The sequence below is a fragment of the Rhizobium sp. BK289 genome, assembly GCF_014193575.1.
GTDB lineage: Bacteria > Pseudomonadota > Alphaproteobacteria > Rhizobiales > Rhizobiaceae > Rhizobium > Rhizobium tropici_C.
This window is the reverse complement of record NZ_JACHZO010000001.1, coordinates 1-56,784: the sequence shown is the minus strand read 5'-3', so window position 1 is coordinate 56,784 and position 56,784 is coordinate 1. Positions and strand designations below refer to the sequence as shown.

The following is a 56,784-nucleotide window of genomic DNA, read 5'->3' as shown; positions in this document are numbered from 1 at the left end:
TGTTGATCCTGACCGTCGTCTCCATGCTCTATCTTCTGGTGGCGCTCGGTCTCGGTCTTGCCATATCCTCCGTCACGAAGAACCAGTTCATCGCCAGCCAGGTGACCGTTCTCGCCACCTTCCTGCCGGCAATGATGCTCTCGGGCTTCATGTTCGATCCGCGAAGCATGCCTTGGGCCGTGCAGATCATCACCTATATCTTCCCGGGCCGCTACTTCGTCACCCTGCTGCAGACCTTGTTTCTGGCCGGCAATATCTGGAGCGTCATCCTGCCCAATGCCGCCGTGCTGGCCGGCATGGCCACGGCGCTCCTGGCGCTTGCCGTGCGCATGACCCGCAAAAGGATCGGCTAGCCATGTTCATTGCATCGCTTCTGCGCATCGCTACCCTGATCCGCAAGGAACTCCTCGTCATCCTGAAGGACCCGAGAAGCCGGGCAAGCATCATCGTCCCGCCCATCCTCCAATGTCTGATCTTCGGCTATGCCGCCACCTACGACCTCAACACGGTTCCCTATGCGCTCGTCGACCAGGACAGGACGACGGCATCGAGAAATCTCATCGCAAAGATCGAGGGATCCGGCATCTTCGAAAGGGTGGCGACGTTGGCGCAGGCGGGCCAGGCCGTCAGGCTGCTCGATGCCAAGCAGGCCGTGCTGATCATCGTTGTCGAGCGTGATTTCGAGAGGCAATTGGAAGGCGGCGCCCCCGGCGCGGTACAGGTCATCGCCGACGGCCGGAATTCCAATACGAGCGGCATTGCGCAGGGCTATGCCAACACGATCGTCGGCGACTTCACCTCCGATTGGCTTGCACAGAAGGGCGGTTCCGGCAAAGCCGTTCAGGTAACGACGCGCGCCTGGTACAATCCGCAGCTGGAAACGCGCTGGAGCATGGTCCCATCGCTCATCGGCACGATCACCATGCTGATGACGATGATGCTGACCGCCATGTCCGTCGCGCGCGAGCGCGAGGAAGGAACCTTCGACCAGTTGCTCGTGGCGCCCTTCACGCCGACCGAGATCATGATCGGCAAGGCCGTCCCCTCGATGATCGTCGGCATCACCCAGGCATCGACGATCCTGCTGGTGGCCTTGTTCTGGTTCCGCATCCCGTTTGCCGGCTCATTCCTGACGCTTTACCTTGGGCTCAGCCTCTTCCTCGCGGCGGCCATCGGCTTCGGACTGTTTCTGTCCTCGGTTGCCGGCAATATGCAGCAGGCAATGATCCTCGGCTTCGTCTTCCTGATGCCTTTCATGCTGCTGTCCGGCCTGATGTCGCCGACCGACAACATGCCGAAGGTTCTGCAATATGCGACGATGATCAATCCGCTGAAATATGCGATCAGCATCACGCGCGGCGTCTATCTAGAAGGTGCCGGGCTCGACGCGCTTTTTCCCGACATGCTGGCGCTGGTCGTGATCGCCGCGGTGACCATGCCGATTGCCGCCTGGATGTTTCGTCACCGGTTGAACTAGCGCAACTCCAGGAAGGCACACCGTGTGGTGCGTCGACCTCGGCGTGGACGATATCCGCCGTTATTCGACCCGCAACCCCGCCTTCTTCAGGAGTGGCGTGACCCGGTCGCAGAAGAAGGGCAGCTCATAGGTGTAGTTGACGAAGGACATGGCAATCCCGGAATAGCCCCGTTCGGCAATGGCTATCATGTCTTCGACAATTCTTTCCGGCGTACCGACCAGCGGATAGCCACCCGCGCCGCCTGCAAACCGCTTGCGATAGCGATCGTAGGCTTGCGTGTCATGCGACTGCGAGAATTCCTTCTTGCCGGCCATATGGGCGTCGACCGCCTCATGGTCGGCAAGCGTCACGGCATAGCGTTCGTAATAGTCCTCTGCCTCCTGCTGGCTTTCGCGGCAGACGACATGGCAGACGGTATAGGCGCCGATATCGCGGCCGAGCTTCTCGGCCCGCCCCTTGATATCCTCGACATGCTTGCCGGCTTCGGAAAGCTCGGTGAAGGTGGTGAAGAGGTAATCGCACTTCTTCGCCGCGAAATCCCGACCAGGCGCGCCGAAAGCCGCGTTCATGGTGACCGGCCGCGGCGATTGCAGGCTGGTCGGTCGGCTCACCACATCCTTCAGTCTGTAATAGGTGCCATCGTAGTCGAACGGTGCATCCGACGTATAGGCCCGTTCCATGATATCAAGCCATTCATCCGCCTGGTCATACCCTTTCTCGACCAGCGGCACCCCGAACATGCCGAACTCCTTCGGGTTCCAGCCGCAAACGATATTCAGGCCCGCGCGGCCGCCGCTGATATGATCGACGGTCGCGAGCGCCTTCGCCGCATAGAGCGGATGCACGAGTGGCACGTGAACGGTCATAAAAAGGCCGATCCGTTCCGTGACGGAGGCAAGGCCCGCCGCCCAGGTAAAGGTTTCGAAGGACCATTCGCGTACTCGATTCTTGCCGCCGAAGCCCTTCCAGCGCGCGATCGGAAGGAAGAAATCCAGCCCGCCACGATCAGCGATCTGTGCGGCGTTCAGATTGTCCTCCCAGCGAGCCTGCCAGCGCTCCGGCACGTCGGTAATGGCAAGCCCCCCGTCCGCATTGGCGGAAAAGACGCCGAGTTTCAATTTGCTGGGACCTTTCAGCGGATGCGGCTTGATCATGCTGTTCCTCCTTCTGCGGGCGGAACGCATTGCCTCCATCTGTTCCAACCGTCGTTGCCGGACGGAGAGATGAGCCTTGTTCCCCTTGGGCCAGCACTGTCGATCCATCGGTCGGAAAAAACAAGTTTAAACCTAAACTATTTTTACGCGCGGATTGAAACGGCTCGATGCGAGCGAGAGATCAATGCTTCCGCTTAAACGAGGTCAACCCGCCATATACTGGATGTTGCAGCGGCCATGGACCGAGGATTTCTGGACATGCGCCCGGACACCGAAAACCCTTTCGATCAATTCCTGCGTCAGCACCTGTTCCGGCGGGCCGGCGGCGACAACCTCGCCATTTTGGAGCACGGCCAGGCTGTCGCAGAACATGGCCGCGAGATTGAGATCGTGCAGCGCGACGATCGAGGTGACGTCGAGCTTGGAGATAAGGCCGAGAATATCGAGCTGATGCTGGATATCGAGATGGTTCGTCGGTTCATCGAGCAGCAGTTCGCTCGGCGTCTGGGCGAGCGCTCTCGCGATATGGACGCGCTGCCGCTCGCCGCCGGAGAGTGTCTGCCACAGCTGACCGGCGCGGCCCTGCATGCCGACGCGCGCAAGCGCATCCACAACCGCCGCATCGTCATGTGCGCTCCAGGACGAGAGAGGCCCGCGATGCGGCGTGCGGCCGAGACGCACGACGTCCATAACCGTCACCTGGGTATCGGTCGTCGCCTGCTGTTCGACGAGCGCGATGCGGCGGGCGATATCGCCGCGTGAAATCGAGGCGATATCGCTGCCGCCGAGCCGGATGACGCCGCTCTTGACCTTCCTCAAGCGGCAGATCAGCCGCAGCAGGCTGGACTTGCCCGAGCCGTTCGGGCCCAGAAGGCCGAGGACCCTGCCCTTTTCCACCGCCAGACTGACGCCGTTGACGATCAACGTATTGCCGGCGGCAAAAGTGACTGTGTCGACCGCGATGCTCATGCCGTCCTCCGGGCGCGATAGAGAATGATGGCGAAGGCGGGCGCCCCGAACAGGGCGGTGACCACGCCGATCGGCAGGATCTGCTGGGGAATGATGATCCTCGAGACGATATCGGCACCGACCATGAAGATGGCGCCGGCAAGTGCTGCTGCCGGCAGCAGCCGATCATGGCTTGGCCCCACCATGAAGCGGGCGGCATGCGGGATGACGAGGCCGACGAAACCGATGGAGCCGACGATGCTGACGACGGCTGCCGTCATGAAGGCAGTCACGCCGAGCAGCACGATCTGCGCGCGCCGCACCGCAATCCCCAGCGAAGCGGCCGCATCCGTGCCGAAGATGAACGCGTCGAGCACGCGGACATGCGCCATGCAGATGGCAAAACCGAGAATGGCGACCGGTCCGGAAAGATAGACATCCGGCCAGCGCACGCCGCTCAGCGAACCGAGCAGCCAGAACATGACGCCCCTCGCCTGCTCGGCATTGGCCGACGTGGTGACGATATAGGAGGTCAGCGCGTTGAAAAGCTGCGAACCGGCGACGCCGCACAGGATAATGCGCTCGCTCGTGCCGCCAACACCCGTAGCAAGCAGGCCGACGAACAGGAAAGCGACGATCGCACCCAGAAAGGCGCCGCCGGAAAGGCCGAGAATGCCATAGCCGAGCCCGAGGATCATGATGCAGACCGCCCCGGTCGAGGCGCCCGCTGAAATGCCGAGCACATAAGGTTCGGCAAGCGGATTGCGCAACAGGGCCTGCAGGATCACGCCGCTCAATGCCAGCGAGGCGCCGGCGCTGGCGGCGACGAGCGCCCGGCTCAGGCGATAATCCCAGACGATGCCCTGATGGATCCGGCTGAGCTCGAAACCTGTTCCGAACAGCCGGTTCGATACGGCCTTTGCAGTGGTCGACAGCGGGATGGAAATCTCGCCGATCGACACCGCAAGGCTGATCATGAAGGCCAGAAGTATGAAGGCAGCCAGGGCAAGCACCAGCAGCGTCCACCATGGCCGTCGTTCCGCGGTAAGACGCATCGTCACCGCGCCAGACCGAAGGATCTAATGCCTTTGGCCAGGATTTCGATGCCGTCGATGGTCCGGATCGTCGGGTTCATCGACTGAGCATCCATCAGAACGAAATGCTTGTTCCTGACAGCGTCGAGCTGGCTGGTGACCGGATCCTTCTCGAGGAATTCGAGCTTGACCTTCGGGTCGTCAGCCGCATAGCGGCGGCGGTCCATGGTAGCGATGACGATCACGGCCGGATTGGCCTGCGCGATGGTCTCCCATCCGACCAGCGGCCATTCTTCCTCGGTCGTGACGACATTCCTGGCACCGATCGTCTTCAGGATATAGGCCGGAGCGCTGTTCTTGCCCGCGATAAAGGCATCGCCGCCAACCTCCTTGCTGGAGAACCAGAACACGATCGGAAGGTCCTTGGACTTTGCGGCTGAAATCGAGGCGACCGCATCCGCTTCGCGCTTCTTCAGGTCGGCGATCAGGGCATCGCCGCGATCCTCGACATCGAAAATCTCAGCAAGTTCACCGATCTCCTGGTAGATCAGGTCCATCGTGAACAGTTCCTTGCGCACGCCATCGCCGCCATCGGCATTGACCTTGGCGACGCAATCGGTCGGCGCGATATAGGTGTTGATGCCGAGCTCGGAAAACTGCTCGCGCTTGCCGACGGAGCCCTGCGGGCCGACATGCCATTCGAATTCGGCTGCCACCAGATCCGGCTCCTTGCCGACAACGGATTCGAAACTCGGATCATTGTCGGCAAGCCGCGGAATCCTGGCGTTGGCTTCGGCGTATTGCGGCAGGACGGGTCCGACCCAGACCGCCGTTCCGGCGATCTTGTCGGCAAGGCCGAGCGAGAAGAGAATCTCGGTCATGCCCTGCCCGATCGAAACGATCTTGGCCGGAGCCTTCTGGAAGGTGACCTTCTGGCCGCAATTGCTGATGGTGAGAGGATATTGGGTCGCGGCCAAACCAGAAGCAGCAAAACCAGTCAGGCCGAATGCAAAAGTAATCGTCGTCAAAAAATGGCGCATGAGAGATCTCGATAGGAAGGAAACTGGACGGCGTCAGCGCGATCGCGCTCAAGAAGAGCGCCGACGGCTGCGGGGATCCCAATCAAGACCGATGGATGTCTGAAAGTGTCGAAGGCTCAGGTCAATCATTTTCTCTGTCCCTTCCGGGCATCCCCGCCCGGCTGATTGGATCGCGATCGACGGCAGGTCTCCTGGCTTGCGGATATCTGACGATCATCTACCTTCCCGCAAGCATGCTTGCAGTGGCATGGCTCAAGGCCCTGGAAGGAAACCAGCGGGCTGGTCGCTCCCGGATGATCGGCAATCCGCTTACAGTTGCGGGGGCAGCCACGGCCTAGGTCCCTCTTGGGTCGCCCTCACCGTGTTCCCTATTAATCCCCGCGGAGTCTTCCTTGGGGAACCGTCGCGTCCAGTTATGCCGGATGGCACCTTCCCGTCAAGGACGCTTAGATGCGATAAAGCGAGCGCGCAGCTGTCAGATCCGACATCCGTGCGGCAGGATTAGGCGGCGTCAGCCAATTCCACGCGATTTCGCCCGCCCGCCTTGGCGCGATAGAGCGCCTTGTCGGCAGCCTCGAGCACATGCTTGAAGTCGGCGGTCGGTTCGTGGGAGCAGGCAATGCCGATGCTGACCGTGACGCGGATGCTCTCCTGCTCGAACATCAGGATTGTCGCTTCGATATCCTTGCGGATTTTCTCCGCGATAGCGGTAGCGGCCCTGATATCGGTGTTCGGAAGCAGAACGACGATTTCCTCTCCGCCATAGCGGGCGGCAATGTCGGTCCTTCGGACGGTCTGCCGGATCACGTCCGCGACCCGCGCCAGAACCGTGTCGCCGAAGGAATGGCCCCAGCTATCGTTGATCTTCTTGAAGTAATCGATATCAAGCATGATGATCGAAAACGGGATGCGCCTGATGCCGGCTTCCTTGCTGCAGCGGTCCCCTTCCCGCTGCAGGACACGGCGATTGGGAAGTCTCGTCAGCGGATCGAGGCTTGCTTCGCTCTCAAGCGCGCGTTGGATGCCGATGCGATATTGCTCCCGCCCCAGCAGATCCGAGAGGAGAAAGACACCGATTATATTGACGATCGTGACCGGAAGCGTTGCCGAGAGCAGAAGTTCGCGCGCGACCGGCCACGGCAGAAAGACGAGAACCACGAGCGACGTACAGGTCGCCAGGCCGAACAATGCCGATCGCTTCCATCCCGTGCCGATCCAGTGCCGCGGCAGGAGGCTGAGCACATAGCCCGCGATCGCGACGATGAGGATCCCGGCAATGCCGCCGACCGCGCCCAAGCCGCCGATCATGAAGCGGAACAGACCCATCATCATCGCTGCAACAATGGTCCCCAACAGGCCGCCATAGACGGGCGTAAGGACGAGGAGGATGGAGCGGCCATCCTGAATGACGCCGGGCATCCATTGGATCGGATCAGCCATCGACAGGATGCCGACCACGCCGAACAGCAATCCGACCGCAACCGATTTCAAAACGCCGCGATCGATGATCCGGATAACCCAGGAATAGGCATAGACGATGATGGCCACCTGCCCCAGGACGCGTGCCAGGGACGGCAAATGGATTTCAATTCCCATAGCTATCCCCCATCCTTGCGAGGAGCCTCATCAATGGCATGCGCCGGCCATACTCGAAGTCGGCGCGCGATACCATGCGATCTCTATAAAATGGTTTACCGAACCTCTGCGACAGGACGTCGCGTGGGGCGGGACAGGGGATGGGGTCAGGATCGTAAATGATGATCATTGTCGTAACAGAACTTCGAAATTGATGCGTATCGATGCCACGGTGTCCGGCATCGCAATCCGAACAGTGGCGCATTTGCGGATTTTGGTGGATCATTTTTGAAGAACGTATGGATGACACGCGCTATCTGGCACGCAAAGTGAAGCGGTCAAGTGCGACCAGCAATTTTCCGCTTTAAGCTGCAGCCGATCGATGCAAGACCTGCACTGTAACGATGGTGAGCGCGATGCCGATCATGATCATGCCAACGGTCTTTTCGGGAAGGGCCAGGCCGGAGCGACCTGTCGCATCGGCCCATGATAGTTTGCGCGAACGCTTCGATCGCAGATCGCATATCCCCAATTCACCAGCTTTTCCGATACCTCGTCGCCGAGATTGCTGAGCCGGGTCGGTGCGCCAGAAAGGACCGCGACCTCCTTCGGTGAACATGGCAGCGCCGCTTCGGGCGCAAGTTTCGACGGGTCCGTATCGATTCCCCAATAGGCGCCGAAACGGCCGTATCCCTGTGCGGCGACCAGCGATGCCTCGTCGCTCAGCGGCGCGGCCGCCTTGAAGCGGCCGATGAGATCACGACGACGCAATGCCCTCACCTGGTTGTCGGTGACATCCAGAATCCGGCGAAGCTGGCTGACCCAATTGCGGCAAAGGCCGGAATTTCGGGCAAAGGGCGCACCGCCATCGCTGACAAAAAGAGTTGCGAAGCGCTTTACCAGCGGTTCGACCCCGTGATTGTCGTAGACGCCTCCGTCGGTGAGAATGACGGTCCTGCGAAAATCGCGGATCGCCGGGATCGGCTTGGACGGCGCCGTCGGCCAATCCTGAAAACTGCCGTCCGCGAACTTGAGCACCAGCGGTGACAGAATGGGCGGAAAGGCCGAAGAGGCGGCCACAGCCTGCGCCAACGGAAAATCCGGCCGGTCGAGCCGCCCGACGATGTAGTCGCCGGCATAGGCCTTGCCAAAGCGCCAGAGTACGCCGGTCTGCAAATTCGTCGCACAGAATATGAACTGCGGCTGGTCGGGCAGATCCTGAAGGCTGCGGCCCTGGAACAGATGCTTGTCGTAGGATTTCGCCACTTGCCGCGCGGCGGACGTTCCGGGCAGGAGCCCGATCACTGCATCCATGATGTCGATCCTTGCCCGGGCAAAAGCAAGCATCGGACTGACGAAGACATCGTTCATATTGGCAAAATCAGCCTTGACGAGATCGGGCCAAACGCTGGCGAGCCAGCCGGTGGTGATCGAACCGCCGGAAACGCTGGAGATGCGCTTTGCCCGCTGCAGAAGCCCAAGCTCTGCCAGGCGGAGGAAGGCACCGACGTGAAAGAGCATGGCCCGAAATCCGCCGCCGGACGCGGCAATGCCGATACCCGCCTCGAAACCGTTGCCGTCCCAACGGAAATCGGAGGCCGCTATGACCTCGCTTTCCGTGGATAGAGGTATCGCATCGATCTCACTCATGACCATGCCTCATTGTCGGCACCGGAAATCTCCAAGCCGGTCCTTTGCCGCCTGCGAACCCGTCGCACAGAACCGCTGATCTTCGATCATGACGAGATTGTCGCCATTGCCCGCTTCGCCGCTGGGCGACAGGTTGCGATCTCCCAAGTCGTTCGGCATGACGCGCGACCAATATCTTGACTGGCGCCATTCGCTCCTCCCCTGGCTGCCGTCTTGATCCATCGCTACCTGAAATTGGATCCACGATATTCTTTCCACAATCAAGCGCAATGGCCATTTTCAGCATTAGAGAAACTATAAAGCGTCAAGGTGGCTTGGTTGCCGGCGTGCCAGGAACCGGGGCCGCCTTCTGGAGAGCGGCGGGCTCGGGCCTATTGCTGGCCGCAGGCCCCGGCAGCGGTGATCCGGATGCCGGAGATTGCGACTGCCCCTGCCTGCCGACAGTCCCGCTATTGGCCGGCGGAACTTTCGCGGTTGCCGCGGTGTAGAACTGGTAACCGGCAAAGATGATGAGGATAGCGACCAGTGTGCCATAGACGTTACGAACCGTCTTCCGGACGCGATCATAGTCGGACACGCTGTTGCGGATCGGCGTTTCGCTGAACTCCTCGATCTCGGCCGCGCTCAGTACTTGATTCAATCGCAAGGCCCATATGGCGCGGGCACGGTCCTGGCCGGAAAAATAACCGGCATTGATGAAGGTCTGAACGCGAAAAGACAGGATCAGAAACGCCGCCGCGCCGATGGCGAACAGCCCTGCGATCCATGTATTGGGCGTCTTTGCGGCATCGGAGAGGATCTTGATCACGAAGGGCGTGGTGGCGACAGCCAGATCCTTCCACAAGGCGCCCGTCATATCCTGGGCTCGCTGGGTCGCCTTTTGCGCCTCGTCCACGACCGTCTTGCGCAAATCGGCAAGAGCCTTCAGCGTCTCCTTGCTGCCGGCCTTGACATAGGCGGCATAGGCGGCCTTCGCGGATTCAAGGCTGCCGTCTCCGAATTCCGCGAGGTTTCCCTGGCGATAGCTGCGCGCCCATTCCGCCGCCAGCAGGACGTGACGGGTCTCCGTGTCGCGCTCGCCGCCGGCAAATGCCCAAAACACACCTTCGTTGAGGCGGTCGAATATGGCGAGCAGTTCGAGAAGCGAGAGGCCGACCTTGCGGCTCGGCGGGCCGGAGAACTGATAGATCACATTCGGCGCGGCGCCATAGACCTGATCGGAAAGTGCCGCCATCAACCTGGGAGCCGCCAGTGAGCGCCAAGCCTCGAATGTCTGCGACGATTGCGCCGGATGATGCTGCAGCAGCCATGGCCGTATGTCTGCCGGCACAAGCCCCGCATTGCTGGCGTCATGGCTTATGCTTCGAGGATTGGGAAGTTCCGGCATCCGCTCGAACGGGGCGGGAGGTTGCTGCGTCCAAGGCTGGAATCTGGCGCCATAGGATGTGAATGCCTGATCCGCGGTCAGTTCGGCAACGCAGACAACCAGGCTGCTATCCAGGGCTCTTGACAGGCCTATCAGAGATTTTCCGTAGAAGAGCCGAAGAACGGCCTTCTGCGAGACCTTGTTGAGCGTAATGGCAAAAACCGTGCTCGGTGCCGGCACGTCACCGTCGTCAAGGGCGATGTCGGTGCCGTCACGCCGGATCGTGACGGATTCGAGAAAGGCTGGAATACTGGCGCGCAGGGCCAGCCATTCCGTTCTAAGAGCTGCGTCATCAAGCTTCGCTCTGACGATGATCAGTTCCGCATGTTCTTCGACTGGCTTCGTCGGCTGCGTTCGTGCGATAAGATCGAGGATCTCAGTTGGGGTCATCGGTCTCAATCGCCAGCTTGTCGTGGATGATGATCATGCCGTCTTCGGTCTTTTCGATCAGAGCGCGGAATTCGTTTGGCACGCGGATCTCGATGCCATTTTCGGTCTTGAAATAGAGTGTCTTCGGTCCCTTCACCTGATCGGGAACGAGCGCCATCGGCACTCCGGAGATCCGCTCTGTGGCGAGGCCGCGATTGAACTTGCTCAGCAGAGGGCTATCGTCCGCGAGCTTGTGCCCGATGACTGTCTCGAGAAAGGCGCGATGGTCGTCGCTGTCGATTTCGCCGCCTCCGGAGGCGGCATCGTAGGTCCGCTTGGTGAGTTCGCGCACCACTTCGCCGTCCACCAGGTCAGGATTGTCACCGATCACCTTGCGCGTGACATCGACCAATTTCTTCGTCAATTCGGCATTGCTCAATGTCTGTCGCGCACCCAGAAACGCCTCGAAATATTGTGCGACCTTCTGCTGGTTACGCCTGTCCAGCACGGTCAGCTCACCGCCCTTTTCGGACAGTTTGATAAGGGCTGCCTTTTGCAGCGCCGCCTTGTTCTGGACGAAGGTTCTCTGAAGCGCTTCGAGGCTGACCTTCTTCCGGCCGCCGCCGTCATCCTTCAGGTCGTAGGCGATGACTGTTTCGTCATCATATTTCAGAAGCGCGAACGATCGCGTTGCCTTCGCCTTCAGAGCAAACAACAGGATCGCCCCCTCGGCGGCGGTTCCGCCATGATGGGCTTGGAAATCCTCGGCCAGCTTTTCGCTTTCCTCCTGGAAAACGCTCGCATTCGAGGCGATGCGGCTGAGACGCTCACGCGTCGAAGACGCATCGGAAAAAGCATAGGGCAAGCCGCCATTCACCGACCGGATGCGATCGACGAAGAAGCTTTCGAATTCCCCGGGATCGACTTCCTCCAGCTTGATCAGACCGCTTTTGGGTCCGACAAGGTGGAAGATCATCCTTTCGATCTTGAGTTCGCTCAATTCGCTATCATCGAAAAATGCCAAGTGCCCCTCCCAAAGTGCCAGTGAACACTCAGAACAAGATAGCGTTGAAATGACACAAGGCGATATTCAAGCCTGGATGATGCCGCTGCAGCCTACAAACCGTTGTTACGCTCGCAGTGCTGCAGCCGGGCTGGAGCGCATGGCGCTGAAGGCGGGCACGATGGAGATGAGCGCCGCAACGGCTGCAAAACCGCCGACAAGCCACAGATCGTCGGGAGCAAAGCCGACCGGCAGATGGACGGCGGTCGAAGCGGCAAGTCTGGCGGAGATCACCAATGCTGCGATGTAGCCGAGCGTTATGCCAAGCAGGATACCGGCGGCAAAGAGGGCGAAGAGCTCGCCCCAGACGAGCGCGACGATCGAGCGGACAGGGGTGCCGAGCGCCCGCAAGGCGCCGATCTGCCGGCGCCGCGAACCGACATGCATGATGGTGACCATCACGATCGCGGCAATCACGATCGCCTGCGTGCCAAGCGTGATCGCCAAGAGCAGACTGCGGGCATCGCCGAGCGTTGCATAGAGCTTCGTCAGCACCTCCGCCGGGAAGACACCGAGCGTCGTTCCGGTACGGTATTCCTGCCGCAGCCGGTAGGCATCGGCAATCGTCTTCGGCTTGACGAGAACGGCCGGAACGCCGGGTGTCTGCGCGTCGAAATGTTCATCCAGCGGCGCATCGGCATCGACATGGCCATGCTCGTGTTCATGGCTTTCAGCATGCTCGCGCGGCTCCCCGCCATGCGCATCCGCTTCCTCACCATCATGATCGTGATGGTCTTCCTCGCCATGCATGCCGTGCAATTGCCAGACGGCGCGGATCGGCACGAGGATCGCGCGGTCCCAGGCCGTGCCCGTCGGCGCCATGCGGCCGGTGACTTTATAGGCAATCGCGGTATGGGTTTCGCCGCCGGTCTCGGCCGTGCCATGCATCGGCTTGATCTCGGCACCTGTGGACAAGGCGACATCGGAACCAACCACCGCCTCGCCGAGGCGCGAGAACATCGCGCCCTGTGCAAGCGATGGCGAAAGGGAGGATATAAGGCCGGTCGTCGTGCCGACGATCGGATGTCCATAGGCGGAGTCGCCGAAGCCGACGGGGGCCGCCAGTTCGACACGTGGATCACTGGCTAGGCGGGAAAGGACGGCGCCCTCCATCAGCGGCAGCGGCGCCGGCTGCAGGAAGACGGCCGAAAGTGCCAGCTGCGTCTCACTGCCGGCAGCACCGACAAGCAGATCAAATTTCTCCGCGGCGCGCGCGCTGCCGAGCCGGACGGCCCGCTCCTGCAGCGTCACCGTTACGCTCAAGGCGACCGACAAAGCAATCAGCACCACGACGGCCAACGCCCCACTCCAGAAACGCCTGAGGTCGGCAAGAATGAAAGCGATCATTGCGCGGCGACCTCCTGGCTGTCTTCCTCGATACGGCCGCTTGCCAGGTTGATGCGGCGGCCGAGACGCGCGGCAAGCGCCGCATCATGCGTTACCACGATAAGTGTCGTCCCCTCTTCGGCTGAAAGCTGCATCAGAAGCTCCGCAACCTCCTTGCCCGCCTGCCGGTCGAGGCTGGCGGTCGGCTCGTCGGCGACGACGACACCGGGGCGCGAGAGCAGCGCACGGGCAACGGCAACACGCTGCATCTCGCCGCGCGACAAGGTTTCGATCTTCTGCTGCGGGCGGGCGATGCCTGTCGCAGACAGGAGTTTCAGCGCACGCTCCCGCTCCCCAGGCGTGAGACGCCGCGCCAGCTTGACCGGAAGCACGACGTTGTCGAAGGCGGACAGGCCGGGAAACAGATGGAAGTCCTGCATGACAAGGCCGATATTGCGCGCGCGAAACGCATCGCGCCGGCCGGAGGAAAGATGGGTAATCTCGGTGCCGCTCCAGGAAATGCTGCCGCGCGTGACTTTCTCCAGACCGGTAATGGCGTTGACAAAGGTGCTTTTGCCGGAGCCGGAGGCACCGGTGATCGCGAGCCTGCCGCCTGCCGGCAGATGGAAGCGCTCAATGGCGAGTACCGGCGCAGCCAGGCCCGGAAACTGCATTTCGAGACTGGAGACATCAAGGGCAAGCATGGGATCAGATCGTCCTGAACGAGGCGTCCCGGAGACGCAATTGGCTGATGAAACCTGTTTCCGGATCCGTCCATGAGCCGAATTCCAGCACGCCGCGCGCCATGATCGGCGCATTGTACTGCACGAATGTCTGCTTGGACGAGAGATAGACCACCACGATATTGTCAGGCCAATCGGCATCGGAAGAGCAGAACGGGCAAAGCGACATCGGAATTTCGGTAAGGACGAAAAAGGCTGCCTCCGCCTTCAGGGGCGGCGCCATGAAGCCGTTGATGGCGACATCCTTGCCGCTCAGCTGCTTCACCCTGTCGGAAAATTCGAGACCGAGTGGACCGAAGCTCTTGTAAAGCTGATCAAAGCCGAGCTTTTCCGCAGCGTTCGCGCGCATGGCAACGCCCATCATCGGCAGTGTGGCGGCGGCGGCGAGCAACGCCCGGCGGTTGATGACAATGGTCTGGTTCCGAGGCATGAGAACCCTCATGAAAAATGAAGGGACAGGCGACCAGAAGCCGCCTGTCCCAGCTCACGGATATGAACAGGTTTTACATCTTTTCGGAGCCAAGAGCGAAAGCATCGACCAGCACATGGTAGACGTCGCTTTGTTCCATATAGCCATGGAAACCTTCGGCACCCGGACCAGCCGCCTGCAGCACGACGTCGTCGACGGCGTGAACGCCGCTATCTTCGTCCTTCGGGAGATTGCCCTGTACGAAGACGGCACCGGGCACGTCCTTATAGGCTTCGTTGGCAACATATTCCTTCTTCTCGTTTTGAACAGCCGGAACGAAAGGACCGTCGAGCTTCGGACGGAAGGTCTCGTAGTGGTCCGGGCCGTTGTTGGCTGCCATGAACAGGCGACGCGTAACGTCGACGCGGTCCGGATAGCCGTCGCCATCCTTATCTTCATAGTTCGGGAAGCCGGCGGCCGCATAGGTACCGACCTTCTCGCGCATTTCCGTGCCCGGCTTGTCATCGTCGACCGTACCGATGATCGAAACGCCATGGGTGTGATCGCCGGTGACGACAACAAGCGTATCCGGATTCCTGGCCTGGAATTCGCGGGCAACGGCGACGGCCTTGTCGAACTCGATCGTTTCGATCAGAGCGCGATCCCAGTCCAGCGGATGGCTCATCTTGTCGATGGAGGCACCCTCGACCATCAGGAAGAAGCCTTCCGGATTTTTGGAAAGCTTGTCGAGCGCGACCTTGGTCATGTCGACCAGGCCGGGCTGGTTCGGGAACTTGTCGACCGTGCCCTTCTTGAGGAATTCGCGGTCGAGCGTGACGTCGAGGTTACCGGTGTGGAACAGGCCGAGCAGCTTGTCCTGGTTGAAGCCGGCAGCCGTCGCCAGTTCGTTCTTGTCGGTGGCAACGGCGTAGCCGGCATCCTTGAAGAGCGCGACATAGTCCTTGTCGTCCTTGCGTTTGGAGCCCGGCACGCTTTTCGCCAGGAAATAGGCCGAGCCGCCGCCGAGCAGGACATCCGGCTTGACGTCATACATCATGCCGACGATGTCGGCCTTGTCGCCGCGCTTACGGGTATGGGAGACGAGCGCCGCCGGCGTCGCGTCTTCGACTTCGGCCGTAGTGACGATGCCGAGCGACTTCTTGCCGGTGCGGCGCAGGGCTTCACCCATGGTTTCGACCTTGGGGTCGTCCAGGCTTGCCGGCGTACGGTCGGCATAGACGCCGAGCGCGTTCACGGCCGACTTGTGGCCGGTCATATAGGCCGACATCGTATTGGCGCTGTCGGTCGCAATCGCCGAGGTCGAGGACGTGCCGATGAAAGCAACTGGCGGAACGTCATCCATGGCAAGACGGCCATTGGCCTTGCCTTCGGTCATGCCCTTGGACATGATGCGGGCACCGGTGCGATGTGCAACGGAAAGGCCGTCACCGAGCAGGAAGATGATGTTCTTGGCCTTCGGCGTGGCGGAGGTGCCGTAGACATCCCAATTGACGGACTTCTTCTCGTCGCCGGCCGATACTTCGACCTTGTACTGGCCGGTCTTTGCAAGCTTGACGCCACGCAGGATCAGGGCCGATCCGAGAACTTTGTCCTCGGCACCCTTTTCTTCCGCGACAAAATCGGCGGCCTTGCCGAAGACGGTCTCATAGCTTTCGCCGTTGACCGTCACCTTGACGTCTTCCGGCTTGACGACCTTGCTGAATTCCACCTTGAAATCGAATGGCGAGCCGGCGAGTACCGTCGCCCGGTCCAACGGATAGACCGTCGCCGCGTGAGCCGCACCGGACAATACGGTCGCGGCCATCATGGAGAGAACAAGTTTACGCATTTATACCCCCTGCGTCGTGGTTGCTTCCCTCTTCCCACTTATAAAAACCAGATGACAATCATGTAAAAAGGAGTCGACTTTCTGCAACTGGAAATTCCGAAGCGCAAATCGCTAAGGAAGGCTGATTGTATGCGCCGCATCTAAAAGACCCGCCGAATAGCCTGAATGCCAAGACTATCACCGCGAAGCGCACATGATCCACTACGGCCTTGCACGATCGGGATGCGCCGCCTGAAAGGCCGGCAAATTCGTGCACCTGGCATCGATTTCGACGATGCGCTTGAGATCGGTCAGGTCCACGCCCCAGCGGCGGGCGTTGTAGACCTGCGGCACAAGGCAGATATCCGCCATGGTCGGCGTGTCGCCAAAACTGAAGCTACCTTCAAATTTGCTCAACATCATCTCGAGCTTGCGAAGGCCACCGGCAATGAAATGCCTCATCCATTCCTCGCGGGCATCGGCTCTATCCGTGATGGCCATGACATGGGCGGCAACATGCGTGTTGCAGATCGGATGGATATCCATGGCGATCGCATAGGCAAGCGCCCGCACGTGCTGGCGGCTCGCGCTGTCAGACGGCATCAAGCCGCTCTCAGGCCGAAGTTCGGCCAGATATTCGATGATCGCAAGCGACTGCGTCAGAATTTCTCCGTCGATCGTGAGCGTCGGCACGAATCCTTGCGGATTGAGTGCCAGGTAATCGACGCTATTCTGTTCGCCTTCCAGCAGATCGATGGGCACACGCTTGTAACCGATGCCGAGCATGTTGAGCGCAATGCGAACGCGATAGCTGGCGGACGAGCGCCAGTAATCGTAAAGCACGACGTCGCTCATCACGGTTCTGCCCCCAGGTATTTTTCGACGGTCTGCTCGATCGCCCCGAAGATCGAGTGCCCGGTACGATCCTGCATCTCGATGCGAACCTGATCGCCGAACCGCAGGAACTGCGTCTTCGGCGCTCCGGTTTCGATCGTCTCGATCATGCGAAGCTCGGCAATGCAGGAGTAGCCATTGCCGCCATTCTCGATCGGCTTGCCCGGCCCGCCATCGAGTTTGTTGGACACCGTTCCCGAACCGATGATCGTGCCGGCGACAAGGCTGCGGGTCTTGGCCGCGTGAGCGATCAGCTCGCCGAAGTCGAAGGTCATGTCGATGCCGGCATTTGCCTTGCCGAAAGGCTTGCCGTTCACGGCGACCAGCAGCGGCAGATGCAGCTTGCCGCCGTCCCATGCCTCCCCAAGCTCATCCGGCGTGACGGCGACCGGCGAAAATGCCGATGCCGGTTTGGACTGGAAGAACCCGAAACCCTTTGCCAGCTCCTGCGGGATCAGGCCGCGCAGCGACACGTCGTTGACGAGCATCACCAGCCGGATGGCTTGCAGCGCCGTCTCCGGACTGGCGCCCATGCGAACGTCGTCGACGACGACGGCAACCTCGCCCTCCATATCGACGCCATAGGCTTCATCGGCCGCAAGGATCGGATCGCGCGGCGCCAGAAAGCCGTCTGAGCCGCCTTGATACATCAGCGGATCGACCCAGAAGCTTGCCGGCATTTCGGCGCCCCGCGCCTTTCGCACCAGTTCCACATGGTTGACGTAGGCCGAGCCGTCGGCCCATTGATAGGCGCGCGGCAACGGCGAGGCGGCATCATGTTCGTGAAACCGCATGGTCGGTTGCGCACCCGTCTCGATACCCTCCGCGATCAGGGCGAGCCTGGGTGCTACATGCTCCCAATCATCGAGAGCCGCCTGCAGGCTGCGGGCAATGTGACCGACTTCGGAACAACGGGTGAGATCACGCGAGACGACGACAAGTCTGCCGTCCCTGGTGGAGTCCTTCAAAGTCGCAAGCTTCATATCGTGGCTCCGATGTCAGAAAATATGCGGCCGGTCATCACTTGATGCCGGGTGTTCCGTCGAACCGGCGCTCTAGGCCATCCCAGCACTCCAGGTAATCATCCTGCAGCGTCTCGAGCTCGGCGGCGTATTTCGTCAGTTGCTGCGGGAAACGGGTTTCGAACATGAAGGCCATGGTGTGATCCAGTTTCACGGGTTTCAGCTCGGAATTCGACGCCTTTTCGAAGCCGGAGGCATCCGGCCCATGCGGCAGCATCATATTGTGCAGGCTGATACCTCCGGGCACGAAGCCCTTTTCCTTCGCATCATACTGGCCGTGGATGAGACCCATGAATTCACTCATGATATTGCGATGATACCAGGGTGGGCGGAACGTATGTTCGGCAACCAGCCAGCGCGGCGGGAAGATGACGAAATCGACGTTTGCGGTACCGGCACTTTCGGTCGGTGCGGTCAGCACCGTGAAGATCGACGGATCGGGATGATCGAACAGGATGGCGCCGACGGGGGAGAACGTCCGCAGATCGTATTTGTAGGGGATGTAGTTGCCATGCCAGGCAACCACATCGAGGGGCGAATGACCGATCTCCGTGACATAGAACTTGCCGCACCATTTGACATGCACGCGGCAAGGGGTTTCCTTGTCTTCGAAGGCGGCAGCGGGCGTCTTGAAATCTCGCGGATTGGCGAGGCAGTTGGCACCGATCGGCCCGCGCTCCGGCAGCGTGAATTTCGCGCCGTAATTCTCGCAGATATAGCCGCGCCAGACCTGTTCGTCGCCCTTGCGCGTCACCTTGAACATCATCCCGCGCGGGATGACGCATATTTCCAGGGGCTCGATATCCATGATGCCCATCTCGGTAAATACCCTGATGGCGCCGACCTGGGGAACGACCAGCAGCTCGCCATCGGCATCGAAGAAGTAATCGTCGACCATATCCTCGTTGAAGACATAGGCGTGGGCGGCCATGCCGGTCTGGGTCAGGACATCGCCACCGGTGGTGATCGTGCGGATTCCTTCGAGAAAATTCAGCCGCTCGGTCGGCGCCGGAAGCGGATCCCAGCGAAGCTGGCCAAGCGGAAGCGAATGATCATCCAGACAGGGCGCTGATTTCCAGAACGGATAGGAGGCGTTGGAAAAGCGGCGAGTGTGGCGCACGCTCGGACGGATGCGATAGAGCCACGACCGTTCGTTCGTTCCGCGCGGCGCCGTGAAGGGCGAGCCCGAAAGCTGCTCGGCATAAAGACCGTAATTGCACTTCTGCGGGCTGTTCTGTCCCTGCGGCAGAGCACCGGGAAGTGCCTCCGTTTCGAAGTCATTGCCGAAGCCCGGCATATATTGCAGCGCTTCCGCTGCCGTCGCCTGATGGTCGGAAGCCTGGGATATCGTCTGGTCCATCGCTCCACTCCTCCCGAGAGCTGAAGGCGGCCTCACGCTTTGTCGGAGGCCGCCCGAAAGAATTACTCGGCGGCCGTGCCGATGACGCCGCGTTTGATCTGATCGGCTTCGATCGACTCGAACAGCGCGCGGAAGTTGCCTTCGCCGAAACCTTCGTCACCCTTGCGCTGGATGAACTCGAAGAAGATCGGCCCGATGACGGTCTTGGAGAAGATCTGCAGCAGGATCTTCGTCACGCCGCCATTCACCACGCCTTCGCCGTCGATGAGGATACCATGTTTCTTCATGCGCTCGATCGGTTCTTCGTGACCGTTCACGCGCGCATAGGACATATCGTAATAGGTTTCCGGCGGGCCGGGCATGAAACGCAGGCCGTTGTCGGCAAGCGTGTCGGTCGCCCGATAGATATCATCCGTTCCGACCGCGATGTGCTGGATGCCCTCGCCCTTGTATTTCTTCAGGAACTCCTCGATCTGGCTGGTATCGTCCTTCGATTCATTCAGCGGAATGCGGATCTTGCCGCAGGGCGAGGTGATGGCCCGGCTCACCAGACCGGTGATGCGCCCGTCGATATCGAAGAAGTGGATCTGCTTGAAATTGAACAGATCGCGGTAGAAGTCCCACCATTTGTCCATGTTGCCGCGGAAGACGTTGTGGGTCAGATGGTCGAGGTAATAAAAGCCGACGCCTTCGGGATTCGGATCGCGCTCGCCGAGCCAATCGAATTCGGCATCGTAGGCCGATCCCTTCTTGCCGTAGGTCTCGACGAAATAGAGCAGCGAGCCGCCTATGCCGACGATTGCGGGAACATCGAGCGCCTTGTCATTCCCCTCATAGGGAACAGCACCCTTGGAGACGGCATGGTCGAAAGCGTGCCTGGCGTCGACAACGCGCCACGCCATGGACGGCGCCGCCGGGCCATGATCGGCGATGAAGCGGGCGGCGTGGCTGCCGGGCTCAGCATTCAGGATGTAGTTGATGTCACCCTGGCGCCAGACGGTGATATCCTTTGTCTTGTGCCTGGCGACCGCGACATAGCCCATGCGCGTGAAGAGCTCGCGCAGTTTCTCCGGCTCGGGGTGAGCGAATTCGACGAATTCGAAGCCGTCAGTGCCGGCCGGATTGTCGGCGCTGATTTCGGACGGCGGCGCATCATGCGGAAAAGGACCCATTTTCTCCTCCTCAGAGACAGTACTTTGACTATGCAAAGTATGGCCCAAAACGCGCGCAAAGTGCTTGCATTCTCAGTGCGGAATGAAAATATTATACACGATCCGTGAGTATTTTGAAAGCTTTGCGCAATGGATGAGCCCCTCGACAAATTGGACCTCCGCCTTCTCGACGAACTGCAGAAAGACGGTAGATTGACGAACAACGAGCTCGGCGAACGCATCGCACTTTCGCCCTCGCAGTGCTCGCGACGGCGCACGAGATTGGAGGCGGAAGGCTATATTCGCAGCTATCACGCCAACCTCGATCGCCAGAAGCTGGGCCTGGACATGCTGGTGGTGATTTCGGTGACGCTTGCCACGCATAACCGGGACAATGCCCGCCGGTTTTCGCAGCTGATCAACGGGCTGCCGGAAGTGCTGGAAGCCTACGCGCTGACAGGGGAAATGGACTATCACCTGAAGGTCGCGACCCGCGGGCTTGCCGGCCTTTCCCGGTTCGTCAACGACGTGCTCTTGCCGCACGAGTCGGTGCAGCATGTGAAGACCTCCATCGTTCTCGATACGCTCAAGACCTTTGAGGGATTTCCGGTGCCGCTCTCGCAGAACTGGCACGGCGACGGCACGCGATGACGATGAAACCTGTCGTCCTGCCCAAAACGCCAACGGCGCCGTTCGGGCGCTCGTGCATAAAGGCGTCTGTGCATAAAGCTGTGACTAGCGTGGGCTATCAAGAACTGAGGACGAGTGAAGGAATTGCTTTCAGGGTATGCTCTCTTCCAATCATACGAAAGAATACATCCTTAGCGAGGATAAGCTTGCATGGTATATGTGGACGTAAAGGCGCAACATCTCGAAGGTTTTTCCGAAACTCTGCTGAGATGCAACCATCTATATCGTCCAAGCAACGACTCCATTGCCTTGCTCAATGCTGTCAAAAGCAGGCAACAGATCGAGATATTTGACTATAGCCGCTCCGCCGATGCATTCACCCGCGCTTTCGGAATACGAAACTCTCTGAAATGCCTGCGGGCACTCGCCAATCTCGGACCGGCGATACGCGGATATGAAAGGGTATGCGATCTCGGCTGCGGCTCCGGTGCCTTCAGCCTTGCCTTTGCCTATCTCGCCGATAATCCCAACCTCGAGCTTCACGGCTTGGATGCCTCGGAAACCCAGCTTCTGCTTGGCGAGGAGCTCATGTCGGCGGCGGCGCTGCCGGGGCGCTATCGGTTCGAGCGACGAAACCTGCCGGCGCAGATCGGCTATCTTCCCGATCTGACGATCTCCTCCTATTGGTTCTGTGAGAACGAGCATGTGATCACCAATCCGGCACTATTTGACCTCATGGTGGGGCGGGAGATGCTGATCGTTGATTATGAAAAGATTATCGATCGCATTGCGAGCTCCCTTCCAAGAGGATTTCACGTGCTGGCGCGACACAGCGCCCTTGTCGAAATCCCCGCCGCGCTGACCGATTTCGTCGCGCAGGAATGGGCAAGCGTCTACAGCATTCACATCAGCCGTAACGCGGATTAGACGAGCCGGGTCTATTCCGAGCCTCGGCGCGATCGGATCGCAAGCATACCGCAATGCGCCGATACCGGCGGATTGCCTGGCTTGAGACCGACGCCGCATGCTTCCGCAATCATATTGTCAGGTCTTGCGCATTGTCAGGCCTTGCCAATCGCAATGCTCCTGCCATCTATGCCTCGGCGAAGCTGTAACGCGCGCGCTCCGATTGTTGGAATTTGTTAGTCTCATTGTTGGTTTCAAGGATTTTCCTCTCATGTCTTTCCGATCCTCGTCATTGCTTCGCATCCTTGCCTTTGGCGGCTCAGCCGCCATCGCGTTCGGCATACAGACCGCGGCGGCGCAGGAGATGTCCAGCCCGGCTCGATGGCCGGATACGCCGACCTCGCGCCTGGAAGCATTGGCAATCCTTGAGACCTTGAATGCCGATCTCCTCAGCAATGCCAGCGCTACGCTGACGCTCGATCGCTGGTGCGCCGCTCACAAGCTCGCACCGGAGGGTTCCAAGATCGTCGCTCAGCGGGTGCTCGGACAGGACAAGCCAGCCGATGCTCCCATCCGGGAACTGCTTGCCGTCGGTCCCGATGAACCCATCGCCTACCGGCGCGTGCGCCTGGCCTGCGGTGACCGCATCCTGTCCGAGGCAGACAACTGGTATGTGCCGTCGAGACTGACGGCCGAGATGAACAAGGCGCTCAACACGAGCGATATCGCCTTCGGCCGTGCCGTTCAGGCGCTCCATTTCACCCGTACGAACCTGTCCGCGAAATTGCTTTGGTCTCCGCTGCCGGAGGGATGGGAGACGGGTGCCGAGCTGCCGGCCTCCGGAACAGCGCCTCTTGTCCCGCCGCCATTCCTGCTCGAACATCACGCCGTGCTGAAGCTGCCGAACGGGACGCCGTTCAGCGCCCTTGTCGAAAGCTATACCAGCCGCGTATTCGATTTTCCGGCTCCGCATCTGCCTTCGCAATAGGCTTCCTCCGGTCCATTGCCGGAAAAGGACGCCATGCATAGCGCGCCACCGATAGCGCGGAGAGGTTGTTTCAACCGCGCGGCACAGGCAAAAAGCCAGTTTCACACAAGTCATTCTGGTTATCGTACCGGCATCAGCAACGTGCGAGGAACCAATGAGCATCTTTGGTAGCATGAAAACGTCCGTTTCAGGCATGAATGCGCAGGCGAATAAGCTTAGCACCGTGTCGGACAACATCGCGAACGTCAACACGACGGCCTACAAGTCGGCAACGGCCAGCTTTTCGTCGTTGATCCTGCCTTCGGGCGGCGGCAACTACAATTCCGGTAGCGTCGAGACGAATGTCAGCTATTCGGTTTCGCAGCAGGGCGACGCCATTTCGACCTCTTCGGGCACCGACCTGTCGATCCGGGGCGCCGGCTTCTTTGTCGTGCAGGGCGCCGATGGCTCGACGGTTCTGACGCGCGCAGGCGACTTTAAGCCGGATGCCAATGGCAATCTCGTCAATTCCGCCGGCTACACCCTGATGGGTTATTCCTACGCTTCGGGAGCCCCCGCCGTCGTCGTCAACGGTTTCGACGGTCTGGTGCCGATCAACGTCAATCAGAACGGTCTTGCGAACTCCCCCTCAACCTCGGGCAGCTTTACCGGTAACCTCAATTCGGGTGCTACGGTTGTTACGGCCAGCGCGACCGTGGCCTTGCCGAGCACCGGCTACACGGGGACTGGTGGTACCGGCAGTACGCCGCCCGTTACCACCAATACCCAGAAGAGCTCGGTCGTTGCCTATGACAAGCTCGGCAACACCGTCATGTATGATATCTATTATACCAAGACGGCGGATGCCAAGCCTGCCGATCCCACCACCACCCCGCCAACTCCGGCGACGTCAGGGACATGGGAAGTCGCCGTCTACCGCAATGCCGACGCGGCGACGGGTACCGGTTCATCCTTCCCCTACTCATCTGGCCCCGTTGCGACCAGCACGCTGACGTTCGATACAAGCGGAAATATGACATCCGGCGGCACCTTCACCATCACCGATCCAAAGACCGCCGGGTCGATCGCGATGGATCTGAGCAAGATGACCCAGAAAGCCGCGGCCTTCGCCTCCACCGGCTCGACCAACGGACAGGCGGCAGCCGCGGTCACGGGCGTCACCATCGATAAGAACGGCGTCGTCTACGCGAATTACGCAAAAGGCGATCCGAAGGCGATCTATCAGATCCCACTGGCAACCGTTGCAAGCCCCGACAAGCTGACCCTCATGAGCGGCAACGTCTATCAGGCCAATGCCGAATCCGGCGTTACCGTCACGAGCTTCGCCAACAGCAACGGCCTCGGCTACATCCAGTCGAACTCGCTGGAAGCCTCGAACGTCGACCTGGCGGGCCAGCTCACCGACATGATCCAGGCGCAAAAGAGCTATACCGCCAACTCCAAGGTCTTCCAGACGGGCTCCGACCTGCTGGATGTCCTGGTCAATCTCCAGCGCTGATCTTTTCGCTTATCCAGTTATGAGGGCCCTTCGGGGCCCTTTTGTTTTGGGTTCCACGCAGCAAGCCGACGGCTCCTTTTCGGATGCCGGCCCGAGCAGTCCTATTTCGCTCGGCGACCGATTTGCTCGAAGAAAGCGATCAGTTGCTGGGTGAGGAATTCCGGATTCTCGTCGGGCAGCCAATGGCCGGTGTCTGGCGCGACGCCGCCATGCACGTCGGTGCCGAGCTCCTTCGCCATGGAAAGTTCCGTCAAACCGTTGCTCTTGTCGCCAGCAAGCGCCAGGATCGGCATCGGCAGTTTCCGTTTCTCGAATTCGGCGAAACGGCGTTCGTCTTCGGGAAAGGCGCGGTAGAGCTCGAAGCCGGCACGGAGCCCTCCGGGAGCGGCATAGGCCTTGGCGTAAACAGCAATGTCCTCGTCGGCGACCTGCCTGTAGGCACGCTTCAGATAAAAATCCCGGATGAATGCGTATTCATGGCCGGCAACCACCATTTCTGCGATGTCGCGCTGCTGGAAGAGCCCGAAATGCCAAAGCTCCGGGTCGGGCTTGTGCTTCGCTTCATTCCAGGCGGCGGTGGCCGGAATAGGCACGTCGAGCATCGTGATGCTGGCAACCTCGTCCGGCCACTGCGCCGCGTATGCATAGGCGACCATAACGCCGATATCGCGCCCGACCAGATGGACTTTCGTTGCGCCGAGCCCGTCGATCAGAGCGCGAATATCGGCGGCCATAGTCGCCTTATCATAACCGGCGAGCGGTTTTTCGGATTCACCCGCACCACGATAGTCCACAGCGACAACGCGGTAGCCGGCCTTTGCCAGCGACGGCATGATGTTCCGCCATGTATACCAGGTCTGCGGCCAGCCATGCAGCAGTACCACGAGCGGACCATTTGCTGCGCCGCCCATGACATAGCGAAGCCGAACGCCGTTCGCATCGGCATAGTGATGCGAGAACTGCGTTTCGAAGCCCTGCGGCAAACCCACGTGCCGCGTCGTTTCGACAGAGATCGCGGGCTGCTGCTCTTGTGCGAAGGCGGGGACGAAGAGTGCCGCAAGGATAATGGCAGTAGCTGCCAAGGAGGAACGCATCGCATAAGCTCCTGTCGTTTGGCGCCGTCGGGCGCCGCGATCAATATCGTCATGCAAGCCGTCAAACGAATGTGTTGCCGCTTGGCGATCGAGACTCGCCTGAGTTAAATCCCACCGCAGATGGCTCGACGGGGGAGCCTCGCACCGCATGCCAGACCACCTGTCATTACCGCTCTCCTCCTGTCCGCAGGAGAGTTACTCGATGTTTTTATCGCCGACGAGGGCGCCACTACCCACGCTAGAAACCCGGCTCAGATCCCCCAGTTTCGACCTGCTTTAGATGGGAGATGATCGCAGCGGCCACCTTGGCAGGTGCCTCTCGGGTAGGAAAATGCCCCACTCCATTTAGGACGACACGATGGTAGCCGCCGCCGAAGTAGCGGTCCTTGCCTTCGGAGCTTTCCATCAGCACCGTTCCGTCGGCTTCACCCTGGATCATCAGCGTCGGGACGCTCAGTCTCTCCACCTCGGCGATCCGCTTGCGCAGATCGTCGTAGCGCGGATCGCGCGGTTCATCGCGCCAGCGGCTGCGGTAGCTATTCAGGGTGATGGCGAGCCAATCGGGATTGTCGAAGCTTCCTGCCGTCGCTTCGAACTCGGCCTCGTCGAACCATCCCGGCGGGCTCCAGGTCTCCCATTGAAGGCGGGCGAAGCCCTTGGGATCGCGGGCGACCGCCTCGGCGCCTCGATCGACGGCCATGAACCACTGATACCACCAGGCTCGGGATTGCCGGAAAGGCGGTATCGGAAAGGCGCCCTTGGGCGAATAGGGTAGCGACAGCGCGACGAGCGCTTGCAGGCGGTCCGGGACGAGCGCGGCCAATGCGTAGCCGATGCGGGCGCCCCAGTCGTGACCGGCTACAGCGAAGCGATCTGCCCCGAGACGGTCCATCAGATCGAGAGCGTCCTGAGCCATGGCCTCGGCGCTGCCGTCACGAATTGTCTCTGCGATGCGGAAGCAGGTCGGGCCGAAACCCCTGAGCCAGGGTGCAACAGTCCTAAATCCGGCGGCGTTCAGATGCTTCGCTACCCCCGCCCAGCTCAGTGGATCGTCGGGCCAGCCGTGCAGCAGCAAGATCACCGGCCCGCCTTGAGGCCCGCTTTCCCCGAAACCAATTTCGAGGAGATCGGTGGCCACCATACGAATGGGAGGATCTGTCGGCATCGGTCAATCCCGTGCTTGCTTCGAGATGGCGGCACGGCGCCAGATCTCGTAGCCGATGCAGAGATGCTGTGTTTGAATCTTTGGCATGCGTCAGAACTTCACCGCATGCCGAATTGTTCCCGGGCACCAGCCGAGCGTGGCGCGGCCACCGATCACATCACTCGCGCAATTGGGGTGACGTCAGGGCTGGCAGGCTACCAGGTGGTGCCCTGCTTCTGCAATTCGGCGATATCAGGAACCAAACAGGCCAAACAATGTTAAGGCGGGATACGCTCCCAAAAAGATTGGCACCGCCGACCCCGAAAACTCGCTACATCCCGGCCGTGCCCGAGATCCGAAGGAAGGCCACAATGCGCGATCACGACCATGCGGGACATGTCGGGATGAACAGGCATCCCTATGCCATGTTCGCCGTCAATATGCTTCTCAGCCTGATCGTCATGTATTTCGTCATGTTCTCGATGATCGACGGCTGGAACGATTTCCGGAACAATTTCAACATGCTCTACATGGCGCTGACAATGGTGGCTCCAATGGGCATCATCATGCTCGCGACTATGGGAAGCATGTACAAGAACAAGAGGCTGAACATCGGAATTCACGTCCTACTCGTGATCCTGTTCGTAGCCGCCTTCGCCGGCACTCGCACCCAGGCCCTTATAGGCGATCGCCAGTTCATCGCCTCCATGGTACCGCATCATTCCGGTGCGATCCTCATGTGCAGGGAGGCATCTCTCGAAGATTCGGAACTTGTCAGGCTCTGTTCCGAAATCTCGCAAGGCCAGCGCCGGGAAATCGAGCAGATGAATGCCATTGAAGCTCGCCTTGGCGATCACGAATAGCTGGCTTCACCATATGGGCCGGTCACCCCATGATGGAAACCAAGATGAGCCGGTCGCTCCAAGTTGTTGCCTTACCGGGACGCTCGCTGAGGAGCGAGGCCGGAAGATTAGCAATGCCGACAGAAGCCTCGGCTTTTAACATAGTCGCACATGCCCATCCTTCAAAGCGGTTCAGCTTCTGCACAGCACGCAAAAACAGCCCCGGTCATCTGGTCGAAGGCAATGTGGCCGGCGTGTGCCCAAGGTTTCAGGCCGCGCGAACGCGATCGCGGCCGCTGAGCTTGGCCGAATAGAGAGCCTGGTCGGCGCGACGGTACAGATCCGGCGCGCTCTCTGTTTCAAAGCAGGCAGCAATGCCGGCCGAACAGGTGTAGCCGAAATCAGGAGAGTCGATAAGCGGCCGGGAAAACCGGATCGTCGTCAACATCCGCTCTATGCACTCGATTGCATCCTGCAACTCCGTCCCCGGCATGACGAGCGCGAACTCCTCGCCTCCGACCCGCCCGAAACAATCGGTGCGTCGCACATGCTGGTGAAGCCGATGAGCAAAATCCCGCAAAACAAGATCTCCGGCGTGATGACCGAGCCTATCGTTGATCGATTTGAAATTGTCGATATCGAACAAGGCAAGGCATCCGATGCTACCATTCCGCGCACCAATCAGCATGTCGTCTATGCGCGCCATGACGAAACGGCGGTTGGCGATGCCTGTCAGCTCGTCGGTTTGTGAAGCCTTGATCGCTTGGTCGCGATCTTGGCGGACACTCCGGCTTTCGGCGCGCAATGTCGTGATGTCGCTTGCAACGCACAGCATCCAGCCATTCTTCTGCACGGTCTCGGTCATCCAAAGCCAGCGGCCGTCGGCCAAATCGGTCTCGAAAGCTCGATAGCCGATCTTGCCGCGCCGCGACTGCGTCGACCGTAGCCACCCATCGAAATCGGCCGTACGAATGACCGTGCCGCGCCCGAGTTCGAAGTTGCGCCGCATCAGATCCGGCCAAAGCGGCGCCTCACCGGGATCGATGAAATAGGCCGAGCGGAAGGCATGGTTCGCGTAGCGCAGCCGGTCCTCAGCATCATAGGCTGCGATGAGTGTCGAGCTGGTAGCACAAAGGTGCAGAAGCTGTTCGCCCATTTCGTCCATATCGAATCCCGCTGATTGCGCTCTACAATACCTATTGCGGAATTCCCTCGAGGAAAGGGGTACAGCGATATCGGTTTCGGGTGATGGCGAACTTATCCAGCCACTCCTGCGAGAGCTTGAGGTGTCGAACCGGGGTGGAGCGAACTGAGAGCCTCAGGGGCTACGGCATGCAAGCCGGTCGCCAACGATAACAGATCGGCGCGATTTTGGGATTTCTAGTTGAGATTGCAGCTGGATGGTGATCCTATGCCGCCCCGCATATCTGACTTCTTTCTCGCCTTCCTGATTCCATCACGCGAGCGGCGCATGTCTATTTCAGATACGATCTACCGTCCCTTCGAAAGGCTGATCCAGCCGCTCGACATCCCCTATCGGCCCCTGCCGTCGAAAGGGCCTATTGCCGTTCTCTGGCATTTCATCTCGATGTTCCGCGGCGTGCTGATCGCGCTCGTCCTCTGCACCATGGCGATTGAAGTCATGAGCTTGACCATCGTTTGGGGCTTGTCCGTCATTGTTGATGGCGTCACGCAGCAGGGTGCTGCCGCTTTCCTGCAGAACGACCGGATGCTGCTGACCTTCCTCGGTCTAATGCTTTTTCCTTGCATCCCGATCGGCTCTTTCCTCGTCAATACGCTGACCTCGCATACGCTTGGCATCGGCATGCCGGCCGCCATTCAATGGCAGGGCCATAGGGCGGTGGAGCGGCAGGACCTCGCCTTCTTCCACGATCTCTATGCCGGCCAGGTCGCCTCGCGCCTGCAGCAGGTAGCGTCAGCCGTGCAGCAACAGGTCATTTCGGCCTTCCAATCCATCCCGCGCTTTATCATGCAGATGGCCGGCTCCGTCATCCTTCTGGGCGCGCTCTCCTGGCAGCTCGCCCTTCCGTCCATCGTTTGGATCACGCTCAACGTGCTTCTCGCCGTCAGGCTGGCGCCCGTCTTCACCGAGCGCTCACGCCGCTCGGCCAAGCGTCGCAGCCTGATATCCGGCGCCATCACCGATCTCTATGCCAATATGCAAATGGTCAAGCAATTTGCCGCGGAAGACAGCGAGGCCGGTGCGATCAGAGGCATAATCGGCAAGGCGATCGAAGCTCAGCAGAGCGAACAACGCATCTACCGTACCGCTGAGGTCATCGTCGTCGTTCTCAACATGATGCACTGGCTGGCAATCCTGTCGATCGGCTTTACCGGGCTCGTGGATGGCTTCGTCACAATCGGCGAATTCACCGCCGCCGTTTATGTTCTCAACCGCTTCTCCGGACACACATTCACGTTCCTGCAGATGGGCCAGCAGATCTTCCAGGCGATCGGTACCATCAAGGACGCGATGCCGGTCATGACGACGCCTCCGACCATCATCGACCAGCCCGACGCGGCGGAGCTGGTGGTCGATCGGGGCGAGATCCGCTTTGAAAACGTCCGTTTCGCCTACAAGTCCGGCAAACCTGTTATCAACGATCTGTCGCTGACGGTTCGGCCGGGCGAGAAGGTCGGACTGGTCGGTCTATCGGGTGCCGGCAAGACGACGCTCGCCAACCTGCTCCTGCGCTTCTACGATATCAAGGACGGCGCGATCCGGATCGACGGGCAGGATATCCGGGCGGTGACGCAGGCAAGCCTTCGCCGCGCGATCGGAGTCATAGCCCAGGATGTCGCGCTGCTGCATCGTTCCGTCGGTGACAATATCCGCTACGGCCGGCCGGAGGCGGCGCAGGAAGAGGTCGAAAGGGTGACGAAGTTGGCGAGCGCCGATGGCTTCATCGCCGATCTTGCCGATAGCGAAGGCCGCAAGGGCTTCGATGCTTTCGTCGGCGACCGCGGCATCAAGCTATCAGGCGGTCAACGCCAGCGCGTCGCAATCGCGCGCGTCCTGTTGAAGGATGCACCGATCCTGGTGCTGGACGAAGCGACCTCGGCTCTCGATAGCGAATCCGAGGCCGCCATACAGGAAAAGCTCGCCCTGGTAATGGAGGGAAAAACCGTCATCGCCATTGCGCATCGCCTTTCGACCATCGCTAGGATGGACCGGATCGTCGTGCTCGATGGCGGGAGGATTGTGGAAGAAGGCAAACCGGAGGAATTGGTGCAGCAGGATGGCCTGTTTGCGCGGCTATGGAAACAACAGATCGGCGGCTTCATCGCCGACGAAGTCAATTAGCCGGACAGGGACAGGATCATCCTGTCACACGCACCGAATGGCGAACCTCGCTTTTCGAAGCGAGGTCCGCATCGTCTCTTATCAAGCTATCTGGCAAAGCGTTCCGGCCGGAAGGAAGCCAGAAGGGGGTGCCGTCTGCCGGTGGCGATCTCGTCGGCAAGCAGCTCGCCCGCGATCAGGCCGAGCGTGGCGCCGCTATGGCTGAAGGCGACGAAATAGCCCGGTATCGCCTGCAATTCGCCGAAAACGGGCTCGCCATCGCCCGGGATTGGTTTGGGGCCGATGCCGTAGTCGCCGATCTCGAGGGTCGGGTTGCCTTCCAGCACCTTTGAAGCCTCCATCAACAAGCCTTCAAGAGTCGAGGGACTGATCTCATAACTGCCGTCGCCCTTCACGACGACCTCCTCTTCCGACCATGCCGAATCCAGGGCGAAGGCGCCGTCCGGAGTTGGACGAATGGCGACGCGCGGCGTGTTCAGCACCGCCTTCAGCGGGTGCTTGATCGGCTTCGTCCTGACGAGAAGTGCGATCGGCGTATCATCGCCGATATGCTGGCCGGCCTCGGCAACGATCGTCGGCACGTCGCCACCGGTGGCCAGCAGCACGGCATCGGCCGACCAATGGGCGCCGTTCGCTGTCCTGACGCCACGGGCACGGCCTTCGTGTACATCGACCGTCGCCCGGCCGGCATCAGTGACGATTTTGCCGCCCAATGCGCGGAATTCTTCGGCAAGAATCCCGATCAGGGACGGCAGATCGACCCAGCCCTCGCCCGGATTGAAGATCGCTCCCTGTCTGGTCACCGAGCGGGCATCAACGCCGGGCGTAATCCTGGCAACCTGATCCGGCATCAGCAGTTGCGCATGATAGCCAAGGTCACGCTCGTAATCGAAAACCGCGGCAATATCATTGCCGGCATCATCCGCATCCCAGGTCAGGCCGCCATCGAAGCGCAGCCAGGCCGCATCCGGATATTTGGCTGCTAACGTGCGATAGCGGTCGATGCCGGCCAGGCGTAGTCGATGATAGGCGTCGGAACGACGCCGGGCCGAATTGAGCCAGGCGAGCGAGCGGCCGGATGCGCCATTCGCCAACAGGCCATCATTGATAAGTGTTGTTTGAATGCCGAGCCGCGCAAGATGAACGGCCGTGGAGACCCCGAAGATACCGCCGCCGACGACAATAACTTTCGAAGGACGAGTGGGAGCATGCATGTTGGAAAACCTTGTCAGTGGTGGGTGTTGCGATCAAGAAGCCGGCGGAAGCCGCCGCCGACCCTGTTGTCAAAGAACCTCGGCGAGGAAACGCTTCAGCCGTTCGCTTTGCGGAATGTCGAAGATCTGCTCCGGCGGGCCCGCTTCGACGATACGGCCTTCATCCATGAACACGACCTGATCGGCGACCTTGCGGGCAAATCCCATCTCGTGCGTGACGACCGCCATGGTCATCCCCTGGCGCCCGAGATTGGCCATCAGGTCGAGCACCCCCTTCACCAATTCCGGATCGAGCGCGCTCGTGACCTCGTCGAAGAGAACGACCTCCGGATCCATGGCGAGCGCGCGGGCAATGGCAACGCGCTGCTGCTGGCCGCCGGACAGGCCAGCGGGCCGATGATCCTTACGCCCGGCAAGGCCGACTTCCGCAAGGCGGGTCTCGGCAATTCGGCGCGCCTCGCCCTTCGGCATCCTCTTGATCTTCGTCAGCGACAGCATGACGTTTTCGAGCGCGGTATGATCCGGAAAGAGATTGAAGTGCTGGAACACCATGCCGACGCGGCGCCGCAGGTTTTCCGGCTTCATCGCCAGAATGCTTTCGCCATCGAGCGCGATATCGCCGCGCTTCGGCTCAACGAGCCGGTTGAGGCACCGGAGCAGTGTCGACTTGCCGGAGCCGGAAGGCCCGATGATGCAGGTCACCGTGCCTCTCGCAATATCGAGATCGATGCCCTTCAGCACTTCGAGATCGCCATAGGACATGCTGAGATCGCGGATTTGAACGGCGCCACCCTTGAAACGCGGAGCAGCGGCGTCGGAAGGCGCCGTGGTACCCGATGCCGCTTCCAGTTCGCCGACCTCGACGAGGCCGCTGGTGACGCCGGAACTGTGGCCCTGACGCCCGAGACGCAGACGCGCGTCGATATAGTTGACGAGGTGCGTCAGCGGAACGGTGATGACCAGATAGAAGACGCCAGCGAGCAGCAGAGGCGAGAGATTGCCCGTGACGACGGCCTGATCCTGGCCGACGCGAAAAATTTCGCGCTCGGAGGCCAGCAGCCCCAAAAAGTAGACGAGGCTCGAATCCTTGACGTTGCCGATGAACTGGTTGACGAGGGCCGGCAGGACACGCCGCACGCCCTGCGGAATGACGATCAGCCGCATGCCCTGTCCGTAGCTCATGCTGAGCGCGCGGCAGGCTTCCATCTGCCCCCGCTCGACGCTTTGAATGCCGGATCGAAAGATCTCGCCGATATAGGCGCCGGCGATCAGGCTCAGCGCGATGATGCCAAGCGGAAACGGCGACGGACCGAAGATCTCGCGGCCGATGCGGGCGAAGCCTTGGCCGATGATGAGGATCGTCACGATCGCCGGCAGGCCGCGAAAGATATCGGTATAGATGCGCGCCGGCAGGCGCAGCCAACGTGACTGCGAAATGCCCATAACGGCCAGCACCATGCCGATGATGACGCCGAGCACGGTGGAGGCTGCCGCCAGAATCAGTGTGTTCTTCAGTCCGACCGTGATCATACTCGGCAGGACTTCTGCCATCGCATCCCAATCGAGGAAGCTGCGACGGAGATTTTCAAGCCAATCCATTCAATTCCCCATGAAATTCGTCAGGCGGTTCAATGCCGCCGTCCGGCAAGCCGGACGGCGGCACGGCCTTACTTTTTAGGAAGATATTGGTCGGGCATCGGCGAGCCGGGGAACCACTTCTCATAGAACGTCTTCCAGGTGCCGTCCTGCATCGCTTCGTGCAGCGCCTTGTTGAGCGCCAGGCGGAAGGCGTCATTGCCCTTGTGGACGACGAAGCCTGCAGGTGCGTCGAAAGACGGAATGTTTACCGCAATCTTCAATGTGGGATAACGCTCGCCATATTGCTTGGCCGCCTCATAATCGAGGAAATGTGCGTCGATGGTACCGTTGTTCAATGCCGCCACGGCCGAATTGTTGTCCGGGAATTTGACGAGATCCGTGCCAGTGAAGTTCTTCGTGGCATAAACTTCCTGCAGCGTACCCTGTACGACGCCGAGGCGCTTGCCCTTGAGACCGCTCGCATCCTTGATCGAGGCATCGGAGGACAGAACCGAGAGATAGCCGGCGAGGTAACCATCCGAGAAATCGACCGTCTTCTTGCGTGCCTCGGTGGTGCCGATCGCCGCGACGGCGACGTCGAAACGCTGGTTGGCGACCGACGGCAGCAAGGCTGAGAACTCCTGGCCGGTAAACGTCACCTTGTCCTTGGGAAAGCCCATGCGGGAGACGACGTTCAAAAAGAGTTCGATATCGAAACCGGTGAATTGCCCATCGGCCGTCGTGAAGGTGTAGGGCTTGGAATCTCCCATCGTGCCGACGCTGATAACGCCGGGATCGATCAGATGATAGGGGTTGTCGGCAGCGACCGCCGGGCCGACGCTTGCTGCAACGAAATAGGCCAGCACGCCGGCGCGCAAGGGCGCGGCAATGGCTGAGAATATACCGGATATGTTCATGTTCGTTCTCCGCTCTGAAGGATGCTCTTATCGGCACTCATGCATGCGCGTCCTCATCCCCGCCCGGGGTTGGCGAGAGATTATCTGGACAAGAGACCGGTCTCATATATAAAGAGACCGGTCTCAGTGATATTTGTTAACTTGAGATTGACCGCCCGTCAACAACTCTTGTAGTCGTCATTGAATGGAAGAGCCCCTTACCTCGAAACGCTCCGTGACCGTCGCCGACGTTGCCAGGGCAGCGAATGTCTCGAAGGCCACCGCCGCGCGCGTGCTCGGCGGCTATGGCATCGTCAGCGACAAGGTTCGCGAGCAGGTGCTTGCCGCTGCCGCCGCACTCGAATACCGGCCGAACGAACTTGCCCGCAGCATGACGACAGGCAAATCCGGCATCATCGGCGTTTTGGTGGGCGATATCGAGAATGCCTTCTTCAGCCTGGCTGTCAGGGGTATTAGCGACGTCGCGCGCATGGCCGGCTTCAATGTGATCATTGCCAATTCCGGCGAGGAGCTCGATGCGGAAAAGTCGGCGGTGGATCTGCTCATCGGCAAGCGCGTCGATGGGTTAATCGTGACCCCGGCGCGCTGCGACCGGATGGAGCATCTTCGGGACATACATCGCGTCGGCGTGCCGCTCGTTCTCTTTGACCGAAGCATTCCGGAACTCGGCGTGGATGCCGTCACGGGCGATGATTTCGACGCCGCCATGATGGCCACCCGCCATCTTCTCGATATGGGACATCGTCGGATCGCCTATATCTCCGCCATGGATGCGGAGAATGAATTCCTTGGCGATATCAGCAGCATTTCCAATTCGGCGGTGCGCGAACGGGTGGAAGGCGTGCTGAAGGAACAAGCCGACGCCGGCATAAAGAAGGCTCGGTATTACGTGCGGCTCGGCGCCACCGACCAGCCAAGGACGGATGGTGTCGTCGAGCGCCTGCTGCGGGACGCGGCACCGCCAACCGCCCTCATCACTTCGGACAGCCTCGTCGGTCTTCGCGTTTTCAAGTCTCTGCAGACCTTCGGGCTGTCCATACCACGCGACATCTCGATGATTTCCTTTCTGGATGCCGACTGGACGACCGTCACGACACCGCCGATTACCGTTATCGACCAGCCTGTCTACGAGATGGGCAAGAAGGCGGCCGAACGGCTGATTTCGCGGTTGAACGGCAAGGGCATGCCCGCGGAGCGCACCGCCATAAAAACTAGCCTTATCCGGCGCGGATCGGTCGCCTCGCTGCCTCTCAGCGATCAGTAACGCGCCATATCGTGAGCGGGTGGGAACGTCCTAGACCAACTTCGCCTTCATCGATAGGGCCGAGATGATCGGGCACGCGCAGGACAAACCATGACAATGAACACGACCCAACTTCGAACCGCGTTCTGCCCGTCGTGATTAAGGCCCGGCAAGCTGCGGCGGCGGGCGCGATGAAACAAATTGATTTCAGACATGTTTGACTCCGATAAGAAAGGAGATCGACATGACAGCGCCGCGTAAACCAAATCCGTCATCCCGCGAAGAAGACTATCGCGACTATGAAGACCGGGACCTGCGTGAGGGGTGGCCATATTCCGATGCCGATGGCGATCCTCTAAAACCCAGGCCCGACGACACGGGCTATGGCGACACCCCGGCCAATTTCGACGAAGATCCGAGCGCCGGGTTTACAAAGGATACCGCCGATGCGTCTGGACGCGAGGACCGGATCGATACAACCGCCCCTTTGCCGCCAAACAGAATTGACGACGACCAGTTGGAAGCGCAGATCACGGATCGACTGGAAGAGATCGGCAAGGTCGACGTCGACAGCATCGAAGTGCGTGCCACCGATGGTGTTGTCACACTGGAAGGCCGCGTCGAGACGATTTCGCTGCTGCGCCACCTGGAAACTATCGTTTTGTCCATACCTGGCGTCGTGAGCGTACGAAACAATCTCGAGACGATCGCCATCGATTCTCATATTCCCGATGAAGAGTAAATCGAGTCGGCTCAATCTTGGCGAGACTTGAACTGCGTACAACCGCGTGAAAGCACGGCCCCATGTCTCCTCGATACTTTGATCATTGCATCGCTCCCGAGAACAAGGCAGCATATTCTTTCCCGACACAGCAGCAGAACAATAGATTTTTGCATTTCTCCGAAGTGCTACTATTGCCGGGAAATACGGGGCAAAGGGACCGACGCCGCAATGGTGACGCGTGCGCAGCAAATTGGCGTCGTTATCGGCCTGACCATCGTCACGGCGCTGACGATCCTTCGGGCAAGCGATCCTCAGTTACTAAGGCTTGCCCGCGATTTGACCTTTGACCAGTATCAGCGCCTGGTGCCCAGGACCTTCGAGAACCAGCCCGTCCGCGTCGTCGACATAGACGAGGCGTCCTTGCGCGAGTTCGGTCAATGGCCTTGGCCGCGAAACCGGATTGCCGCTCTTGTGGACAGGCTTTCCGATATGGGCGCGTCCGCCATCGCCTTCGATGTCCTTTTCGCTGAGCCCGATCGCCTGTCGCCGCGCAATGTCGTTCGCGATGTCACCGGGATCGACCCTTCGCTGCTCGGCAAGCTGCCGGACAATGATGAGATTTTTTCCCAGTCGCTATCGGGAAGACCGGTGGTTCTGGGCTTCGGCCTCTCCAACGAAGGGAACTATCTGCCGCCGATCAAGGCGGGATTTGCCTATACCGGCGAAAGCCCCTTCAGTGCGCCGCCGGCGATCAAGGCCGCGACGCCGCTGCAGCCGCAATTGCAGGCCAATGCCGCAGGCCTCGGCCATATCAGCCTCAATCCGGGCGCATCATCGGCGGTGGTGCGCGCGGTTCCGCTGTTCCTCAGCGACGGCAAACAGCTTTACCCCAGCCTTGCGCTCGAAGCGCTCCGCGTCGCACAAGGGGCCTCCACCTACGTGCTCGACGCAGCGCCGAACACGCCCAACACGCTAGCTCGTGTGAAAATCGGGGATTTCGTCGTGCCGGTAACGGCAGCGGGAGAGCTCTGGCTCTATGTCAGCCCCGACACTACGGAGCGGTATATTTCGGCAGCAAAGGTACTTTCGCCCGGAAACGTCTCTACCGATATCAAAACTGCCATCGAAGGCAGCATCGTTTTCGTCGGAACCTCTGCCTCAGGTCTCCAGGATGTCCGCACGACGGCCCTTGGCGAGAACGTGCCCGGCGTCTCCATCCATGCTCAGATCGTTGAGCAGGTTCTTTCGGGCCGCTTCTTGTCCCGGCCGGATTGGGCGGACGGTCTGGAAATCCTGTCCATCGCCATCTTGGGCAGCCTTCTGGTAATCCTCACCACTTTCGTCAATCCGGCCGTCGCGCTTGCCTGCGGCCTGCTGATTACCTTCCTTGCTCTTGTGGCCTCCTGGCTTGCCTTCTTGTATGGGGGCTTCCTCTTCGACCCGCTGGCACCGATCGTCGCCGGATCGATCACGCATTTCGCCGCGACGGCATTCCGCTTTCTCGTGACCGATCGGGAACGTCGCGACGTGCGGCGGGCTTTCGGCCACTATCTCTCGCCGTCCCTGCTCCATCGCATCGAGCATACGCGCAATGCCCTGCGCCTCGGAGGAGATGAACGCGAGCTGACGGTCATGTTCGTCGATGTGCGAAACTTCACCCAGATCAGCGAGGAGATGACCCCGAGCGCCGTCGTTGCGTTTCTGAACACGCTGCTCGATGCACTGAGCTACCATGTCATCGCCAATGACGGCACGCTCGACAAGTTCATCGGCGACTCGATCATGGCCTTCTGGAACGCTCCCGTCGATGTCTCCGATCATGCCGGCAAGGCGATCCGCGCGGCTCTCGGCATGCGGGAAACGCTCGCCCGCCTCAACAAGATCGATGCATTCGGTTTCGGAGACGAGCGGCGGGTCGGGATAGGGATCGGCATACATACGGGGCTCGCATGCGTCGGCAATATGGGGGCCGAGACACGGTTCAATTACTCCGCGGTCGGGGACGCCGTGAACATTGCCGCACGTATCGAATCCGCCTGCAAGGACATCAATTTCGACATTCTGGTATCCGAACCGACCGCAAGCCTGCTGCCCGATTGCGCTCTGCTCGAGGCCGGCGCGCTGACGCTGAAGGGTAAGAGTATGAGAACCAAACTCTTTGCTGTGGTCGGCGATGCGCGCCTGAAAAGATCCACCGAATTTGCCGAACTTCAGTCCACGCACAGGCAGCTTGTCGCCGCTCTCCGAACACGGTCGACGAGCAGCCGCAAACTCATCAGCACGACGAAACTCAAGGCGCGGGCCGTAGCAGCAGGACTATTGCAGGGTTTTTACGGCCAGATTTCGCGCCGAGCCGGACATTTCGCCGATGAAACCGCAGACAAGGCGGCCGACATCTAGCTGACTGATAGCCATCCTCCGCCACGTACAGCACTATCGATGGTGATGCCCGTTACCGTGACCGCCATGATGGCCGTCATCTCCTTGGCTGTCCTGATCGTCTCCGTCGTGATCACCCCATCCGTGGTCACCTCTGCCATGATGGTTGTGATGTTCATGGTGATCGTGATGCTCGCCTTCGTCGTCATCGTGCTCATGCGGTTTGCCTGATTTATCGGGCGGGCTTGGCGGATTTGAGATATCCGGCGTGCTGGGAGTTTCGTGCGGTGCTGCGGGCGCCTCGGCGTGCGGCGATTCCTGGGGGCTGGGTGGGCTAGGCGTATCGTGCGGTGCCGGTGCAGGATTATTCGCCGGAGCGCTGCGTGGAGATATGCCATTAGGCCGATCTCTCATCGCCGTCGACAGACCGCAGCCGCCGCCGGCAAAGCCCATTCGTCCCGAAAGTTGCTGATCGCCGGACAGGAACGGCAAAGCTTTCTGGTTGCCCAGGGTTTTGAGGATATCGCGGTTGACCCGGCGCGGATCGCTGATCTGACCGTTGCGTTTTGCAACGACGCAGTCGCATTGCTGCTTCAACTGCCTGCATCCGCCGGCACCGCAGAATTGCGCGGCGCCGCTCAACAGAACGACCGCCGTGGTGCCATTGGCCCCGACATAGAAATCGAATACCGTGCCGCGCACGCCGATCGTCCCGGCCGGAGTTACGATCTGGTAGGCCGCGTGGTTCGAATTTCCACTCATCCAGCGAAAAGTGCCCTTGGCCGCATTGACGGTCAGCTTTTTGACGGAGCCTGAGTCGTCGTAGACGAATTTATCGATGACAACAGAGGAGCCGGCTCCCACAGCCAGCTTCGTGCCATCTTGAAAGGTGAACTGTCCAAGACCCGAAAGGGAGGTGCGAATTCGCTCATCCCGATGCACGGGATCGTCGACCGCAAGCGGACCGCCTTCGCCCGTAACTTCGGTTTTAATCAGCACCGCCTGACCGACCTTCTCGGCGCCTCTCGAAGACAATGGCGCGAGCAGCATGACGCTCAACGCGATGGTTGCGGCGTGACGTAGATACGACATCGCACCCTCCAGGCATATCTATGTTTTACCATAGAATACCTTCAAATGTCGCATCATCCTTTTTGAGTATAAACGGCGCAGGCCGATTTATTATCGGGTTGAATCCCACCGAAACAGACAGGTTCTACCACCGTCATCATCGGTGAAGCTTCCATGCCGGTTGTATCTTCCATCTTGTTTGACGGAAAACCTACTTTCTGGCCAATGCGCGATATTTCGGCGAAGTTACCAGGGTCGAAAACGGAGGGTGGAACAATTTCGGAGACGTTACGTTTGAGGCAAATGAAAACGCAGCACGCCATTGTTCGTACTGGTAAAATTCTTCAATTCGACTCCGCTCAAGTCCACATCTTGGAAAGTGGCGATGTCGCGGGGCGTCCCGTCGTCGTTTTGCACGGATGCGGCAGTCTCGCCCAGGAAGTTCTTCTTCCCTTTGAGAACAGCGCATATCGGCTGATTGCGGTCGACCGCCCTGGTTATGGCCATAGCACTCCCTTGCCGGAGGGCGAGCGCGGAGGGTTCGGGCAATCGGTCTGGCTCGAGCGTCTCCTCGAGTTCCTCGACATTAGAAACGTCATCATAGTGGCGCATTCGATAGGATGCGCGCCTGCTCTCCATCTTGCCGCGCGAAGGCGAGACCTAGTGAGTGGCCTGCTGCTGATCTCTCCCTGCTGCCGGCCGGTTCCGTTCAAGCCGCTGATCACGCTCAGAGCCGCCTCAGCTCCGATGATCGGCGCTTTATTTTACCAGCAGGTGATCAGCCGCTGGCCCGGATATTTTGTCGAACGGGGACTTCAAGCCTCGTCCTATCCGAACCCCGTCCCTGCCACGCTTGCAAATTTGCCTGCACATCATCTGCTCAACCCGATTTCGATCCGGTCCATGGCGGACGAGCTTCGGGCATTCAATAGCGATATGCAGCGTCTGACGATGCTCCCCGCGGACTTGCCGATATCGGTCCTGTTCGGGCTCGCCGATAGGATTATCGATCCCGCCTGGCACCTGGAATGGATCCGGAGAAAACATCCCGCCCCTATCATCAAGCTGCTGAACGATGTCGGCCACATGCCGCATCACATTGCGCCCGACATCGCGCGGACGATGCTGAGCGGCTTGGTCACTGTTGCAGACACGGGTTCCGGCATCAGGCCGCCCGACATCGCTTCAATCGACAGGAAGCCTGCTCATGCCGGCTTTCGTCGGCAGCTCACGGCCAGCTGAACCTTGTTGCATCCGACCCGCTTGATCTGGCGCCGACTGACCGCTAGGTTGCCGTCGCAATCAAACTGTACAGACACGGGGGAATGGCATGCCGACTGGTAAAGTTAAGTTTTTCAACACCGACAAGGGCTTCGGCTTCATCGCGCCGGAATCGGGAGGAGCTGACGTATTCGTGCATGTCTCCGCCCTGCAATATGGCGATGTGCTCAAAGAGGGCCAATCCGTTTCCTATGATCTCGGCCAGGATCGTAAGACCGGCAAGTCGAAGGCGGAAAACGTCAGACCGCTCTGACAAAGTGATACACAGCACTATTCAACACATCAGGATAGTGCTGTGACGTTCCAAGCCGCTTATTGTGCGCGCTTGCCGGATGCCGCCTTTATGCGGCTTCCTCACCGATTTCCATGTAGCGCGCCAATGCCAAAGCCGCATTCAGCATGTGCTCGCGCATGATCAAGGCCGCTTCCGCCGCATCGCCGCGCATCATCGCGCGCAGGATCGCCTCGTGCTCATGAAATGAAGCTGACAATCGCTGCGGTTGACGCAGCTGCGTTCTGCGGAATGGCAGGAGCCTTGCACGAAGCCGCATCAGTTCATCGAACAGAAACTCGTTATGCGCACTGCGATACAAAGCTTCGTGGAAGGACAAATTGAGCTTGTCATATTGCTCGAAGTCGTCCGCCTTCGCTGCGAGTTCGGAGCGCTCGTGAATGTCCGCCAGAACCGCGCGTTCCATACCCGTTATCCGATGCGTTGCCAGACGGACGCACATGCATTCCATCTCGGCGGTTACTTCGAACATCTCCATCAGCCGCGGCAAGGTCAATGGCAGAACCGTTGCGCCGCGTCGCGGGCGAATCTCAACCAGGCCGATCGCCTCCAGCTGGCGCAGAGCCTCCCTCACCGGCGTGCGGGAAGCGCCAAAGCGGCTGCTCAGCGTTGCTTCGTCCAAACTCGTGCCAGGCCTTATGGCACCGGAGGAAATCTCATCCATCAGCACGAGTTTAATGCGCTGACCGATCGATCCAGCTTCGTCAAATTCCGTCATTTCAAACCTTGCTTCCGATTTGGCGGGAAACCATTCAGTTTTACACCATCCAATTCGACAGATAGCAATCACCATGCAATATCAAGCCGCGTGCTGCATGTTCATCGCACCCTCAGCCCCCTGCAATCGCCCTGACGGCGAGATAAAGGATCGAAGGTGCAACAAGGCAGCCCAGCCCCGTATGAAACGTCGCCGTCAATGCGCCATAGGGAACGAGCCGACGATCGGTCGCCGCCAGGCCGCCCGACACGCCGCTGACGGTTCCCATCAGGCCGCCGAACACCATGGCGCTGCGGGGATTGTCGAGACCGATCGCCTTGGCGACAATCGGTGTTCCGACCATGACAAGGACAGCCTTGAAAACACCGGTGGCGATGGACAGCGCGATCACGGCCGAGCTTGCGCCCAAAGCGGCTCCCGTCACTGGTCCCACGATGTAGGTAACGGCACCGGCGCCGATCGTCGTTATGGATACGGCATCCGTATAGCCGAAGGCGACGGCGAGTAACGAGCCGACAATGAACGGAAGAACCGTGCCGAGGCCAAGGGCAAGCGCACCGACAGCGCCGGCCTTGCGTGCCTGGCTGACATCAACCTCGAAGGCCGTGGCGACGATGGCGAAATCGCGCAGCATGGCTCCGCCCATCAGGCCGATGCCGCTGAGGATGGGAATATCCACCACTCCTTTCTCGCCTCCGGTCCACAGACCAGCCGCAAAGGCGGCGGCAAGCCCCAGGACGATTGCGATGGCCGAGCCGTGGACGCGGCCGAACAGGACATGTTTCGAGATGGCATTCGACAGCCACATCACCAATCCAACGATCGCAAACGCGGTGAGCAGGCTGTTGGCGGTCAGGCTGTGTTTCAGGATCTCCATGGAAGCCTCCCTCAGGCCGCGTTGCCGGAGGTGGCAAGCTCGCCCCTGGCCTTCGCTTCGATTTCATCCATCGTTTCGCCTCTCTCGCCGATACGGCTCATCAGCGCGACGGTCGCGAAGCAAACGAAAACCGTCACGATCCCGGCAATCAACACCAGCGGACCGCTGCGTGCAGCCACCAGCACGTTCTGCTGAGCCGCCATGGCAACGACGATCGGAATATAGAGAGCGCCCCAGAACTCGACGCCGAGTTTGAGCGGAAGCGTCAGCAAGCCCCGTCTGCTCAGCCACAGCCGCGTGGCAATGAGCAGGATCATGGCAATGCCGACACCGCCGACATTCGCCTTCACGCCAAGCGCCACCCCCAGGAGATCCCCGAGGACGCTCCCCAAGAGGGTGCAAAGGGCAAGCATAGCGACACCGGAGATCATCATGAGCGATCCTCCCCGCACGCGCTTCGATAGAAATACAAGGCCACCATTTTTCCTCCTCCAATGCATACAGATAAACCGCATGACGATTTTAAAATACACGTTGTTGCGGTTTTTCGCAATTGTGTGTACATTATATTTCTAGAAACACGCTCTTGCGCATACAAAGGGCAATCAAATGCTTGATTGGAATACAAAGGGCCGCGACAGGCTGGCACGTCTGGAAGCCGGCCAGCGCCTCGCTGCCGGCAAGCTTGTCGACCCGCAGCGCCTCGTCGCTTTCCTGGAAGCGATCCTGAAGCCCGGGGATCGTGTTTGCCTTGAGGGCGACAACCAGAAGCAGGCCGACCTGCTGGCCAAGGCGCTGTCTGAAGTCGATGTTGCCAAAATACACGACCTGCATATGGTGCAGTCGGGTGTGGTCCTGCCGGAGCATCTCGATATTTTCGAAAGCGGCATCGCCCGGCGGCTCGATTTTTCCTATTCCGGCCCGCAATCGGCCCGCATCGCTCGCATGATGTTCGGGGGCCAGATCGAAGTGGGTGCCGTTCACACCTATCTGGAGCTCTTCGCCCGCTATTTTATCGATCTGACGCCACAGGTGGCGCTTATCGCCGCGGTCAGCGCGGACAGAGAGGGAAACCTCTACACCGGGCCGAATACGGAAGACACGCCAACGGTCGTGGAGGCGACGAGCTTCGGTAAGGGGCTGGTCGTCGCGCAGGTGGGCGAGATCGTCGATCGCGTGCCGCGCGTCGACATTCCTGCCGACCAGGTTCATTTCGTCGTGGATGCCAAGCGACCCTTTTATGTGGAGCCGCTGTTCACGCGCGATCCGGCGGCGATTACCGAAACGCAAATCCTGACGGCAATGCTGGCGATCAAGGGGCTCTATATGCCCTATGGCGTGCGCCGCCTGAACCATGGCATCGGCTTCAATACCGCGGCCATAGAGCTGCTGCTGCCGACTTACGGTGAACGGCTGGGATTGAAGGGCAAGGTCTGCACGCATTGGGCGCTGAACCCTCATCCCACCCTGATCCCCGCCATCGAGGCCGGATGGGTGGAGCAGATCCATTCCTTCGGCTCCGAAGTGGGCATGGAAGACTATATGCGGGCTCGCCCCGACATTTTTTTCACCGGACCTGACGGCTCGTTGCGTTCCAACCGCGCCTTCTGCCAGACCGCCGGACTGTATGCCTGCGACATGTTCATCGGCTCGACCTTGCAGATCGACCTTGCCGGCAACAGTTCGACCGTGACCGGCAACAGGGTCGCCGGTTTCGGCGGCGCCCCCAATATGGGATCGGACGCGCGGGGTCGGCGCCATCCGAGCGACGCCTGGCTGCGCGCCGGCCGGGAAGCCGACCCCTCTGCCGCCACCCCCGCCCTGCGCCGAGGACGCAAGCTGGTCGTCCAGATCGGCGAAACCTTCGGCGATGGCATGGTGCCGATGTTCGTCGAGCGTCTGGGCGCCCTGGATCTGGCCGACAAGCTACGGCTCGATCTGGCTCCCGTGATGGTTTACGGTGACGACGTGACCCATATCGTGACGGAAGAGGGGATCGCCAATCTGCTGTTGTGCCGGGACAGGGACGAGCGGGAACAGGCGATCCGCGGCGTGGCCGGTTACACCGAAGTCGGTCGCGCCCGAGACCGCAAGATGGTGGAGCACCTACGTCAGCGCAAGGTCATCCAGCGTCCCGAAGACCTTGGAATTGATCCCCTGGATGCCGATCGCAGTCTGCTGGCTGCGCATTCCATCAAGGATCTGATGCTCGCCTCTGGCGGCCTCTACAGGCCGCCTTCCCGGTTTCGCAATTGGTAGGCCACCGCCATGGAAAATCTGCTTTACAAATTGAAATCGGCACAGACCGGCGGGACCCGCGCCCTCGCCCTGGTGGGCGTCGTCGCGTCGGGCAACCTCGAAATATTGCTTGAACGGCGGGAGGCGCCGGACCGTTGCGTTATCGAGATCGCAACGCCGGCCCATGGTTTCGCCGAGCTGTGGGCAGCGGTTACCGAAGATTTCGCGGCACGCTCTGCCGCCGGCGGTCTGCGCATCACGATTAATGACGGCGGCGCCCGGCCGGATATGGTGGCGCTGCGCCTGGCCCAGGGTGTGCGGCTGATGGAGAAGCCAGAATGACCGATCCTCGCACGCCGCGCCGAAGCTGGTATGAAGAGTCCACCCGCGGTCGGCTGCTGCATCTGCTCGACGCCGACAGCTTCACCGAATTCCTGGGCCCGGAACGGCGGGAGACGAGCCCTCACCTTGCACTTTTCGATTTACCCCGGCAGTTCGACGATGGCATCATCGTCGGAGCCGGCCGCATTGACGGCCGTCCCGTGCTGGTGGCCGCCCAGGAAGGGCGCTTCATGGGCGGTGCCATCGGCGAGGTGCACGGCGCCAAGCTGACGGGCCTGCTGCATGCCGCGGCTAAGATGCGGCGGGATATCGTCATTCTCTTCGACACAGGCGGCGTGCGCCTCCAGGAAGCCAATGCCGGTGAGCTGGCGATTTCCGAGATCATGCGCGCCGTGCTGGAGGCGCGATCCGAGGGTGCGCGCGTCATCGGTCTTCTTGGCGGCCGGGCGGGCTGCTACGGTGGCGGCAGCCTGATTGCCGGCTGCTGTTCGGCACTCGTCATTTCCGAGCAGGGTCGCCTATCCGTCTCCGGTCCGGAGGTCATCGAAACGAACAAAGGCGTGGAAGAATTCGACTCCCGCGATCGGGCGCTCGTCTGGCGAACCATGGGCGGCAAGCATCGCTACCTGATTGGCGGAGCCGATATCTTCGTCGAGGACGATATCGCCGCCTTCCGCACCGGCGCGATTGCCGCGCTGCAACGGCCGGCCACTTTAGACCCGACGGTGCTGCAAGCAGAACAGACGCGGCTCGAACATAGATTGCGCCATTTTGGCGATGCCCGTGATGCCACCGAGATATGGGCGCGGCTGCATATTGAGGACCCCGGGCAAATACCGGAGCGGGACATCGGGACTTTCCTCACCACCGCCAATATCCATCGGGAGAGCGCCGATGCAGCTCGCTGATATCCTGTCCTCACTCTTTCCGGCCGGCCATGAAGTGGCGCAGGCGGGCGGGCTCGTTACCGGCTGGGGCCGGTTGGACCAGCAGAACCGGATCGATCTGATCGGCATTGCCGACAAGACCTATCCCGGCGTCGACGAGGCGATAGCGCTGGCCGGGCATATCCTTTCCGTCGCGCGACGGCCGGACAGCTCGCCCCTGTTGTTCCTGGTCGATTCCGGCAGCCAGCGGATGAGCCGGCGTGACGAACTGCTGGGGCTTAGCGAGGCACTGGCGCATTTGGCAAAGGCGCTGTGGCAGGCGGAGCATGCGGGACACCGCACGGTCGGCCTCCTCTACGGGGGCAGCGCTGCCGGCGCCTTCATTGCCACCGCGCTGGCCTGCGGATCGCTGGCAGCCTTGCCCACCGCCTGGCCCGAAGTCATGGACCTGCCATCCATGGCTCGAGTAACCAAGCTGCCGCTTGCCATCCTGAAGGAAAAGGCCGAGACAACGCCCGTCTTCGCGCCCGGCCTCGATAATCTTCTTGCCACCGGCGCCGTAGCGGAAGTCTGGGATCCGGCGGCCTCGTTGAACGCCCAGCTTGCCGCACTTCTTGCCCGGCCTGTTTCGCGTGATCTGCGCGCGCAATTGGGCGCCGATCGCGGCGGCCGGCCGAAGGCTGCGATGATCGCGGCCGAGGTAGAGCGGCTGGCTTTGCTCCATGACTGATGTCGCCGCCCTCCGCCGCCACGATCTTGTCTATGTGCGCTCCGAAGCGTGGCCGGGCTTGCTGCGTGGGCAAGTCCAGGGCGAAATGGAGCCCGATGTGCTGGCATGGGCGGCGTTGGGACGACCGGCAATCTTCCGTCGTCGGACATGCAGCGACGCGGCGGATATCATATCCTTGGGGCTTCCCCTTCCTCCAAATATGGGACGCAAACGGCTTGCTCTCGCCTGCCCGCCCGCTGCCGTGATACGGACGACACCTCCTCCTCTATTAAGGGATGCGCTGGCCGCGGCGCCGGCGCGATGGTGTCAGGCCATTGGCACCCTTCTGGAGTCAGCCCCCTCTTGTCGCTGTTTCGGAAGTCTGGCTTGGCAATACCTGACCGGCCTTTCCTATCTGGCCGATACTTCCGATCTCGATCTTCTGGTCGAGTGTGGCTCGGACGCAGATGCAAGGCGAGTGACGGCTTTACTGACCGATGTTGCCGAACGCGCGCCGATGCGTATCGACGCCGAATTGATCACGCCGTGCGGTACAGCCGTGCAATGGCGGGAATGGCTGTCGGGAAATCCGGAGCTCCTGGTTAAATCCCATACCGGATCGGCCCTTATTGCGCGGGAGGCGCTGTTCGCATGACGTTTCCGTTGCTGGCCAAACCACACCCCGTCGCCGTCAAGCATTGCGATCCCGCGCTGATCGGGCGGCATGCCGCCCGAGCGCTCATCCTGGAGGTGGAAACCTGGCCCAAGCCAGGATTGGTCAGCCACATCGACAACGGCGCTCACGCCGACATGGACGCAGATCTTCTGCGCCTGAGCGCTCGGACACTGGAGCCGTTCTTCATCGCGCTTGCCAAGACGGGCGCGATGAACGCCGGCATGGATCGCCTGCGGCAAATCGGCATGGAAGCGGAAAAGGCAATGCGGGATGCGACCGGCGGAGTGAATACCCATCGCGGCGCCATCTTCGGCCTTGGCCTTCTTGCGGCGGCGGCCGGCCTGGCGGCGACCTGCGATTGGCGGGCGCCGCTCGGCACCCTTGTCGCACAGCGTTGGGGACGCGACATCCTCGACAAGGCGCCGGAGCATGACAGTCACGGCAGCGTGGTGGCGCGGCGCTACCAGGTCGGAGGCGCGCGGGCCGAGGCTGCCGCCGGCATGCCATCCGTCTACGATATCGCCCGTCCGGCGCTTGCCGAAGGACGGCGCCTGGCCATGGGCAATGAGGAAGCCGCAAGGGTCCATGCCTGCATGGCGCTCATCGCCGTGGTCGACGACAGCAATCTGCTTTATCGTGCCGGCCCGGAAGGGTTGAATTTCGCGCGTGAGAAGGCCCGCGCCTTTCTGGCGGATGGTGGGGTCGGACGGGCGAACTGGCGGTGGGATGCCAAAGCCATTCACGAGGCATTCGTCGCGCGCAACCTCAGCCCCGGCGGCTGTGCCGATCTGCTTGCGATGGCGCTGTTTACAGAGGTGATGGAATTGTGACCCTCGCGCTGCTCTGCTCGGGCCAAGGTCATCAGAATCGGGAGATGTTCGGGCTCTTCGCGACGGAACCCGCGGCACAACCCGTTTTCGAGGCCGCGACCGCCGTGCTTGGCACCAACCCGACGGACTTCTGCCGGACTGCACCCGAAGCCGCCTTGCATGCAAACCGCGAGGGGCAGATCCTGTGCGTGGCGCGTGCGCTTGCGATTGCCCGCGCCCTTTTCCCGGTGGGCGCACCAAGCGAAACGATGGTGGCCGGTTACAGCGTCGGTGAAATGGCGGCATGGGGGGTGGCCGGCGTCTGGTCGCTCATGGATAGTTTGAAACTGGTCGATCAGCGGGCACGGGCAATGGATGCCGCAGGCGGACCGGATGATGGGCTCGGCTATGTGCGCGGCTTGCCGCAGGCGGCCGTGGAACAGCTCGCCAGCCGGTTCGGCTGCGCAATTGCCATTGTGAACCCGGATCTTCTGTTCATCGTCGGCGGCGATCGACCTTCAATCGATGCGCTCTGCGCGGCTGCGCTGGAGGAAGGTGCAGCGCGTGCCGCCCCGATGACGGTGCGCGTCGCCTCCCATACGCCGCGGCTCGCCGGTGCGGTCGCACCGTTTGACAGTGCGCTCGCCTCGGTGGCCATGAGCCGCCCGACCCTGCGTCTCATGACCGCCAGTGGTGCCACTCTCGTTGCCGACCCGCTTCGCGCTCGGATGGGTCTGGCACGGCAAGTGGCCGAGAGGATCGATTGGGCTGATGTGCTTGAAGCCTTGGGTGAACGTGGCGTGACCGCGATCCTCGAACTTGGGCCTGGCCGTGCTCTGGCGGAAATGGCTGCCACCGCCCTGCCAGCAGTCAAGGTGCGCGCAGTCGATGATTTCCACAGCCTCTCAGGCGTCAAGGCCTGGCTGGCGGCCCTCTGAAATCAAAGCCTTATCGCAGCCGGCGGTATGACTTTCATCGATCTCGGATGACTGTGCACGGCGCTCGGCTGCCAATCTCAGGCTTCAAGGGGATCTTTCGCGTCTTCAACGAGTGAGCGCGTTCGCCAGCCAATTCGCCGCATGCTCCGCCGCAGGTTTGCGGCGTGCTCTGGCTGGGAGCAGAACATGATACCGGTCCTCGGTGGGCATCTCGGCTACGTCCAGGGCGACGAGCGTGCCGTCATCCAGAAAGGTCTGGACAAGAAGGCGCCAACCCAGTGCGATCCCCTGTCCGGCGCGCGCGGCCGCGATCGCCTCGGTATAATGGTTGAAGCGAAGATGCGGCTTGATCCGCAAAGCACGACCCGTCTCCTGCGCCCATTGCGGCCATGACAGCCATGATCTGTCATGCACGTCCGTCTCGATGAATTCGTCGATTTCGCTGAGCTCACCGGGCGGACGCCGCCGGAGGTAGTCGGGCGAACATACGGGGACGACAAAGTCCTCCTGAGAGGCAACCACCTTCGCGTCGGCGAATGGCGGTCTTCCATAACGAATGGCTATATCGATGCCGCCTGCATCGAGATCGATCCTGGCATCCTGCGAAACGACCCTGATCTGGACGCCCGAATTCTCGCGCCGGAACTCCGCCAGCCGGGGAAGAAGCCAGAACGAGGAGAAGGCGACCGTCGCGCCGATGGTCACGACGTCCTGCTGGGAGGATCTGACCGCGTCGACGGTGTCCGCGATGTTCGCAAAGCTCTGAGCGAGCGTCGTTCCGAGGGTGAGGCATTCCGCGGTCGGTTCGATGGCGCGGTGTTTGCGCACGAACATCGGCAATCCCAGTTCCTCTTCCAATGCCGCGATCTGGCGGCTGACTGCTGCCTGAGTGACGCCCAACTCAATCGCGGCCGCGGTGAAGCTTCGGTGCCGCAGAACGGCTTCAAGCGTCATCAATGCCGTCAGAGATGGGATACGACGCCGAAAGTTCATTCAAGCATCCCCAGCATTACATAAGGTTATGGATTGCTGAAAATTATTGCCGTTGAAGCCTATGGGATGCAAGAGCAAACTGCCGGCCATCGAACCATGAGGAGTTATCATGCTAAACAGGCTTCCATCCGATATCTCCGCCCTTCTTGAAGCTCGCGCCGATGGTCATTCCCTGCCGGCCGGCCTTTATACGCGCGAGGACGTCTTCGAGGCCGACATCGATGTCTTCTTCCATAAGCACTGGATCTGCATCGGCCTTGACTGCGACGTTCCGGAGCCGGGCGATGCGACCGTCGTCGATATCGGCAAGACCAGCCTGATCCTCCTTCGCGACGATGACGGCGAGCTCCGCGTGCTTCACAACGTCTGTCGCCATCGCGGGTCGCGCCTGCTCGATGCCGGAAAGACCATCGTCTCGAAACTTGTCTGTCCCTACCATACCTGGACCTACGAGCTGACCGGCGAACTCGCCTACGCGCCCCATATGGGCCAGGACTTCGACAAGCAGTGTCACAGCCTGAAACCGGTCAATTTCAAATCGATCGCCGGCCTCGTCTACGTCTGCCTTTCCGACAATCCTCCGGAGGACATTGCGAACCTCGAGCAGACCATGATCGAGCGCCTCGCGCCATATGACATCCGCAACGCCAAGGTCGCGCATCAGACCGATGTCATCGAGGACGGCAACTGGAAGCTCACGATGGAGAACAATCGCGAGTGCTATCACTGTTCCGCCAACCATCCGGAACTCTGCGTCTCTTTCGTCGATCTCGACTTCGGCTTCGACCCGGAGACGTTGAGCCCGGAGGATCGCGAACAGGCGGAGGAGCACTTCCGCCTCTACGACGAGCGGACGAGGGCCTGGGAAGCCGATGGCTTTCCGTCGGCCGCCGTCGAGCAGCTCGTCGACTGCGCGACAAACTTCCGGACCCAGCGCCTGATCATCGCCGGTGCCGGCGAATCTCAGACGCATGATGCCACGGCGGCATCGTCGAAGCTCCTCGGTCAAATGACCCGTAAGGACCTCGGCGATACGCATCTTTGGGGTCACAATAGCTGGAACCACTTCATGGGCGACCATGCCGTCGTCGCGATCGTCATTCCACTCTCCGCCGGCAAGACACTGGTCAGAACCAAGTGGCTCGTGCACAAGGACGCCGTCGAAGGCAGGGACTATGATTTCGACAAGCTGACCGATGTCTGGATCGCAACGACCGACCAGGACGCGGATCTCGTCGCCCGCTCGCACGCCGGCGCACTCGACCCGGCCTATCAACCAGGCCCCTATTCCCGGTTCTCGGAAACCAATCTCGACAAATTCGCGACCTGGTACATCGATCGGATGCGCGCTCATGGGTATTGAGTTCCAACAAATTTCGCGCAGCGAGGCCGCCATCTGGAATCCCGAGCGGGACGAGACGCTCGTCTGCCTCGACGTTCATCAGGAGACGCATGATGTGAAAAGCTTCACGTTCGCATCTCCGGAAGGCAAGCGCTTCAACTTCGAGGCCGGACAGTACTTCTTGTTCGATTTCCCGACAGGTTCGGAAGGCGAGGCTCGCTGTTACAGCATCTCGTCGTCACCCTATCGCGGTAATGCGTTCACCGTGACGGTCAAACGTGTGCCCGGCGGCAAGGTCTCGAACTGGCTCCACGATCACATGGCTCCGGGCATGACGGTCAAAGGCCAAGGGCCACTCGGTCACTTCATTCGTCCAAAAGGCGAGAAAACGAAGCTCCTGCTGCTATCCGGCGGCTCGGGCATCACCCCTGTCATGTCGATCACCCGCGATCTGGCGGATCGATACGAACCTTCGGACATCGTTTTCCTTCACGCAGCGCGCACGCCTTGCGACCTCATCTTCCGCCAGGATCTGTCCGGCCTCGCGACACGGATGAAAGGTCTGCGGCTCCACTTCCTGCCGGAAACGGTGACCGGCGAGCCAGCCTGGTCCGGACTGACCGGTCGGATATCGCCCGAATACCTGAAGCTTGCGGTTCCTGACATCGCCGAGCGGGTCGTCATGTGTTGCGGTCCGGCGCCATTCATGGCGGCGGCCCGCTCGATCACGGCAGCGCTTGGCGTTCCGGCGTCGAACTACATCGAGGAGAGCTTCGATGCCGCTGTCATCGACGAACCCGGCCTCGACGTCGAGGCACAGCCTGCGGGCAAGATCTATCAGGTAGAATTCTCGAAGCAGAAGCGGATGCTCGAAGTCTCCGCCGATCAGACCGTGCTGGCAGCCGCGAAGAAAGGCAGCATCAGGCTCCCATCATCCTGCTCCAATGGCATGTGCGGAACCTGTAAATCCAAGCTCGTCTCGGGCTCGGTTGAGATGAACCACAATGGCGGCATCAGGCAGCGGGAAATCGACGCCGGGATGTTCCTGCCCTGCTGTTCGAAACCTCTGAGCAATCTGGTCATCGATCGCTGACCAGGAGATGTGTCGGCGATGCCGCGATCGGTGCAGAGGCTTTCAAGGCGCGAAGCGGCAGGAGCCCCAATACCGTATTAATCGCCTGGCCGCCCGGGAAGATCCCCTATGGTGTCGATCCAAGGCAGCCGAGAGGAGCACCAGCCCTGCGATCTGGGCCGGAGCTTGTATCGCTGGTTTATCGTCCCCAGGCGAATGCCGACCTCGTCAGCATCTTCAAGCTCTCCAGTTGTGTAGATCGGTGACCCACAATTCGGGCAGAAGTACTGCAGCCGGCGACGGCCATTATCGCCGAATTTCACGTAGAGTTTCGGCTCTCCACCCGTGATCTCAAATGCCTCGCGTCGCGCAGACACGGTAACCCTATAGGCCGTTCCCGTCAGCCGCTGGCAGTCTGTGCAGTGGCAGATTGACACCTGCTCGGGGTCGATTTCCGCCTTGTACGAAACAAACCCGCAATGACATCTTCCATCTATGTGCATCGGCTCCCCGCTGTCTCGCTGCATACACCCCTTAAACTAGAGCGGCGTCAGGACGGTTTCCATCGAATGGCGTCGCCTTCGCATTTTCATGGGCAGGACACCGCTTTTCTCCGCCGCAAGGTCGCGATGTAGGGACTCGTCCTTATATGAAGATCGGCCGACCGATTTGGCCGGCCGAGACGTTAAAGGTCCTTCGCGATCCTGAGGCCGTCGTAGATCGCGGCGTGGGTATTGCGCGCGGCGACCGCATCGCCGATCCGGAAGAGTTGGAACTGGCCGTCCTTGTTGCGGACGACGGACTGCGGCTCTCCCGCAAGAAGCTGATCGTACGAGATCTCACCCAGGTTCCGGGAGTGCGGCTTGAGTTCGAAGTACAGTTCATCGAGCGGGATCGTGCCATGATTGACCACGATCTGGTCAACGACCCTTTCCTTGGCGACGCCACCATAGTCGCTCCCGACCGTCGCGATGATCTGGTTGCCGCTCTTTTCCGCCGATTCCAGCCGGAACGTCACCGTGAACGTGACGTCCAGCGTCTGCAGCGAGCGCATGTAGGGAACAAGGTTCATCGCCATCACCTCCGGAGCAAAGGATCGGTCCGGCGTCATGATCTCTACCTTTGCACCTGCTTTCGCGAGGAATTCGGCTGCCTGCAGACCGGCATGGTCGCCGGCGTCGTCGAAGACGAGAACGTGACTGCCCGGCTTCACGTCGCCCGAGATGATGTCCCAGGACGATACCACGAGTTCGTTGCCCTTCGTGAGAACGTCGGTATGCGGCAGACCACCGGTCGCGATGATGACGACATCAGGTTTTTCGGCGGTGATGGTCTCGGCTTCCGCCCAGGTGTTGAAGTGGAAGGTGACGCCAAGCTTCTCGCATTGGCTCATCCGCCAGTCGATGATGCTGATCATCTCGCGGCGCCGCTCGCTCTGCGCCGTCAGACGGATCTGACCGCCGGCGTTATTCGCGGCCTCGAAGACGACGACATCGTGACCGCGCTCGGCGGACACGCGCGCCGCCTCGAGCCCCGCCGGTCCCGCCCCTACGATAACGACCTTCTTGCGGAGTTCGGCCTTCTCCACGATGTGCGGCATCGTCTGCTCGCGCCCGGTCGCCGCGTTGTGAATACAGAAGGCAAGGCCGCCCTGGTAGATGCGGTCAAGACAGTAGTTGGCGCCGACGCAGGGACGAATATCCTCTTCGCGCTTCTCGATGATCTTGCGAACGATATGCGGGTCCGTCATGTGGGCGCGCGTCATGCCCACCATGTCGACCTTGCCTGCCGCGATGGCATGGCGGGCGGTCGCCACGTCCGGGATCTTGGCCGCGTGGAATGTCGGAAAGTTCGTCGCGGCGCGGATATCGCCGGCGAAATCGAGATGCGGAGAGTTTGCCATGCCCTGGATGGGAATGACATCGGTGAGACCCGGATCGGTGTCGATATGGCCGCGAATGACGTTGAGATAGTCAATCAGGCCGCTGTCGCGCAGCCGCTTCGAAATCTCGATGCCTTCCTCTTTCCCGGTACCGCCGGGAAGGCGTTCGTCCGCAGTGTATCGGACGCCGAGAATAAAATCGTCCCCTACCCGCTTTCGCATCGCCTTGAAGACGTCAAGACAGAAGCGCATGCGGTTCTCGAGCGAGCCGCCATACGGCCCATCGAGTTCGTTGGTCAGCGGCGAAACGAACTGGTCTATGAGATGTCCGTAGGCCTCCAATTCGATGCCGTCCATGCCACCGGCCTTCATGCGTTCGGCAGCGTCGGCGAAATCCTTGATGATGCGCTCGATATCCCAGTCTTCGATCTTCTTCGGAAAGGCCCTGTGCGAGGCTTCGCGATGGTGGGACGGCGATACGATGGGCAGCCAATCGCCCTTGTCCCAGCGCGTGCGGCGGCCGAGATGTGTAAGCTGGATCATGATCGCCGAGCCGTGTTCGTGAACCGCGTCGGTCATCTCGCGGATCCACGGAACAATCTCGTCCTTATAGGCGAGCAGGTTGTTGAAAACCGGAGGACTGTCTCGCGAGACGGCGGCCGAGCCGGCCGTCATCGTCAGCGCGACACCTCCCTTGGCCCGTTCAACCGTGTAGGCGCGATACCGCTCCTTCGGCATGCCGTCTTCGGGGTAGGCCGGTTCGTGAGAGGTCACGATGATGCGGTTGCGCAGCGTCAGATGCTTTAATTTATAAGGCTGAAGAAGAGGATCGTTCGACATGCGTCGTGCTCCGGGCTGGAAACATCGCATGACGCTAAATGAAAATGTACACCTATGTCAACGAAGAAAACATAAGCGTCTTTTTCTGAGACACTAATGTACATTTTCATTGTCGAGACCACAGTAATTTGATAGGAGAAGAGCCATGGACCAGAGTGTAAGCGACAGCGGATGGCGGGGGTCTCAGGAGGGTTGGTTGGAGGCGGCCTATTCGTCCCTGATCGATTCCGGAGTGGATTCCGTAAAGATCCAGCCGCTGGCGAAGAAGCTCAAGCTCTCGCGCACGAGCTTCTATTGGTTTTTCAAGGATCGCGAAGAGCTTCTGAGCGCCCTGGTCGGCAGATGGCGGGACAAGAATACCGGGAATTTGGTCAAGCAGTCAGAGGCTTATGCGGAGTCGGTTGCGGAGGCGATGCTCAATGTCTTCGACTGCTGGCTCGATAAGGACTTGTTCGATTCTCAGTTCGAGTTCGCCGTGCGCAGCTGGGCCTTGCAGTCCCCGGATATTCTCGAGGAGGTTCGCCGCGCCGACCACTTGCGCATGGAGGCGCTCTCGCGAATGTTCACCCGCTTCGGCTATGACGCCGTTTCCGCCGATGTCCGCGCGCGGACGACCTACCTTGTGCAGATCGGCTATATCTCGATGCAGTCCAAGGAAGACATTGCCGTGCGCATGAAGCGAATTCCGGAATATATCGCGATCTATACCGGACAGACTCCGCAGCAGCGGGAGCTTGACCGCTTCTTTTCGCGTCACAGCTACAAACCAAGCTAGAGCAGGTCCTGCGATCGATGAATCGATTGTGAAGTGACGCGGCGCGGCGAAGCTGATTCAACATCCACAGCAAAGAGGTGGATGATGGCA

At 60.5% G+C, this 56,784-nt stretch carries 52 protein-coding genes and 1 riboswitch (1 of these 53 only partly in view); of the genes, 23 read left to right on the top strand and 29 right to left on the bottom strand.

All coding sequences use genetic code 11. The features are described from left to right. Positions 1-353: the 3' portion of an ABC transporter permease gene (locus FHT84_RS00260; protein ID WP_112344511.1), read on the top strand. Its footprint begins 799 nt before the window's first position; only the last 353 of its 1,152 coding nucleotides appear in the window; its start codon lies off the left edge, out of view; it ends in the stop codon at positions 351-353. A 2-nt stretch (positions 354-355) separates the two neighbouring features. Beyond that, complete coding sequence (locus tag FHT84_RS00255) at positions 356-1,477, top strand: ABC transporter permease (protein WP_112344510.1); 1,122 nt, start codon at positions 356-358, stop codon at positions 1,475-1,477. Positions 1,478-1,537: 60 nt separating this feature from the next. Here the strand turns inward: FHT84_RS00255 and FHT84_RS00250 are convergent, their stop codons facing one another. The 16 genes from FHT84_RS00250 to hppD form a co-directional block, all read right to left on the bottom strand. After that, positions 1,538-2,632: an LLM class flavin-dependent oxidoreductase gene (locus tag FHT84_RS00250; RefSeq protein ID WP_112344508.1), complete on the bottom strand. Its 1,095-nt coding sequence runs from the start codon at positions 2,630-2,632 to the stop codon at positions 1,538-1,540. Positions 2,633-2,836: 204 nt separating this feature from the next. Next, on the bottom strand, positions 2,837-3,601 hold the full coding sequence (locus FHT84_RS00245) for an ABC transporter ATP-binding protein (RefSeq protein ID WP_112344507.1): 765 nt from the start codon (positions 3,599-3,601) through the stop codon (positions 2,837-2,839). Then, positions 3,598-4,635, bottom strand: a complete 1,038-nt coding sequence (locus tag FHT84_RS00240; RefSeq protein WP_112344506.1) for an iron chelate uptake ABC transporter family permease subunit — start codon at positions 4,633-4,635, stop codon at positions 3,598-3,600. Before FHT84_RS00240 ends, FHT84_RS00245 begins: the two co-directional genes overlap by 4 nt. Before the next feature lie 2 nt (positions 4,636-4,637). Next, a complete protein-coding gene (locus FHT84_RS00235) occupies positions 4,638-5,654 on the bottom strand; it encodes an ABC transporter substrate-binding protein (RefSeq protein WP_145644312.1) in 1,017 nt (338 codons plus the stop codon). A gap of 163 nt (positions 5,655-5,817) precedes the next feature. Next, positions 5,818-6,074: riboswitch (cobalamin riboswitch) on the bottom strand. 81 nt (positions 6,075-6,155) lie between these two features. Then, positions 6,156-7,250, bottom strand: a complete 1,095-nt coding sequence (locus FHT84_RS00230; protein ID WP_112344504.1) for a diguanylate cyclase — start codon at positions 7,248-7,250, stop codon at positions 6,156-6,158. 408 nt (positions 7,251-7,658) lie between these two features. Beyond that, positions 7,659-8,879 (bottom strand): patatin-like phospholipase family protein, encoded by a 1,221-nt coding sequence (locus tag FHT84_RS00225; protein WP_183761252.1) that lies wholly within the window; start codon positions 8,877-8,879, stop codon positions 7,659-7,661. Positions 8,880-9,183: 304 nt separating this feature from the next. After that, positions 9,184-10,695: a hypothetical protein gene (locus FHT84_RS00220; protein WP_183761255.1), complete on the bottom strand. Its 1,512-nt coding sequence runs from the start codon at positions 10,693-10,695 to the stop codon at positions 9,184-9,186. Beyond that, positions 10,682-11,698: a nucleoid-associated protein gene (locus tag FHT84_RS00215; RefSeq protein WP_183761257.1), complete on the bottom strand. Its 1,017-nt coding sequence runs from the start codon at positions 11,696-11,698 to the stop codon at positions 10,682-10,684. Before FHT84_RS00215 ends, FHT84_RS00220 begins: the two co-directional genes overlap by 14 nt. A gap of 105 nt (positions 11,699-11,803) precedes the next feature. Further along, entirely contained in the window at positions 11,804-13,084 is a 1,281-nt protein-coding gene (locus FHT84_RS00210) for an ABC transporter permease (RefSeq protein WP_112344499.1), read from the bottom strand. Beyond that, positions 13,081-13,767: an ATP-binding cassette domain-containing protein gene (locus FHT84_RS00205; RefSeq protein ID WP_112344498.1), complete on the bottom strand. Its 687-nt coding sequence runs from the start codon at positions 13,765-13,767 to the stop codon at positions 13,081-13,083. Before FHT84_RS00205 ends, FHT84_RS00210 begins: the two co-directional genes overlap by 4 nt. A 4-nt stretch (positions 13,768-13,771) precedes the next feature. Further along, on the bottom strand, positions 13,772-14,236 hold the full coding sequence (locus FHT84_RS00200; RefSeq protein WP_112344497.1) for a hypothetical protein: 465 nt from the start codon (positions 14,234-14,236) through the stop codon (positions 13,772-13,774). Positions 14,237-14,309: 73 nt separating this feature from the next. Next, positions 14,310-16,064 carry an alkaline phosphatase gene (locus FHT84_RS00195; protein WP_112344496.1) on the bottom strand — a complete coding sequence of 585 codons (1,755 nt, stop codon included), beginning with the start codon at positions 16,062-16,064 and terminating at the stop codon, positions 14,310-14,312. A 201-nt stretch (positions 16,065-16,265) separates the two neighbouring features. Further along, entirely contained in the window at positions 16,266-16,898 is a 633-nt protein-coding gene (gene maiA / locus FHT84_RS00190) for a maleylacetoacetate isomerase (RefSeq protein ID WP_112344495.1), read from the bottom strand. Then, positions 16,898-17,920, bottom strand: a complete 1,023-nt coding sequence (locus tag FHT84_RS00185; protein ID WP_112344494.1) for a fumarylacetoacetate hydrolase family protein — start codon at positions 17,918-17,920, stop codon at positions 16,898-16,900. Before FHT84_RS00185 ends, maiA begins: the two co-directional genes overlap by 1 nt. A 37-nt stretch (positions 17,921-17,957) precedes the next feature. Continuing rightward, on the bottom strand, positions 17,958-19,319 hold the full coding sequence (gene hmgA, locus FHT84_RS00180) for a homogentisate 1,2-dioxygenase (protein WP_112344493.1): 1,362 nt from the start codon (positions 19,317-19,319) through the stop codon (positions 17,958-17,960). 62 nt (positions 19,320-19,381) lie between these two features. After that, positions 19,382-20,491, bottom strand: a complete 1,110-nt coding sequence (hppD, locus tag FHT84_RS00175) for a 4-hydroxyphenylpyruvate dioxygenase (protein WP_112344492.1) — start codon at positions 20,489-20,491, stop codon at positions 19,382-19,384. Positions 20,492-20,620: 129 nt separating this feature from the next. Here hppD and FHT84_RS00170 point away from each other — a divergent pair, with 129 nt between their 5' ends. The 4 genes from FHT84_RS00170 (at position 20,621) to FHT84_RS00155 (ending at position 24,492) form a co-directional block, all read left to right on the top strand. Then, positions 20,621-21,121 (top strand): Lrp/AsnC family transcriptional regulator, encoded by a 501-nt coding sequence (locus FHT84_RS00170; RefSeq protein WP_112344491.1) that lies wholly within the window; start codon positions 20,621-20,623, stop codon positions 21,119-21,121. Positions 21,122-21,310: 189 nt separating this feature from the next. Next, positions 21,311-22,027, top strand: coding sequence for a methyltransferase domain-containing protein (locus FHT84_RS00165; RefSeq protein ID WP_112344490.1), 717 nt, complete (start codon positions 21,311-21,313; stop codon positions 22,025-22,027). Positions 22,028-22,277: 250 nt separating this feature from the next. Continuing rightward, on the top strand, positions 22,278-22,994 hold the full coding sequence (locus tag FHT84_RS00160) for a hypothetical protein (protein ID WP_183761261.1): 717 nt from the start codon (positions 22,278-22,280) through the stop codon (positions 22,992-22,994). 154 nt (positions 22,995-23,148) lie between these two features. Beyond that, a complete protein-coding gene (locus FHT84_RS00155; RefSeq protein ID WP_112344488.1) occupies positions 23,149-24,492 on the top strand; it encodes a flagellar hook protein FlgE in 1,344 nt (447 codons plus the stop codon). A 101-nt stretch (positions 24,493-24,593) separates the two neighbouring features. Here FHT84_RS00155 and FHT84_RS00150 read toward each other — a convergent pair whose 3' ends face one another. Continuing rightward, positions 24,594-25,586, bottom strand: a complete 993-nt coding sequence (locus FHT84_RS00150; protein WP_183761264.1) for an alpha/beta hydrolase — start codon at positions 25,584-25,586, stop codon at positions 24,594-24,596. A 238-nt stretch (positions 25,587-25,824) separates the two neighbouring features. Beyond that, a complete protein-coding gene (locus FHT84_RS00145; protein ID WP_245430454.1) occupies positions 25,825-26,751 on the bottom strand; it encodes an alpha/beta hydrolase in 927 nt (308 codons plus the stop codon). A gap of 350 nt (positions 26,752-27,101) precedes the next feature. Between FHT84_RS00145 and FHT84_RS00140 the strand changes: the two genes are divergently transcribed. Then, positions 27,102-27,593: a DUF305 domain-containing protein gene (locus FHT84_RS00140; RefSeq protein WP_112344485.1), complete on the top strand. Its 492-nt coding sequence runs from the start codon at positions 27,102-27,104 to the stop codon at positions 27,591-27,593. Between the two features lie 247 nt (positions 27,594-27,840). Here FHT84_RS00140 and FHT84_RS00135 read toward each other — a convergent pair whose 3' ends face one another. Next, entirely contained in the window at positions 27,841-28,737 is an 897-nt protein-coding gene (locus FHT84_RS00135; RefSeq protein ID WP_112344484.1) for a GGDEF domain-containing protein, read from the bottom strand. A gap of 306 nt (positions 28,738-29,043) precedes the next feature. Between FHT84_RS00135 and FHT84_RS00130 the strand changes: the two genes are divergently transcribed. Continuing rightward, on the top strand, positions 29,044-30,897 hold the full coding sequence (locus FHT84_RS00130) for an ABC transporter ATP-binding protein (RefSeq protein WP_112345171.1): 1,854 nt from the start codon (positions 29,044-29,046) through the stop codon (positions 30,895-30,897). Between the two features lie 86 nt (positions 30,898-30,983). On the opposite strand, the gene FHT84_RS00125 is transcribed toward FHT84_RS00130, so the two are convergent. The 3 genes from FHT84_RS00125 to FHT84_RS00115 all read right to left on the bottom strand — a co-directional run bounded on the left by FHT84_RS00125 (position 30,984) and on the right by FHT84_RS00115 (position 34,606). Then, complete coding sequence (locus tag FHT84_RS00125; protein ID WP_183761267.1) at positions 30,984-32,111, bottom strand: FAD-binding oxidoreductase; 1,128 nt, start codon at positions 32,109-32,111, stop codon at positions 30,984-30,986. Between the two features lie 69 nt (positions 32,112-32,180). After that, positions 32,181-33,710 (bottom strand): amino acid ABC transporter permease/ATP-binding protein, encoded by a 1,530-nt coding sequence (locus FHT84_RS31650; RefSeq protein ID WP_112344482.1) that lies wholly within the window; start codon positions 33,708-33,710, stop codon positions 32,181-32,183. A gap of 68 nt (positions 33,711-33,778) precedes the next feature. Continuing rightward, entirely contained in the window at positions 33,779-34,606 is an 828-nt protein-coding gene (locus FHT84_RS00115) for an ABC transporter substrate-binding protein (protein WP_112344481.1), read from the bottom strand. Positions 34,607-34,790: 184 nt separating this feature from the next. Here FHT84_RS00115 and FHT84_RS00110 point away from each other — a divergent pair, with 184 nt between their 5' ends. From FHT84_RS00110 to FHT84_RS00100, 3 genes are all read left to right on the top strand, one after another. After that, positions 34,791-35,870 (top strand): LacI family DNA-binding transcriptional regulator, encoded by a 1,080-nt coding sequence (locus FHT84_RS00110; protein ID WP_112344480.1) that lies wholly within the window; start codon positions 34,791-34,793, stop codon positions 35,868-35,870. Between the two features lie 223 nt (positions 35,871-36,093). Continuing rightward, a complete protein-coding gene (locus tag FHT84_RS00105; RefSeq protein WP_112344479.1) occupies positions 36,094-36,591 on the top strand; it encodes a BON domain-containing protein in 498 nt (165 codons plus the stop codon). Positions 36,592-36,801: 210 nt separating this feature from the next. After that, entirely contained in the window at positions 36,802-38,973 is a 2,172-nt protein-coding gene (locus FHT84_RS00100; protein ID WP_181592419.1) for an adenylate/guanylate cyclase domain-containing protein, read from the top strand. A gap of 33 nt (positions 38,974-39,006) precedes the next feature. Here FHT84_RS00100 and FHT84_RS00095 read toward each other — a convergent pair whose 3' ends face one another. Next, positions 39,007-40,044, bottom strand: a complete 1,038-nt coding sequence (locus tag FHT84_RS00095; protein ID WP_112344478.1) for a FecR domain-containing protein — start codon at positions 40,042-40,044, stop codon at positions 39,007-39,009. A gap of 282 nt (positions 40,045-40,326) precedes the next feature. Here FHT84_RS00095 and FHT84_RS00090 point away from each other — a divergent pair, with 282 nt between their 5' ends. Both FHT84_RS00090 and FHT84_RS00085 read left to right on the top strand, forming a co-directional pair. Continuing rightward, the gene (locus FHT84_RS00090) at positions 40,327-41,265 is read left to right on the top strand and encodes an alpha/beta hydrolase (protein WP_112344477.1); all 939 of its coding nucleotides are present in this window, start codon (positions 40,327-40,329) and stop codon (positions 41,263-41,265) included. Positions 41,266-41,353: 88 nt separating this feature from the next. Then, positions 41,354-41,557, top strand: coding sequence for a cold-shock protein (locus FHT84_RS00085; RefSeq protein WP_112344476.1), 204 nt, complete (start codon positions 41,354-41,356; stop codon positions 41,555-41,557). A gap of 88 nt (positions 41,558-41,645) precedes the next feature. On the opposite strand, the gene FHT84_RS00080 is transcribed toward FHT84_RS00085, so the two are convergent. The 3 genes from FHT84_RS00080 to madL form a co-directional block, all read right to left on the bottom strand. Then, positions 41,646-42,314 carry a GntR family transcriptional regulator gene (locus tag FHT84_RS00080; RefSeq protein WP_113251396.1) on the bottom strand — a complete coding sequence of 223 codons (669 nt, stop codon included), beginning with the start codon at positions 42,312-42,314 and terminating at the stop codon, positions 41,646-41,648. 112 nt (positions 42,315-42,426) lie between these two features. After that, positions 42,427-43,191 carry a malonate transporter subunit MadM gene (madM, locus tag FHT84_RS00075; RefSeq protein ID WP_112344474.1) on the bottom strand — a complete coding sequence of 255 codons (765 nt, stop codon included), beginning with the start codon at positions 43,189-43,191 and terminating at the stop codon, positions 42,427-42,429. An 11-nt stretch (positions 43,192-43,202) separates the two neighbouring features. After that, positions 43,203-43,625, bottom strand: a complete 423-nt coding sequence (gene madL / locus FHT84_RS00070) for a malonate transporter subunit MadL (RefSeq protein WP_112344473.1) — start codon at positions 43,623-43,625, stop codon at positions 43,203-43,205. 175 nt (positions 43,626-43,800) lie between these two features. Here madL and mdcA point away from each other — a divergent pair, with 175 nt between their 5' ends. The 7 genes from mdcA to FHT84_RS00035 are packed head-to-tail and all read left to right on the top strand — an operon-like array spanning position 43,801 to position 49,790. Then, positions 43,801-45,450 (top strand): malonate decarboxylase subunit alpha, encoded by a 1,650-nt coding sequence (gene mdcA, locus FHT84_RS00065; protein ID WP_112344472.1) that lies wholly within the window; start codon positions 43,801-43,803, stop codon positions 45,448-45,450. A gap of 9 nt (positions 45,451-45,459) precedes the next feature. Next, the gene (gene mdcC, locus FHT84_RS00060; protein WP_112344471.1) at positions 45,460-45,771 is read left to right on the top strand and encodes a malonate decarboxylase acyl carrier protein; all 312 of its coding nucleotides are present in this window, start codon (positions 45,460-45,462) and stop codon (positions 45,769-45,771) included. Beyond that, a complete protein-coding gene (locus FHT84_RS00055) occupies positions 45,768-46,679 on the top strand; it encodes a biotin-independent malonate decarboxylase subunit beta (protein WP_112344470.1) in 912 nt (303 codons plus the stop codon). The genes mdcC and FHT84_RS00055 overlap by 4 nt, the downstream gene beginning before the upstream one ends. Then, positions 46,666-47,388, top strand: coding sequence for a biotin-independent malonate decarboxylase subunit gamma (locus tag FHT84_RS00050; RefSeq protein WP_112344469.1), 723 nt, complete (start codon positions 46,666-46,668; stop codon positions 47,386-47,388). Before FHT84_RS00055 ends, FHT84_RS00050 begins: the two co-directional genes overlap by 14 nt. Then, positions 47,381-48,022 (top strand): malonate decarboxylase holo-[acyl-carrier-protein] synthase, encoded by a 642-nt coding sequence (gene mdcG / locus FHT84_RS00045; protein ID WP_112344468.1) that lies wholly within the window; start codon positions 47,381-47,383, stop codon positions 48,020-48,022. Before FHT84_RS00050 ends, mdcG begins: the two co-directional genes overlap by 8 nt. After that, positions 48,019-48,873 carry a triphosphoribosyl-dephospho-CoA synthase MdcB gene (mdcB, locus tag FHT84_RS00040; protein ID WP_112344467.1) on the top strand — a complete coding sequence of 285 codons (855 nt, stop codon included), beginning with the start codon at positions 48,019-48,021 and terminating at the stop codon, positions 48,871-48,873. The genes mdcG and mdcB overlap by 4 nt, the downstream gene beginning before the upstream one ends. Beyond that, positions 48,870-49,790, top strand: a complete 921-nt coding sequence (locus FHT84_RS00035) for an acyltransferase domain-containing protein (protein ID WP_112344466.1) — start codon at positions 48,870-48,872, stop codon at positions 49,788-49,790. Before mdcB ends, FHT84_RS00035 begins: the two co-directional genes overlap by 4 nt. 105 nt (positions 49,791-49,895) lie before the next feature. Here the strand turns inward: FHT84_RS00035 and FHT84_RS00030 are convergent, their stop codons facing one another. Continuing rightward, positions 49,896-50,783: a LysR substrate-binding domain-containing protein gene (locus FHT84_RS00030; protein WP_112344465.1), complete on the bottom strand. Its 888-nt coding sequence runs from the start codon at positions 50,781-50,783 to the stop codon at positions 49,896-49,898. 109 nt (positions 50,784-50,892) lie between these two features. Between FHT84_RS00030 and FHT84_RS00025 the strand changes: the two genes are divergently transcribed. Both FHT84_RS00025 and FHT84_RS00020 read left to right on the top strand, forming a co-directional pair. Beyond that, positions 50,893-52,146 (top strand): aromatic ring-hydroxylating dioxygenase subunit alpha, encoded by a 1,254-nt coding sequence (locus tag FHT84_RS00025; protein WP_112344464.1) that lies wholly within the window; start codon positions 50,893-50,895, stop codon positions 52,144-52,146. Continuing rightward, positions 52,136-53,218, top strand: coding sequence for an FAD-binding oxidoreductase (locus FHT84_RS00020; protein ID WP_112344463.1), 1,083 nt, complete (start codon positions 52,136-52,138; stop codon positions 53,216-53,218). Before FHT84_RS00025 ends, FHT84_RS00020 begins: the two co-directional genes overlap by 11 nt. Positions 53,219-53,295: 77 nt before the next feature. Here the strand turns inward: FHT84_RS00020 and FHT84_RS00015 are convergent, their stop codons facing one another. Continuing rightward, on the bottom strand, positions 53,296-53,700 hold the full coding sequence (locus tag FHT84_RS00015) for a GFA family protein (RefSeq protein ID WP_112345169.1): 405 nt from the start codon (positions 53,698-53,700) through the stop codon (positions 53,296-53,298). A gap of 182 nt (positions 53,701-53,882) precedes the next feature. After that, complete coding sequence (locus FHT84_RS00010) at positions 53,883-55,919, bottom strand: NADH:flavin oxidoreductase (RefSeq protein ID WP_112344462.1); 2,037 nt, start codon at positions 55,917-55,919, stop codon at positions 53,883-53,885. Positions 55,920-56,064: 145 nt separating this feature from the next. Here FHT84_RS00010 and FHT84_RS00005 point away from each other — a divergent pair, with 145 nt between their 5' ends. Then, entirely contained in the window at positions 56,065-56,694 is a 630-nt protein-coding gene (locus FHT84_RS00005; RefSeq protein WP_112344461.1) for a TetR/AcrR family transcriptional regulator, read from the top strand. Positions 56,695-56,784: the final 90 nt, after the last annotated feature.

What these genes read in the sequence shown, in the direction of transcription:
- FHT84_RS00255 (WP_112344510.1), top strand. Translation starts at nt 356, where the DNA reads ATGTTCATTGCATCGCTTCTGCGCATCGCTACCCTGATCCGCAAGGAA.
- FHT84_RS00250 (WP_112344508.1), bottom strand. Translation starts at nt 2,632, where the DNA reads ATGATCAAGCCGCATCCGCTGAAAGGTCCCAGCAAATTGAAACTCGGC.
- FHT84_RS00245 (WP_112344507.1), bottom strand. Translation starts at nt 3,601, where the DNA reads ATGAGCATCGCGGTCGACACAGTCACTTTTGCCGCCGGCAATACGTTG.
- FHT84_RS00240 (WP_112344506.1), bottom strand. Translation starts at nt 4,635, where the DNA reads ATGCGTCTTACCGCGGAACGACGGCCATGGTGGACGCTGCTGGTGCTT.
- FHT84_RS00235 (WP_145644312.1), bottom strand. Translation starts at nt 5,654, where the DNA reads ATGCGCCATTTTTTGACGACGATTACTTTTGCATTCGGCCTGACTGGT.
- FHT84_RS00230 (WP_112344504.1), bottom strand. Translation starts at nt 7,250, where the DNA reads ATGGGAATTGAAATCCATTTGCCGTCCCTGGCACGCGTCCTGGGGCAG.
- FHT84_RS00225 (WP_183761252.1), bottom strand. Translation starts at nt 8,879, where the DNA reads ATGAGTGAGATCGATGCGATACCTCTATCCACGGAAAGCGAGGTCATA.
- FHT84_RS00220 (WP_183761255.1), bottom strand. Translation starts at nt 10,695, where the DNA reads ATGACCCCAACTGAGATCCTCGATCTTATCGCACGAACGCAGCCGACG.
- FHT84_RS00210 (WP_112344499.1), bottom strand. Translation starts at nt 13,084, where the DNA reads ATGATCGCTTTCATTCTTGCCGACCTCAGGCGTTTCTGGAGTGGGGCG.
- FHT84_RS00205 (WP_112344498.1), bottom strand. Translation starts at nt 13,767, where the DNA reads ATGCTTGCCCTTGATGTCTCCAGTCTCGAAATGCAGTTTCCGGGCCTG.
- FHT84_RS00200 (WP_112344497.1), bottom strand. Translation starts at nt 14,236, where the DNA reads ATGCCTCGGAACCAGACCATTGTCATCAACCGCCGGGCGTTGCTCGCC.
- FHT84_RS00195 (WP_112344496.1), bottom strand. Translation starts at nt 16,064, where the DNA reads ATGCGTAAACTTGTTCTCTCCATGATGGCCGCGACCGTATTGTCCGGT.
- maiA (WP_112344495.1), bottom strand. Translation starts at nt 16,898, where the DNA reads ATGAGCGACGTCGTGCTTTACGATTACTGGCGCTCGTCCGCCAGCTAT.
- FHT84_RS00185 (WP_112344494.1), bottom strand. Translation starts at nt 17,920, where the DNA reads ATGAAGCTTGCGACTTTGAAGGACTCCACCAGGGACGGCAGACTTGTC.
- hmgA (WP_112344493.1), bottom strand. Translation starts at nt 19,319, where the DNA reads ATGGACCAGACGATATCCCAGGCTTCCGACCATCAGGCGACGGCAGCG.
- hppD (WP_112344492.1), bottom strand. Translation starts at nt 20,491, where the DNA reads ATGGGTCCTTTTCCGCATGATGCGCCGCCGTCCGAAATCAGCGCCGAC.
- FHT84_RS00170 (WP_112344491.1), top strand. Translation starts at nt 20,621, where the DNA reads ATGGATGAGCCCCTCGACAAATTGGACCTCCGCCTTCTCGACGAACTG.
- FHT84_RS00165 (WP_112344490.1), top strand. Translation starts at nt 21,311, where the DNA reads ATGGTATATGTGGACGTAAAGGCGCAACATCTCGAAGGTTTTTCCGAA.
- FHT84_RS00160 (WP_183761261.1), top strand. Translation starts at nt 22,278, where the DNA reads ATGTCTTTCCGATCCTCGTCATTGCTTCGCATCCTTGCCTTTGGCGGC.
- FHT84_RS00155 (WP_112344488.1), top strand. Translation starts at nt 23,149, where the DNA reads ATGAGCATCTTTGGTAGCATGAAAACGTCCGTTTCAGGCATGAATGCG.
- FHT84_RS00150 (WP_183761264.1), bottom strand. Translation starts at nt 25,586, where the DNA reads ATGCGTTCCTCCTTGGCAGCTACTGCCATTATCCTTGCGGCACTCTTC.
- FHT84_RS00145 (WP_245430454.1), bottom strand. Translation starts at nt 26,751, where the DNA reads ATGCCGACAGATCCTCCCATTCGTATGGTGGCCACCGATCTCCTCGAA.
- FHT84_RS00140 (WP_112344485.1), top strand. Translation starts at nt 27,102, where the DNA reads ATGCGCGATCACGACCATGCGGGACATGTCGGGATGAACAGGCATCCC.
- FHT84_RS00135 (WP_112344484.1), bottom strand. Translation starts at nt 28,737, where the DNA reads ATGGACGAAATGGGCGAACAGCTTCTGCACCTTTGTGCTACCAGCTCG.
- FHT84_RS00130 (WP_112345171.1), top strand. Translation starts at nt 29,044, where the DNA reads ATGTCTATTTCAGATACGATCTACCGTCCCTTCGAAAGGCTGATCCAG.
- FHT84_RS00125 (WP_183761267.1), bottom strand. Translation starts at nt 32,111, where the DNA reads ATGCATGCTCCCACTCGTCCTTCGAAAGTTATTGTCGTCGGCGGCGGT.
- FHT84_RS31650 (WP_112344482.1), bottom strand. Translation starts at nt 33,710, where the DNA reads ATGGATTGGCTTGAAAATCTCCGTCGCAGCTTCCTCGATTGGGATGCG.
- FHT84_RS00115 (WP_112344481.1), bottom strand. Translation starts at nt 34,606, where the DNA reads ATGAACATATCCGGTATATTCTCAGCCATTGCCGCGCCCTTGCGCGCC.
- FHT84_RS00110 (WP_112344480.1), top strand. Translation starts at nt 34,791, where the DNA reads ATGGAAGAGCCCCTTACCTCGAAACGCTCCGTGACCGTCGCCGACGTT.
- FHT84_RS00105 (WP_112344479.1), top strand. Translation starts at nt 36,094, where the DNA reads ATGACAGCGCCGCGTAAACCAAATCCGTCATCCCGCGAAGAAGACTAT.
- FHT84_RS00100 (WP_181592419.1), top strand. Translation starts at nt 36,802, where the DNA reads ATGGTGACGCGTGCGCAGCAAATTGGCGTCGTTATCGGCCTGACCATC.
- FHT84_RS00095 (WP_112344478.1), bottom strand. Translation starts at nt 40,044, where the DNA reads ATGTCGTATCTACGTCACGCCGCAACCATCGCGTTGAGCGTCATGCTG.
- FHT84_RS00090 (WP_112344477.1), top strand. Translation starts at nt 40,327, where the DNA reads ATGAAAACGCAGCACGCCATTGTTCGTACTGGTAAAATTCTTCAATTC.
- FHT84_RS00085 (WP_112344476.1), top strand. Translation starts at nt 41,354, where the DNA reads ATGCCGACTGGTAAAGTTAAGTTTTTCAACACCGACAAGGGCTTCGGC.
- FHT84_RS00080 (WP_113251396.1), bottom strand. Translation starts at nt 42,314, where the DNA reads ATGACGGAATTTGACGAAGCTGGATCGATCGGTCAGCGCATTAAACTC.
- madM (WP_112344474.1), bottom strand. Translation starts at nt 43,191, where the DNA reads ATGGAGATCCTGAAACACAGCCTGACCGCCAACAGCCTGCTCACCGCG.
- madL (WP_112344473.1), bottom strand. Translation starts at nt 43,625, where the DNA reads ATGATGATCTCCGGTGTCGCTATGCTTGCCCTTTGCACCCTCTTGGGG.
- mdcA (WP_112344472.1), top strand. Translation starts at nt 43,801, where the DNA reads ATGCTTGATTGGAATACAAAGGGCCGCGACAGGCTGGCACGTCTGGAA.
- mdcC (WP_112344471.1), top strand. Translation starts at nt 45,460, where the DNA reads ATGGAAAATCTGCTTTACAAATTGAAATCGGCACAGACCGGCGGGACC.
- FHT84_RS00055 (WP_112344470.1), top strand. Translation starts at nt 45,768, where the DNA reads ATGACCGATCCTCGCACGCCGCGCCGAAGCTGGTATGAAGAGTCCACC.
- FHT84_RS00050 (WP_112344469.1), top strand. Translation starts at nt 46,666, where the DNA reads ATGCAGCTCGCTGATATCCTGTCCTCACTCTTTCCGGCCGGCCATGAA.
- mdcG (WP_112344468.1), top strand. Translation starts at nt 47,381, where the DNA reads ATGACTGATGTCGCCGCCCTCCGCCGCCACGATCTTGTCTATGTGCGC.
- mdcB (WP_112344467.1), top strand. Translation starts at nt 48,019, where the DNA reads ATGACGTTTCCGTTGCTGGCCAAACCACACCCCGTCGCCGTCAAGCAT.
- FHT84_RS00030 (WP_112344465.1), bottom strand. Translation starts at nt 50,783, where the DNA reads ATGAACTTTCGGCGTCGTATCCCATCTCTGACGGCATTGATGACGCTT.
- FHT84_RS00025 (WP_112344464.1), top strand. Translation starts at nt 50,893, where the DNA reads ATGCTAAACAGGCTTCCATCCGATATCTCCGCCCTTCTTGAAGCTCGC.
- FHT84_RS00020 (WP_112344463.1), top strand. Translation starts at nt 52,136, where the DNA reads ATGGGTATTGAGTTCCAACAAATTTCGCGCAGCGAGGCCGCCATCTGG.
- FHT84_RS00015 (WP_112345169.1), bottom strand. Translation starts at nt 53,700, where the DNA reads ATGCACATAGATGGAAGATGTCATTGCGGGTTTGTTTCGTACAAGGCG.
- FHT84_RS00010 (WP_112344462.1), bottom strand. Translation starts at nt 55,919, where the DNA reads ATGTCGAACGATCCTCTTCTTCAGCCTTATAAATTAAAGCATCTGACG.
- FHT84_RS00005 (WP_112344461.1), top strand. Translation starts at nt 56,065, where the DNA reads ATGGACCAGAGTGTAAGCGACAGCGGATGGCGGGGGTCTCAGGAGGGT.